Below are 57,671 nucleotides of genomic sequence, written 5' to 3' on the forward strand. Positions count from 1 at the left end.
CGTCGAGGAAGGCCTCGAAGATGCCCATGGCGTTCGAGCCGCCGCCGACGCACGCGGCGACCGCGTCGGGCAGGCGTCCGACCCGGTCGAGGACCTGCTGGCGGGCCTCTTCGCCGATGACCTTGTGGAACTCGCGCACCATCTCGGGGAACGGGTGCGGGCCGGCGACGGTGCCGAGCAGGTAGTGCGTGGAGTCGACGTTGGCGACCCAGTCGCGCAGGGCGTCGTTGATGGCGTCCTTCAGCGTGCGGGAGCCGGTCTCGACCGGGATCACCTCGGCACCGAGCAGGCGCATCCGGGCGACGTTCAACGCCTGGCGCTCGGTGTCGACGGCGCCCATGTAGACGACGCAGTCCATGCCGAAGAGCGCCGCCGCGGTGGCCGTCGCCACGCCGTGCTGGCCGGCGCCGGTCTCGGCGATGAGGCGCGTCTTGCCGAGGCGCTTGGCCACGAGGGCCTGACCGAGCACGTTGTTGATCTTGTGCGAGCCGGTGTGGTTGAGGTCCTCGCGCTTGAGGATGATCCGGGCACCGCCGGCGTGCTTGGCGAACCGGGGCACCTCGGTGATGATCGAGGGCCGCCCGGTGTAGTCGCGCTGGAGCGTGTCGAGCTCGTCGCGGAAGGCCGGGTCCGCCCAGGCCTCGCGGAACGCCGCTTCGAGTTCGTCGAGCGCGAGGACGAGCGACTCGGGGACGAACCGCCCGCCGAAGTCGCCGAAGTACGGTCCGTGCAGGTCGCGGAGTGAGGTCACGATGGGTCTCCCGGGACACGCCCGGCGAACCGGGCTGGGATGGATGCTGTCGTCGGTCAGTCGCGGTCGGCGGCTGCGATGAACGACGCGAGTGTGGCAGCGGGGTCGTCGCCCGTCACGAGCGCCTCCCCCACCAGGACGACGTCGGCGCCGGCGGCACGGTAGTGCGCGACGTCGGCCGGACCGGCGACCGCGGACTCGGCGACGCGCACGACCCCGTCGGGGATCCGGTCGGCGAGCGATCCGAACAGGTCGCGGTCGAGCGAGAAGTCGGTCAGGTCGCGGGCGTTCACCCCGAGGATCCGCGCTCCGGCGTCGAGCCCGCGTGCGACCTCGTCCGCCGAGTGCGCCTCGACCAGGACGTGCATGCCGAGTTCTTCCGCCAGGGTGTGGAGCTCGACCAGCTGCTGCTGCTCGAGCGCCGCCACGATGAGCAGGACGACGTCGGCACCGGACGCCCGGGCCTCGATCACCTGGTACGGGTCGGCGATGAAGTCCTTGCGGAGGACGGGGACGCCCACCCGGGCCCTGACCGCTTCGAGGTCGGCGAGGCTGCCGAGGAACTTGCGCCCCTCGGTCAGGACGCTGATCGTCGAGGCACCGCCGCGCTCGTAGTCGGCGGCGAGGGACGCGGGGTCCTCGATCGGAGCCATGGACCCGCGGGACGGGCTGGCACGCTTGACCTCGGCGAGGATCTTCACCCGGTCGCCGGGGGCCAGGAACGTGAGGGCGTCGAGCGGGGACGCGACGCGGTCCAGGTCGCGTTCGACGTCCGCGTACGGACGGTCGACGCGACGGGCCGCGGCGTCCTCGAGCGCGCCCGCGACGAGGGTCTCGAGCACGTTCGGCATGCTGGACCTACTCGGAGTGGTGCTTGGGGACGAACTTCGGGCCGTCGACGCCGTAGCCCGCCTTCTTCATGACGCCACCGACGATGAGGCCGATGAGCACCACGCCGGCGGAGGCCCAGACGCCCCACGGCTGGTCGAACCAGAAGAACAGCGTGCCGGCCGCGAATCCGATCAGCATGATCACGACGGCGGTCCAGGCTGCCGGCGAGTGGCCTTCGCCGAGTTCTGCGGGCTCAGTATTGCTCACGGTGCTCCTCGTTCTGCTTCGACGCCGTCGTTCGACCGGCGTCCGTTCGATCCTACCGTGTCGTCCGGGGCCGCTCCGGCAGCGTCCGCGCTCGCGTCGTCGGGGCCCGCGGCTGCGCTGTCGGGGCCTGCGACCGCGTCCGAGGTCGGGTCGACACCGGCGCTCAGGTCGTCCCAGTCCACGACGGCGTCACGCTCGACCGGCGCCACCGCACGGGCATCCGCCGCCGCGCCCGCGGTGGCCGCACCGTACTTCCGGCTCGGCCCCGGCCAGGACCGCTGCACGACGAGCACGACGACCCCGAGCGCCATCGCGAGCACGCCGCCGACGATGCCGACGACCGGCCACGCCGACACGTCCACGCTCGACACGGCCCGGCGGACGGCGGACAGGTCCGCGACGCCCGCGACCTCGCCCACGGCGCCCTTCGCTGCGGCGACCGGGTCGGCCAGGGCGGTGATCCCGGACACCACCACGCCGACGCCGAGCAGGATCTCGACGGCGGCGAGCACGATCCGGACGACCCGACCGGCGATGGTCATCGCCAGGAAGAGCGCGAGGCTCGCGATCGCCAGGGCGGTGTACTGCGGGACCGCGGCCGCACCGTCGGCGTCCACCTTCGCGGCGACGGCAGCGCCCGCGTGGAGGTGGACCGTGAACCAGGTCTGCGTCCACGAGAGCATGATGATGCCCGCGACGGCGAGGCCGGCGACGACGACGAGCGGCCGGGAGCGGCGGGCCGTCACGAGTGCACCCCACGCATCCGGTTCGCGGTCGCGATGGCCCGCAGCGGTGCCGCGGCCTTGTTCACGGCCTCGATGTGCTCGGTCTCGGGGTCGGAGTCGGCCACGAGCCCGGCCCCGGCCTGCACGCGTGCCACACCGTCCTTGATGAGGGCGCTGCGGATCGCGATCGCGAGGTCGGCGTCGCCGGCGAAGTCGAAGTACCCGACCACGCCCGCGTAGGCCCCACGCTTCGCGGGTTCGAGCTCGTCGATGATCTCGAGCGCCCGCGGCTTCGGCGCCCCGGAGAGGGTGCCGGCCGGGAAGGTCGCCCGGAACACGTCGATCGCCGAGGCCCCGGGCCGCACGGCGCCCTCGACGCTCGACACCAGGTGCATGATGTGGCTGAACCGCTCGACCGTCATGAACTCGGTCACGGCGACCGTGCCCGGCTCGCAGACCTTCTGCAGGTCGTTGCGCGCCAGGTCGACGAGCATGAGGTGCTCGGCGCGCTCCTTCGGGTCCTCGAGCAGGTCCTCGCCGAGACGGACGTCCGCCTCGGGTGTGGCGCCGCGCGGACGCGACCCGGCGATCGGGTGGGTGATCGCCCGGCCGTCCTGCACCTTGACCAGGGCCTCGGGCGAGGCACCGACGATCCAGAAGCGCTCGTCGGCGGTGTCCGCCAGGGACAGGAAGTACATGTACGGGCTCGGGTTGAGCGTCCGCAGCACGCGGTACACGTCGAGGGGATCCGCGGTGACCTCGTGGTCGAACCGCTGCGAGATGACGACCTGGAAGACGTCCCCGTCGCGGATGAAGCCCTTCGACCGCTCGACGGCGGCCATGTAGTCCGCGGGGGTGGACCGGTGGGTCGGGGTCGGCTCGGCGATGTCGAACGCCTCGGCGACGGTCGCGGCGGAGGGCTGCACGAGGTCGGCCTGCATCCGGTCGAGTCGCGCCTGGGCGTCCGCCCACAGCGCTTCGGCGTCGTCGACACCGTCGTTCAGCACGCTGGCGACGAGCAGGACGAGCCCGGTGCGGTGGTCGAGCGCGGCGAGCTCGGACACGAACGCGAGGGCCTGCCCCGGCACGTCGAAGTCGGCCGGCGGCACGTTGGGCAGGTGCTCGAGCTGACGGACGGCCTCCCAGCCGATGAACCCGACGGTGCCACCGACGAGCGGCGGGGTGCCGGGGATCCGCGGGGTCGCCCAGCGCTCGTGCAGCCGCGCCAGGACCTCGAGCGGCTCGCCGTCGAGCGAGTCGACGGCGCGGGACGCCGGGATGCCGGTGTCGATCCACGCGGCACGGTCGCCGTCCTGGGTGAGCACGCCGAAGCTGCGCACCCCGACGAAGGACCAGCGCGACCAGAGGCCGCCCTGCCCGGCGGACTCGAGCAGGAAGGTACCGGGCCGGCCGTCGGCGAGCTTCCGGTAGACACCGACCGGCGTCTCGCTGTCGGCGTAGAGCGCGCGCACGACGGGGACGACGCGGTGGGCGTCGAGCAGGGCGTCGAACTCCGGACGGGAGGTCGTGTGCGGCGTGTCGGAGAGCGTCGCGGTGCTCATCGGGTCTCCTCCACGGCCCCAGCAGCGAGAGCGGACGGGGCACCGGCGAGATCGGACGCGGCACCGTCGGGCGCGGACGCCGTCACGGGCTCGAGGGGGTCGACGTCGAAGCAGCGGTGCGCGCCGGTGTGGCATGCGGCACCGACCTGTTCGACGGTCACGAGGAGCGTGTCCGCATCGCAGTCGAACGCCGCCCCGCGCACGTACTGCGCGTGCCCCGAGGTGTCGCCCTTGCGCCAGTACTCGTTCCGGGACCGCGACCAGAAGGTCACCCGTCCCTCGGTCAGGGTGCGGCGCAGGGCTTCTCGGTCCATGTAGCCGAGCATGAGGACGTCCTTCGACGACTCCTCTTGCACGATGGCGGGGAGCAGCCCGTCCGCACCGAACCGCGCGCGGTCGAGGACCGCGTCCGTGCTGGTGCTGGTGCTGTCGGTCATGAGACTCCTAGCCTACGGCGGCGGGTCAGCGGACGGCGTGCCCGGTCGCGCGCAGCGCGGCCTTCACGTCACCGATGGTCATCTCGCCGCGGTGGAAGACGCTGGCGGCGAGGACGGCATCCGCGCCCGCCTCGATCGCGGGGGCGAAGTGCTCGAGCCGACCCGCGCCTCCCGAGGCGATGACCGGGACCGACGCGACCGCGCGCACCGCTGCCACGAGCTCGACGTCGAACCCGTTCTTCGTGCCGTCCGCGTCGATCGAGTTGACGAGGAGCTCCCCCGCGCCGCGCTCGACGGCCTCGCGCGCCCAGGCGAGCGCGTCGAGGTCGGACTCGGTCCGACCGCCGTGGGTCGTCACGACGAAGCCCGACGGCATCCGGTCGGACCGCTTGATGTCCAGGGAAAGCACGACGGCCTGCGCGCCGAACCGGTCCGCGATCTCGCCGACGAGGTCCGGACGCGCGATCGCGGCGCTGTTCACGCCGATCTTGTCCGCACCGCACTGCTGCAGTCGCGACACGTCGTCGACGCTCCGGACGCCGCCTCCGACCGTGAGCGGGATGAACACCTGCTCGGCCGTGCGCGTCACCGTGTCGTACATCGTCGCGCGGTTCTCGACCGTGGCACCCACGTCGAGGAAGGTCAGCTCGTCCGCGCCCTGCTCGTAGTAGCGCGCGGCGAGCTCGACCGGGTCACCGGCGTCCTGCAAGTCCAGGAAGTTGACGCCCTTGACGACCCGGCCGCCCTTGACGTCCAGGCAGGGGATGACCCGGACGGCGACCCCGCCCGCGCGTGCCGGCGGCACGGCACCGGAGCCGGTCACCCCGGTCACAGTCGTGCGGCGTGGATCGGGCTGACGAGGATGGCGCGCGCGCCGAGGTCGTACAGCGCGTCCATGATGAGGTTCGCGTCGTCGCGCGGGATCATCACGCGGACGGCCGACCAGTCACGACCGTGGAGCGGCGAGACCGTCGGCGACTCGATGCCCGACGCGACGGCGGTCGCCTGTTCGAGGAGCCCGGTGGGGATGTCGTAGTCGAGCATCACGTAGCCGCGCGCGACGAGCACGCCCTGCAGTCGGCGCCGCAGGACGTCGATGCCGGGAATCGTCTCGTCGGTGGAGATGAGGAGCGCGGTCGACTCGAGGATGACCGGCCCGAAGATCTCGAGGCCAGCGGCCCGGAGCGTGCTGCCCGTCGAGACCACGTCGGCCACGGCGTCGGCGACTCCGAGGCGCACGGCGCTCTCGACCGCGCCGTCGAGCTTCACGAGCGTCGCGGTGACGCCGTGCTTCGCGAGGAACTCCCCCACGAGCCCGGGGTAGCTCGTGGCCACCCGCACACCGTCGAGGTCCTGCAGCGTGCTGAACCGGCCGGGCGTACCGGCGAACCGGAACGTCGAGTCGGCAAACCCGAGCGCGTCGACCTCGTGCGCAGCGGAGCCGGAGTCGAGCAGCAGGTCGCGGCCGGTGATGCCGACGTCGAGCGCGCCGGAACCGACGTACGTGGCGATGTCGCGGGGGCGGAGGAAGAAGAACTCGACGCCGTTGCGTTCGTCGAGCAGGTGGAGGGCCTTCGGGTCGCGGCGGCCGGCGTACCCGGCCTCGCGCAGCATGTCGGACGCGGTCTCGGACAGGGAGCCCTTGTTGGGCACGGCGATGCGGAGCATCAGGGGTCTGCTTTCTGGTGGAGGGTCGGCGGCTGATCAGCGGATCAGAGATGTCGCCAGACGTCCGCCGGGGTGAGCCCCTTCGCCACCATGAGCACCTGCAGGTGGTACACGAGCTGCGAGATCTCCTCTGAGGTGCGCTCGTCGCCCTCGTACTCGGCCGCCATCCAGACCTCGGCCGCTTCTTCCACGATCTTCTTGCCGATCTGGTGCACGCCGGCGTCCAGTTCGGCGACGGTGCCGGAGCCCTCGGGGCGCGTGCGCGCCTTCTCGGTGAGCTCCTGGAACAGGTCGTCGAACGTCTTCACGCGCACCAGGCTACCGTCCCCCGCCGACACGGCCGACGTACCGTCCGGACGGGAGGCGCGGCTCGTGTCCGTCACGCCCGTCACCTCGGGTACCGGTCCGGTCACGAGCGTGCTGCCGCGGCCGCCTCGCGCAGGTCCGCGATGCGCGCGGCCGGCTCGCCGCCGTAGACCGCGGAGCCCGCCACGAGGGTGTCGGCACCGCTGCGGACCGCCTCGGGCACCGTGTCGACCGCGATCCCGCCGTCGACCTCGAGCCAGACGTCGAGCCCCGAGGCGTCGACCGCCGCACGGGCGTCGGCGAGCTTCGGCATCACCGAGTGCATGAACGCCTGGCCGCCGAACCCGGGCTCGACCGTCATGAGCAGGATCATGTCGTAGGCGTCGAGGTGGTGGAGCACCTGGGTGATCGGGGTGCCGGGCTTCACCGCGACGGCTGCCCGGGCGCCGTTCGAGCGGATCGCCGCGGCGGTCGCCACCGGGTCGTCGGCGGCCTCGAAGTGGAAGGTCACGCTCGACGCACCGGTCTCGGCGTACTTCGGCGCCTCGGTGTCGGCGTTCGTGATCATGAGGTGGACGTCGAGCGGCACCGGGGAGACCTCCTGCAGGCGCTGCACGATCGGCAGGCCCAGCGTGAGGTTCGGCACGAAGTGGTTGTCCATCACGTCGACGTGCACCAGGTCGGCGGTCTCGATGCGGTGGAGCTCGCGTTCGAGGTTCGCGAAGTCGGCGGACAGGATGCTCGGCGAGATGCGGATCGTCACCCGTCGAGCCTACCGGGGTGCGTCCGTCAGCCCGCTCCGCACCGGCCTCAGCTCGCGCCGACCGCGCGGGAGCCGAGGTCGGAGCGGAGCATCGTCTCCAGCGCGGCGTCCACCAGCCGCTCCCCCTCGGCGCGATCGATCCGACGCGAGATCACGAGCGCGGCGATCCCCTGCATGGTGGCGGCGAACAGGAGCTTGAACAGGTGCCGGGCGTCGCCGTCGCCGCCGTCCGCCAGCGCGCTCCCCATCGCGCCGTCGAGCACAGCGAACAGCGACGAGGCGGCAGCCTGCACCGACTCGGCCCGGGTGGTCGTCTTCGCCTGGAACATCAGGTCCATCAGCGCGGCGTCGTCGATCGCGAAGTCGACGTACGCGAGGGCGACCCGGCGGAAGCGGTCGTCCAGGTCACCGGCCCCGGCCAGCGCTCGGCGCACCGCGGCGGCCAGCCGGTCGAAGCCGAGCTCGGCCACGGCGTCGAGGAGCGCCTGGCGATCGACGAAGTGGCTCCGCGGCGCTCCGTGGCTCACACCGGCACGGCGCGCGAGGTCACGCAGGGACAGCCCGTCGACACCGTCCTCACGCAGGACCGTCACGGCCTCGTCGAGCAGGACGGCGCGGAGGTTCCCGTGGTGGAAGGGACGATCCGGCATGGCTCCACCCTACCCCGCGACTAGGCATTGCCTATTTTCTAGTCAGTGCCTAGATTGGGACCATGACATCGCAACAGCACCTGCTCGTCTTCGGCGCGACGGGCCAGACCGGCCAGCACTTCACGCAGTTCGCCCTCGACGCCGGACACCGGGTGCGCGCCGTCGCCCGCACGCCGGCCAAGCTCACGATCCAGCACGACGACCTCGAGGTCGTACCGGGCTCCGTCCCCGACGACCTCGACCTCCACGCACTGCTGGACGGTGTGACCGCCGTCGTCGTGATGCTCGGGGACGTCGACGCGCAGCGTGACCGTCTGGTCAACACGCCCTTCGTCCGGGCGCTCGTGCCGGCGATGCGTCGGAGCGGTGCCACCCGCCTGCTCTACCAGGCGGGCGGGTTGAGCGCGCCTCCCGGCCGGCGGCTCGCACCGGTGCTGCGGCTCGTGCGGGCGACGCTCGCCCGCGCGTACCGCGGTCAGCATGCCGACAACGAGGCGGTGATGCGCTACCTCGACGCCGAGGCGCGGGACATCGCCTGGACGGTGCACCGGGCCGGCATCGGCTCGGACGGCCCCGCGAAGGGCGAGCTCCGCCGCTCGGCGCGGTGGATCAGCATCGCGACCTTCCGCGACTGCGCCGCGTACAACCTGCGGGCGCTGTTCGACGAGGACGCCGTGCACACCTGCGACGGGAGCGCGTACCGCCGGTCACGCTGAGCCGGCGGCCTGCTGCTGGGCTCTCGTGCTACGCGACGCGCCGGAACAGCGCGATGAACATCGCGTCCGTCCCGATCCGGTGCGGCCAGAGCTGCACCGTGTTCCCGTCGGCCACCCGAGGGTCCCGCGCGGCCACGGACCGCACGACGGACGCGGTGTCGAGCTGCTCGAGCTCGCCACCGTGCCGCGCCATCAGGGCGTCGACCTGTCCTCGGGTCTCCGCCAGGTGCGGCGAGCACGTCACGTACGCGAGGGTCCCGCCCGGTGCGAGCACCCGCACGGCGGCGTCGAGCAGTTCGGCCTGCAGCGCGGCGAGCTCGGGGACGTCCTCGGGCTGCTTGCGCCACCGGGCCTCCGGACGACGCCGGAGCGCTCCGAGTCCGGTGCACGGCGCGTCGAGCAGGATCCGATCGAACGTCACCCCGGCGCCGTCGCGACCGAAGCGCCGACCGTCGCCCTCGACCACGGTCACGCCGTCGCCGGAGCCCGCGAGGGCCTTCCCCACGAGTCCGGCACGCGCCGGCACGAGTTCGTTCGCCACGAGGGTCGCCCCGCCCTGTGCGGCCTCGGCCGCGAGGAGCGCCGCCTTGCCACCGGGCCCGGCGCAGAGGTCGAGCCACCGCTCCCCCGGCCGGATCGCCGACGACCGACTGAGCGCCAGTGCGGCGAGCTGGGAGCCCTCGTCCTGCACGCGGAGCCGTCCGGCGGTGACGCCCGGCACGCGGGCGGGGTCGCCGGAGATCCCGCGGATGCCGACGGGCGAGACCGGCAAGTCCGCCTCGGGGTCCGTGAGCGGTTCGGGAGGCGCGACCTGCGTCTCGTCGTCGGCGTCCGTCTCGTGTTCGGTCGCGGTCGCGGCGTGGGCCCGCGCAGCGGCGACGTCCTCGTCGGTGGCCAGCCCGGGCAGCGCGGCGAGCTGCACCCGGGGCGCGGCGTTGTCGGCCGCCAGGAGCGCGGCGAGCTCGTCCCGCGAGCGTTCGGCAGCGAGGGCGTCCCGCAGCGCGGACACCACCCACGTGGGGTGCGACCACCGGGTGGCGAGCAGTGCGTCCCCACCACGGCCCGCGGTGATGAGCGCGTCCCACTCGTCGTCGGTGCGTGCGGCGACCTTGCGCAGCACGGCGTTGACGAAGCCGGTGGCGCGGCGGGCACCGACCTCGCGGGCGAGCTCGACCGTGGCGTCGACGGCGGCGTGCGTCGGGGTGCGCATCCCGAGCAGCTGGTGGGCGCCGAGCCGGAGGACGTCGAGCACGTCGGACTCGACGTTGTCGATGCGACGGCCGGAGGCGAGGGCGATGATCGCGTCGTACCGGCCGAGCATCCGGATCGACCCGTAGGTCAGCTCGGTGGCGAACCCGGCGTCGCGCGCGGAGAGCCCGGCGCGGCGGATCCGGGTCGGGAGCAGGAGGTTGGCGTAGGCGTCGTCGACCTGCACCGCCCGCAGCACGTCGAAGGCGACACGGCGGGCACTCGTCTGCCGCGGTCCGTGGTGCCGGCGCTGCCCGGTGCTCGCGGCGCTCACGCCAGGACCTTCCCGTCGAGGGAGCCGAGGCCCCGGGCCCAGGCGGCGGCGTCCATCGCCTTCTTGCCGGCGGGCTGCACCTCGGTGAGCACGAGCGGGTCGTCGGCGGTTCCGACGAGCAGCCGACCGCCCTGGACGCTGAGCGCACCGGGGGCGAGCGACGGGGCGGGGTCTGCTGCGCCTCCTGGCAGTCGGGTGCTGCGGAGCAGCTTGACGCGGGTCTCGCCGAGGTGGGCGTACGCGCCGGGCTCGGGCGTGACGCCGCGCAGGCGTGCGTGCACGACGGTGGCCGGTGCGGCGAAGTCGATGCGACCGTCGTCGATGGTCAGCTTCGGGGCGAGGGTGGGCTCGCCGGTCTGCTCCACGGCGACCGCGGTGCCCGCGGCGATGTCGTCGACGACGCGGACGACGGTCTCGGCGCCGGTCTCGGCCATCGCGGCGAGGACCTCGCCGGAGGTCGCCTCGGAGTCGATGTCGAACGGGTCGCTCGCGTAGACCGGACCGGCGTCGAGCGCCTCGACGAGCTGGAACACCGTCGCGGCGGTGCGGGTGTCGCCGGCCATCACCGCGCGCTGGACGGGGGCGGCGCCGCGGTACTGCGGCAGGTCCGAGAAGTGCAGGTTCACCCAGCCGAGCCGCGGGGCGTCGAGCGCCGGGCGTCGGAGCAGGGCGCCGTACGCGACGATGACGCCGAGGTCGACCCCGAGGTCGGCGATGCGGGCGGTGACCTCGTCGTCGACCCGGGACGCCTCGATCACCGGGAGGCCGAGCTCCTGTGCGACCTGGGCGACGGGGGTCGGGGTGAGGACGCGCTTCCGGCCCTGCGGGGTCGCCGGACGGGTGAGCACCGCGGCGATCTCGTGCTCGGACGCCGCGAGGCGGCGGAGGGTGGGGACGGCCGCAGCGGGGCTGCCGGCGACGACGAGACGCATGGGTTCGATCCTCCCATGTTCCCCACGTGCTCCGCGTCCGACGGCAGCTCCGATCGTGTCAGGACCACTGGTCGCGGAGCACCGGCGCGGCCGTGGCGGCACCCGACGTCCGGCGGGCACGGACCAGCAGCACGAGCGACTCCGGCGAGTCGATCTCGTGCAGGCGGCACGGACCGACCCGGCGGCTCCAGTCGGCGGCGAACGCCTCGGCATCGGCACGGCGACGTCCCACGGCCGCCGGCACGGCGAAGTACCGGTCGCCCGGGGTGACCGCACGGGCCACGGCCAGGGCCACGACGAGCAACGGCGCCCGCCGCACGGTCGCGCGCTCGGTGCGGCTGACCTGCAGCAGGAAGCGCGGGGTCCGCACCGGGCCGAAGAACTCGGCGAGCGCGCCGGTGACGACGCGGCGGTCCTCGGGGCGTGCGCCGAGCACCTCCATCGTGAAGCTCTGCGGCACCTTCCCCGCCATCTGCGCGGTGACGCGGACGTCCCCCTCGCCGAACGCCGGGACCCGACCGGCCCGGTGCAGCGCGTCGACGACGACCCGGACGGCTCTGCGGTAGGCGCCGACGGTGCTGAACCGCTGGCGGAGGGCGAGGCCGAGCTGTCGGGCGACGGGCCAGACGAGCAGGACGGCGAGACCGATGACGACGAGGAGCCCGAGCACGCCGGGCACCGAGCCGAGCCGCCAGAGGGCGACGATGCCCCGGGCGGACTCGGCGAGCAGCCAGAGGACCGCGCCGAGGACGACGGCGAGCACGAACTCCGCGGTCGGTCCGGTACGGAACGGCTGCGTGCGTGGTTCCTCGACGACGGTCGCCGTGCTCTCGCGGTCGGCGTAGGGCTCGCCGACGCGCCAGGCGGCCCAGCTGTCGGCCCGGGTGGGGAGTTCGGCGGCGATGGTCTCGTCGAGGGCCCGAACGGTCTGCCGCTGGTCCTTCGCAACGAGTCCGGCGAGCCGGCGGGCCTGTCCGTCGGTGAGCGCGATCGACGTGCCGCGGACCACCTGCGCAGAGTCCGAGCGGAGCAGTCCCCAGATCTGTTCGTGCTTCCGGCGCATCCGGGAGACGTCCGGGGCGGCGTCGAGCGGGACGTCGGCCGGGACGACGGCGGTGACGGTCCAGTTGTGGGCGACCTTGCGGGGCCACGCCGGGTCGAGGCGGAGCGTGCGACCGCGGAGCTGCTGGGTCGCCGACGAGGTCGCGACGGCGGTGAGGTCGATGAGCGTGTTCACGGCGGGGCAGTCCCAGCCCTCGCCGAGGAGGCCACGGGTACCGACGACGAGTCGGGTGGTGCCGTCCGTGAGCAGGGCGGAGACGGCGGCCAGCACGGCGGCCGATCCGGCACCGGGGGTCTCGACGCTGAGCACGTGCGGGTCGTCGGGCACCGGCTCCGTGCTGCAGGTCGTGCCGAGGCGCTGCTCGAGTGCGGGGAGCAGGACGTCGGCGTCCCGGGCGGCGATCCGGAGGTGGCGTGCGGTGACGAGCACGGGGCGCAGCGGCACGGGGTGGTCCTCCGTCGCGACCGTGGCGAAGGTCCGGAGTGCGCCCGCGGCGGGGACGGCGCTCCCCCGGGTGTTGCCGTGGGTGGCGTGGTCGGTCACCACGACGGCCCGGACCCGGTCGGCAGCGTCCTGGGAGAGTTCGAGGTGGAGCAGGTCGACGACGGCGCGGTCCTTCGCGGCGGAGGATGCGAGCACCGTGTCGATCGGGTCGCGGCTCCGTCGGACGCCGCGGTCGGTCAGGGTGAACCCGAAGTCCACGATCGAGCGCTTGATGCGCTGCCACTGCTCCGCGCGGTCGGGGTCGGGCAGCAGTCGGTCGAGGGCGTAGCGGGCGAGGACCCGGATCCGCCCCTCGGCGTCGGGGGCGCGTCGGACGTCGTCGGGCAGGAGCGCGAGCAGTGGGTGGTCGGGGCGGAACTCGGCGAGGGTGCGTGCGGCGGCCTCGGCGACGGGGAAGTCGGCGGCGAAGGCTGCGGCGAGTCGTTCCTCGGCGGTGGCGGGCCGTGTGCCGGGGTCCGGTCCGGGGACCGCGCCGGTGCTGGTCTCCGGTTGCAGCGTCGTCTCGAGCCAGTCGATCCCGTCGGGTTCGGCGAGCGAGCCGCGGATCAGCGCGGCGAGTCGGCGTTCGTGGTCGCGCAGGAAGGCGAGCTCGTCCGGGGTCGGCTCGACGAACCAGACGTGGTCGCGGTAGGGCGCGAGGTTGCCCTCCTTCACGACGGCGGGTGTCGGCACTTCGTGGTCGACGTCGCCGAGCAGTGCGGTGTAGGTGTCGTGGGCGTCGCGGTCGTCGGTGGACGGCAGGGTCGCGGTCAGGCCGATCACGACCGGTTCGCGGCCGGACGCGCGGATGCGGCCGATCAGGTAGGCGACCACCAGCGCCCAGTGGTCGAGGAGGTGGTGGCACTCGTCGAGGACGACGGTCTCGACGCCGTGTGCCACGAGCCGGTCGACGAGTGCGCGGGCGTTCGGGTGCAGGGCCTCGGCGAGGCGCTCGGGGTCCTCGCGCGCGAGCCGCTTCCGGATCGCGCGGGAACGGCGACGGACGCCCTTCCGGAACGCTGACGGGTTGCTGGTGCGGAGGTCGTCAATCCACCGTGCCGCGGCCGCGGTCTCCCGTCCCCCGTCGACGAGTTCGCGACGCCAGTCCGCGGTGGCGAGGTCGGTGAGCGGACTGCCGGTGTCGAGGACGGAGAGCATCTGGTAGGTCAGCGCGGTGAGGTCGCCGGGGCGGTCCGGGTCCTCGGACACCGTCGCGTCGCCGTGCAGGGCCGACGCGGATCGGGCCCACTGCGCGCGGATCGTCGCGGTCGGCGCGAGCACGAGGGCGCGCGCACCGTGGCGTCCGGCGAGGAGCAGCCCGAGCAGGGTCTTGCCGGCGCCCGGCGGCGCGACGACGTGGACGGGGTCGCCGGGTTCGACCGGCACCCGGTCGAGGACGTCGCGTTGGTACGTGCGCAGCGTGCCCTGGTAGCGCCAGCTGGCGAGCGGGAGCGTGCGGGCCCCCGGGCGGTCGTTCGTGCGGTCGTTCGTGCGTTCCCCCGTCGTCACCGTCCGAGTCTCCCACGGGTACCGTCGCCAGCAGCCGAACGAGGAGGTTCCACCATGTCCGACGTCACCACGTCCACCAACCGCTACGCGGGCTCGAGCATCCAGGCGATCGCACTCGTCGTCGGGGTCGTCTTCCTGCTCGTCGGGATCGCCGGGTTCGTCCCCGGGCTGACGACGGGCGACCTCGGCGGGGCGGGGCACGGCTCGATGGCGATGCTGCTCGGACTGTTCCAGGTGTCGGTGCTCCACAACGTCGTGCACCTGCTGTTCGGGGTCGTCGGACTGCTCGCGGCGCGGTACGCCACCGGGTCCCGCATGTACCTCGTGATCGGTGGCGTCGTCTACTTCGTGCTGTGGGTGTACGGGCTGTTCACCGCCGGACACGACTTCGGGGCGAACTTCGTGCCGCTGAACTGGGCGGACAACTGGCTGCACCTGGTGCTGGCGATCGGGATGGTGGCGCTCGGCGTGGTCTTCCCGCGCGAGCGCCACACCGCCGTCACCGCGGGCTGACCGCGTCGCCGACCGGACCCGCGGCCGCTCGCGCCGCGGCCGCTCGGGCCTCGGTGAAGGCCGTCACGCACCGCCGGACCTGCTCCTCGGTGTGCGCCGCCGAGAGCTGCACCCGGATCCGTGCCCGGCCCTTCGGGACCACCGGGTAGCTGAACGCCGTCACGTAGATCCCGCGCGCCTGCATCTCGTCGGCGATCCGTGCGGTCAGGGCCGCGTCGTGGAACATCACCGGGACGATCGGGTGCTCCCCCGGCAACAGCTCGAACCCGGCGTCGGTCATGAGCGACCGGAAGCGTGCTGCGTTCGCCCGCAGCCGCTCGCGCGCGTCGTCCGACCGCTCGATGAGGTCGAGCGCTGCGACCGTCCCCGCGGCGATCACCGGCGCGAGCGAGTTCGAGAACAGGTACGGACGGGACCGCTGCCGCAGCAGGTCGACGATCTCCCGCCGGCTGGCGACGTACCCGCCGCTCGCACCCCCGAGTGCCTTGCCGAACGTGCCCGTGTACACGTCGACCCGGTCCGCGACGCCGCACAGCTCGGGCGTCCCCCGGCCGTGCTCGCCGACGAACCCGACGGCGTGCGAATCGTCGACGATGACGAGGGCGTCGTACCGGTCCGCGAGGTCGCAGATCTCGGCGAGCGGCGCGATCGAGCCGTCCATCGAGAAGACGCCGTCGGTGACGATCGCGCGGAACCGGGCGTCCCCGGCGGCGACGAGCTGCGCCTCGAGGTCCTGCACGTCGCGGTTCCGGTACCGGTACCGCTGCGCCTTCGACAGCCGCACGCCGTCGATGATCGAGGCGTGGTTCAGCTCGTCCGAGATGATCGCGTCCTCCGGCCCGAGGAGCACCTCGAACAGGCCGCCGTTCGCGTCGAAGCACGACGAGTACAGGATCGTGGCCTCGGTGCCGAGGAACGCCGACACGCGACGCTCGAGGTCGAGGTGGAGGTCCTGCGTGCCGCAGATGAACCGGACGCTCGCCATGCCGTAGCCCCACCGGTCGAGGGCGTCCTTCGCCGCGTCGACGAGGTCGGTGGAGTCGGCCAGCCCGAGGTAGTTGTTCGCGCAGAAGTTCAGCAGCGGAGCACCGTCGGCCTTGATCGCCGCACGCTGCGGACCGGCGATGCCGCGCTCCCGCTTCGTGAGCCCGGCGGCCTCGATGCCCGCCAGCTCGGCCGTCAGGTGGTCCTTGATCGCGCCGTACATCAGATCTCCGTCCAGTCGATGACGACCTTGCCGCCGTCCGCGCTCGCCGCTGCGGCGAACGCTGCCTCCCAGTCACGCGCCGCGAAGCGCCCCGAGACGATCGAGGCGATGCGGTCGCGCAGCACCTCGCTCGTCTGCAGCATCGAGCTCATGGTCTGCCACGTCTCGAACATCTCGCGGCCGTAGATGCCCTTGACCGTGAGCATGTGCGTCACGACCTTGCCCCAGTCGACCGCGATCTCGCCGGTCGGCAGTCCGAGCATGGCGATCCGCCCGCCGTGGTTCATGTTGTCGACCATCGCCGGGAGGGCGGTCGGGGCGCCGGACATCTCGAAGCCGACGTCGAACCCCTCGCGCATGCCGAGCTGCTCCTGCGCCGCACGGATCGGGTCACCGGCGGCACCGACGTCGACGCCGAGGTCGGCGCCCATCGCCTCGGCCATCCGCAGTCGGTTCGCGCTGACGTCCGTGCCGACCACGAACCGGGCACCGGCGTGCCGAGCGACCGCGATCGCCATGAGGCCGATCGGCCCGCACCCGGTGACGAGCACGTCCTCGCCGACGACGGGGGACGCGAGCGCCGTGTGGACCGCGTTGCCGAGCGGGTCGAACAGGGCGCCGACCTCGGGGTCGACGTCGGCGTGGTGCACCCACACGTTCGCGCCGGGCAGCGTCAGGTACTCCGCGAAGGCGCCGTCCCGCTGCACGCCGAGGCCCTTCGTGCGGATGCACATCTGGCGTCGGCCAGCCCGGCAGTTCCGGCACGTGCCGCACACGATGTGGCCCTCGCCGGAGACCCGGTCCCCGACCGCGACGTCACGCACGGCGGAGCCGACCTCGACCACCTCGCCGAAGAACTCGTGTCCGGGGACCAGCGGGGCCGTGACCGCCGAGGCCGCCCAGTCGTCCCACCGCCGGATGTGCAGGTCGGTCCCGCAGATCCCGGTGCGGAGGACCCGGATGAGGACCTCGTCCTCCGTCGGGACCGGTACCGGCCGCTCGGTCATGATCAGTCCCGGAGCTGCGTCCGGCTTGTACAGCGCCCTCATCGGCGTCATCCGCGTCACCTCGTCGTGCGTGATGTGTGTCGTCGGCGGCTCGTGACCGCCGTCGTCCACCCTGGCACAGGTCGCGCGAGTGGGCCGCGCATGTCGCATGCACGGCGTGGGTCCGGGCGCGCGGGGCGGCCGGTGCGTGCGCATGCGTCGACAGAACACCCGTCGATCGACGGGCGGAACGTCGGAACATGCGCGCGCAGACGGTGCGTGCGCATGTGGCGACAGAACACGCGTCGATCGACGGGCGGAACGTCGGAACATGCGCGCGCGGGCAACGCGCGGCACGCGACAGGCGCCCTGGAGGCACGGCGCACGACCGGCCCGACGGCCCGCGCCCGGCAGCGCGCGGCAGCGCGCGGCCGGGTCAGACCTCGCTGAAGGGCTCCGCGTCGTCGAGCCGCACCCGGAGCGCCGGCGCCGCCCGACGTCGGTTCCCCCCGGGCAGCACCCGCCGCGTGGACGCACGCCGGATCACCTCGGCCTTGAGGGTCGCCGCCACCTCGGCACCGTGCGCGTACGGGAAGCGCACGATCGCACGGACGGTTCCCGGGAGTGCGTCGTCCTCGACGGGTACCGGACCGAGCACGGGGCCGACCGTGAGACCGTCGAGCGCCTCGACCGCGGCCGTCACCGCCTCGTCCGTGCCCGTCAGCGTCGCGACCCGCACGGCCGGTGGGAAGTGCAGCTCACGGCGGTCGGCGAGCTCGTCGTGCGCCGGACCGTCGAGCCGCCACAGCGCCATGGCCGTCGCGAGCTTCCCGCCGATGCCCACGAGGTACGCCTCGGCGCCCGGGGCTCCCTTGGTGGCGGCGTTCGTCCAGAAGCGCAGCACGTCCTCCTGCACGCGGAGCCCCTCGCGCGCGAGCATCCGCTCCCCGTCGAGCAGGAGTACGCACGCGTACCCGCCCGGGACGCTCGGCTCGGCACCGCGCGTCGCGACCACGACCGAGGGGCGCGCCGGGACCTCGTCGAGCGGACGGGAGCCGTCGGCGACCACGATGCGGGTGCCCGGGAACGCCCGGCCGAGCTCGTCAGCGGTGCGCTGCGCCCCCTGCCCGACCGGCTTCACCGTGCCGTTGCCGCACGTCGGGCAGCGGAACCCGACCGCCAGCGCGCCGCAGAACCGGCACTGCGGCGTCGCACCCCGGTGCGGGCTGCCGAGCGGACCGCCGCAGATCCGACAGTGCGCGCGCTCACCGCACTCGGCGCAGACGAGTCCGGTGCCGAACCCCGGACTGGCGACCTGCACGAGGACGGCTCCGTGCTGGCTGGCCTCGCGCGCGGCACGCCACGCCGAGCTCGGGATGCGGGCCTGTGCCGCGTACCCCTCGGCACCGGTCTGCTGGACGGTCGGGATGACCTTGGGTGTCTTCGCCCGGTACGGCGTGACCTCCTGCAGCCAGTGCAGCTCGACGAGCCGTTGCACGTCGGTGCTCCGGGCGTGCGACAGGAACAGCAGCGCGGCCCCGGACTGCGCGGCCCGGACGAGGGCGACGTCCCGGGTGTGCACGTACGGGGCACGTGGCTCGATGAACGAGGCGTCCCCGTCGTCCCACATGGCGATCAGTCCGAGCTCGGTCGCCGGCGCGTACACCGCCGTGCGGTTGCCGATCGCGACGACCGCGTGGGTCCTCGCCTGCAGCAGGGCCTTCGCCCGCTGCCCGTTCGTCTGCTTGGCGTCGAACCGGACGACCCGTTCCGGCGGCAGCACCGCGAGGAGTGCACGCTCGAGGTCGGTGACGTCGCGGAAGTCCGGCACCGCGATCACGGCCGACTGCTCCGCGGCGACCGTGTGCGCGGCCGCCTGGGCGAGCGTGGCGGCCCATCCGGGGACCCAGACCGGCGCGTCGGCGGCACCGAGCGCTGTCGGGTGGGGGACGGCGGCGACCGCAGCGCGACCGTGGTCGGCGACCAGCGCCTCCAGGACGCCGTCGGCGTAGCCGGTGACGGGCGGCGGCTCGACTGTCGGCGGCGACCACGCGGTGTCGCGGGCCAGCCAGGCCTTCTCGGCACGGACCTGGCGCGTCGGCACGGCGAGCCGGAGCACGTCGGACGCCACCCCCGCGGCACGGTCGGCCACGGCGCGCGCGAGCGACCAGATCTCCGGCGCGAGGACCGGCACCGGGGAGACGACCGTCTCGATGGCACTGAGCTCGCCCGGGTACTCACCCTCGGTGACGATCTCGACCACGTAGGCGTCGGACATGCGCGCACCGGTGCGGAGCGGCACCTTGACACGCACCCCCGGCACGCAGTCGTCCTCGAGCCCGTCCGGCACCCGGTAGTCGAACAGACGGTCCAACTGCGGGAGCGGCGAGTCGAGGACGACGCGCGCGACGGTGGTCACGCCGAGGCCTCAGACGGCAGCGGCGACGAGTCCTGCGGCGGCGCGGAGTTCCTCGACGCGGTCGAGCTGCTCCCAGGTGAACCCGGGGAGCTCGCGGCCGAAGTGCCCGTACGTCGCGGTCTTCGCGTAGATCGGACGGAGCAGGTCGAGGTCGCGGATGATCGCGGCCGGCCGGAGGTCGAAGACCTGCAGGATCGCGGCCTCGATCGTGGCGTCGTCGACGTGTCCGGTGCCGAACGACTCGACGTAGAGCCCGACGGGCTTCGCGCGGCCGATCGCGTAGGCGACCTGCACCTCGAGCCGGTCGGCGAGGCCCGCGGCGACCGCGTTCTTCGCGACCCAGCGCAGCGCGTAGGCGGCCGAGCGGTCGACCTTCGAGGGGTCCTTGCCGCTGAAGGCGCCGCCACCGTGGCGGGAGGCACCGCCGTAGGTGTCGACGATGACCTTGCGTCCGGTGAGGCCGGCGTCGCCCTGGGGGCCGCCGATCTCGAACCGGCCGGTCGGGTTCACGATGACGTCGACGTGCGACGAGTCGAGGTCGACCTGGGCGAGCACCGGACGGATCACGTGCTCGGTCACCGCGGCGGTGAGCTCGTCGAGCGTGACGGACGGCGAGTGCTGCGTGGAGAGCACGACGGTCTCGACGGTCTTCGGCACCACGCCGTCATACCCGACCGTGACCTGGGTCTTGCCGTCGGGACGCAGGAACGACAGCTCGCCGGACTTGCGGACCGCGGCCAGCCGCTCGGCCAGGCGGTGCGCCAGCCAGATCGCGACCGGCATGTACTCGGGGGTCTCGTTCGTCGCGAAGCCGAACATGATCCCCTGGTCGCCGGCGCCCTGGCGGTCGAGCGGGTCCACGCCGGCGCCGGAGCGCGCGTCGAGGGACTCGTCGACACCCTGGGCGATGTCGGGAGACTGCGCACCGATCGAGACCTCGACGCCGCAGGTGTGGCCGTCGAAGGAGACCTCGGACGAGTTGTAGCCGATGCCCGTGATGACGTCACGGACGAGCTTCGGGATCTCGACGTAGCCCGAGGTCGTGACCTCGCCGGCGACGTGCACGAGTCCGGTGGTGACCATCGTCTCCACCGCGACGCGTGCGTGCGGGTCGACGGTCAACAGCGCGTCGAGGATCGTGTCCGAGATCTGGTCGCAGATCTTGTCGGGGTGCCCCTCCGTCACCGACTCGGACGTGAAGAGGCGCAGGCTGCTGCTGGTCACCGCGGTCAGTCGGTGGGCTGCTGCTGCTTGGTGACGGTGAGCTTGTCCTCGTTGATCTCGTGCAGTGCGACGGACAGCGGCTTGTCGTCGATCGTCGAGTCGACCAGCGGGCCGACGTTGTCGAACAGCGAACCCTCGTGCAGGTCGGCGTAGTAGTCGTTGATCTGTCGCGCGCGCTTCGAGGCGAAGATGACGAGCGCGTACTTCGACTCCACCTTGGCGAGCAGGTCGTCGATGGGCGGGTCGATGATGCCCTGGGGGTTGGCCATGGTGTCTCCAGTCGACGGAACGGGGGGACGCCCGGTCAGGGCGCAGTGAACAAGTCTACGACCTCACGCGCCGCGGTGCCGACATCGGAGTTCACGATGCGCACGTCGAACTCGTCCTGGGCGGCGAGTTCGACCTTGGCGGTGTCGAGCCGGCGTGCCTGTTCCTCGGCCGATTCGGTGCCCCGGCCGATCAGCCGGCGCACGAGTTCCTCCCACGACGGGGGCAGCAGGAAGACGAGCACCGCGTCGGGCATGGCGTCCCGGACCTGGCGTGCGCCCTGCAGGTCGATCTCGAGCATCACCTTGTCGCCGGCGTCGAGCGCGCGGTCGATCGGCGGCCGGGGCGTGCCGTACCGGTACGAGTTGTGGACGGTGGCCCACTCGAGGAGTTCGCGGTCGCGGATCATCCGGTCGAACTCGGCGTCGTCCACGAAGTAGTAGTGCACGCCGTCGACCTCGCCCGGACGCGGCTTGCGGGTGGTCGCCGAGACGCTGAGGTTGACGTCCGGGTACTGCTCGCGGATGTACGCGCTGACCGTGCCCTTGCCGACCGCGGTGGGGCCGGCGAGGACGACGAGCTTCGACGACCCGCGCTTGCGACCGCGGGCTGCGAGCCAGTCGGCGAGCTCCGACCGCTGCCGGGTGCCGAGGCCGCCGAGGCGCTTCGACGGCGCGATCCGCAGCTCGCCCATGATCGACTCCGCCCGTGCCGGCCCGATGCCGGGCAGGCTCGTGAGCAGGTCGCGCACCCGCAGGGACTTCTCGGCCGGTGCGTCGGCGTCCGACCAGGCGGTGCGGGCGACCTCGAGTGCGGAGCGCTCCCCCGACGCGACGGCGGCCTTCACCGCGGCCCGGGCACGGCGGGCGGCCACCGCAGCGGCAGCCGCGGCGACCCGGTCGACCTCGGGTGGGTTCCGGTGTGCGGGCAGGCCGTCGCGGTCCGTCGTCATGCGGCGGCCCCCAGCGCGGCGCGGATCCGGTCCGCACGGTCGGTCACGAGTGCGGCGACGCCGTCGGGACCGTCGGTGAGCAGGCCGCGCGACTCGCTGACGAGCACCTGCTCGGCGCGGGCGCCGTACAGCGCGCGGAGGTCCTCGATGCGGGCGCCCTGGGCACCGAAGCCCGGGGCGAGGATCGGCGCGGTGCCGATGGTGTCCGCGTCGATGCCGAAGTCGTCGAGGTCGAGGGTCGCGCCGAGCACCAGCCCGACGTCGCCGAGGGGCTGGTCGCCGCCTCTCCGGTTGTCGTCTGCCACGTCCAAGACGATACCGGCAGCGACGCTCCGCCCCGAACGAGGTCCCTCGGCGAGCACCGCGGTCTGCAGCACGCGCGCCTCGGGGTTGCTCGTGGCGGCGAGCACGAAGACCCCGGCACCGTTCCGGCGCGCCACGTCGACCGTCCCGGCGAGGGAGCCGTAGCCGAGGTACGGCGACACCGTCATCGCGTCGGCGGCGAACGGACCGTCACGGTCCAGCCACGCGAGCGCGTAGTCGTCCCCCGTCGACCCGATGTCGCCGCGCTTGACGTCGGCGACGACCAGGAGGCCCGCATCGCGTGCCCGACGGATCGTCGCGTCGAGCGCACGGTAGCCCGCCACCCCCGCGGCCTCGAAGAACGCGATCTGCGGCTTCACGACCGCGGCGCGGCCGGCGGCCGCGTCGACCAGGGTCGCGCCGAACGCGGTCAGGCCCTGCTCGTCGCGGCCGAGCCCCCACGCCGCCAGGGTGGCGGCGTGGGGGTCGATGCCGACGCAGAGGGCGGAACGCGACCCGATGGCGGACGCGAGCCGGACGCCGAAGGAGGCCGCGCCTCCCGTGCCCGGGTCGCTCACCAGGTGGCGCGCTCGAGCGCGTAGTCCTGCAGGCTCCGCACGCTGTGCGGCGACCCGATCGTCTCGATCGCCGCGACCGCGGCCCCGAGCTGCGCGATGGTCGTGAACAGCGGCTTGTCGGCCGCGACCGTCGCCGCACGGATCTCGTACCCGTCCGCACGACCGGCGGCACCCGACGGCGTGTTGATGACGATGTCGACCTCGTTCCGGGCCAGCAGGTCGACGACGCTCTCGCCGCCCTCGCTGTACTTGCCGACGAGCGTGACCTCGATGCCGTTGCGGCGCAGGATCTCCGCCGTGCCCTCGGTCGCCGTGATCGTGAAGCCGAGCTGCTGCAGCCGGTGCACCGGGAGCACGATGGCGCGCTTGTCGGTGTCGGCGACGCTCACGAACACGGTGCCGCTCGTCGGCAGACCGCCGTACGCGGCTTCCTGCGACTTGAGGAACGCCCGCGGGAAGTCGCGGTCGATGCCCATGACCTCGCCGGTGGAGCGCATCTCCGGGCTGAGCACCGAGTCGACGACCTGGCCGTCGTGGGTGCGGAACCGGCGGAAGGGCAGCACGGCCTCCTTCACGGCGATCGGGGACTGGATCGGCACGAACGCGCCGTCACGGGCGGGCAGGAGCCCCTCGGCGACGAGCGTGTCGATCGTCGTGCCGGTCATGATCCGCGACGCGGCCTTGGCCAGCGGGATGCCGAGCGCCTTCGAGACGAACGGGACCGTGCGGCTGGCGCGCGGATTCGCCTCGAGGACGTAGAGCACGCCCGCGCCGATGGCGAACTGCACGTTGAGCAGGCCCTGGACGCCGATGCCGCGCGCGATCTTCTCGGTCGCGTCGACGACGCCCTGGATCTCGGCACGGCCGAGGCCGACCGGCGGCAGGGTGCAGGCCGAGTCGCCGGAGTGGATGCCGGCCTCTTCGAGGTGCTCCATGATCCCGCCGATGTAGAGCCGCTCGCCGTCGAAGAGCGCGTCGACGTCGATCTCCACCGCGTCGTCGAGGAAGCGGTCGACCAGCAGCGGGAGCTCCGGGCCGATGATCGCCTGGTCGGCCATCCGGTCGAAGTAGTCCGCGAGCGACGGGGAGTCGTACAGGATCTCCATGCCGCGGCCGCCGAGCACGAAGGACGGGCGGACGAGGACGGGGTAGCCGATCTCCTCGGCCACCGCGGTCGCGCTGGCGAGGTCGTGGGCGGTGCCGTTCCGGGGTGCGAGCAGGCCGGCGGCGTCGAGGATGGCGGAGAACTGGCCGCGTTCCTCGGCGGAGTCGATCGCGCTCGGGCTGGTGCCGAGGATCGGGATGCCCGCCGCCTCGAGCGGCTTCGCGAGCCCGAGGGCCGTCTGGCCGCCGAGCTGCACGACCACGCCGACGAGCTCGCCGGAGGCCGCCTCGGCCTCGATGACCTCGAGGACGTCCTCGGTGGTCAGCGGCTCGAAGTACAGGCGGTCCGAGGTGTCGTAGTCGGTCGAGACCGTCTCCGGGTTGCAGTTGATCATGATCGTCTCGAACCCGGCGGCGCTCAGCGCGAAGGACGCGTGCACGCAGGAGTAGTCGAACTCGACGCCCTGCCCGATGCGGTTCGGACCGGAGCCGAGGATGACGACCTTCTTGCGGTCGCTCGGGGCGACCTCGGTCTCGGCGTCGTACGACGAGTAGTGGTACGGCGTGAGGGCCGGGAACTCCCCGGCGCAGGTGTCGACGGTCTTGAACACCGGGCGGATGCCCTCGGCGTGACGGGCGTCACGGGCCTGCTGCTCGGTGATCCCGCGCAGCGACGCGATCTGCGCGTCGCTGAAGCCGTGCTCCTTCGCCCAGCGGAGGGTGTCGGCGTCGAGGGTCTCGGCGTTCTTGACCTCCAGAGCGACTTCGTTGATCAACACGATCTGGTCGATGAACCACGGGTCGATCTTCGTCGCCTCGAAGACCTCGTCGGCGGTGGCGCCCGCGACGAGCGCCTGCTGCACGGTGACGATGCGACCGTCGGTCGGGATCGCCGACTTCTGCAGCAGCGCGTCCTTGTCGAGCTCGGCCGCCGGGGTGTCCCAATGGAACGACGAGCCGCGCTTCTCGAGCGAGCGGAGCGACTTCTGCAGCGCCGTCGCGTAATTGCGGCCGATCGCCATCGCCTCGCCGACGCTCTTCATCGTCGTGGTGAGCGTGGCGTCCGCCGCGGGGAACTTCTCGAACGCGAACCGCGGTGTCTTCACGACCACGTAGTCGAGCGTCGGCTCGAAGCTGGCCGGGGTGACGCGGGTGATGTCGTTCTCGATCTCGTCGAGGCGGTACCCGATCGCCAGCTTCGCGGCGATCTTCGCGATCGGGAAGCCGGTCGCCTTCGACGCGAGCGCCGAGGAGCGGGAGACGCGCGGGTTCATCTCGATGACGATCACGCGGCCGTTCGACGGGTCGACGGCGAACTGGATGTTGCAGCCGCCGGTGTCGACGCCGACGCGACGGATGATGTCGATGCCGATGTCGCGCATGTTCTGATACTCGCGGTCGGTCAGCGTCAGCGCGGGGGCGACGGTGATCGAGTCGCCGGTGTGGACGCCCACGGGGTCGACGTTCTCGATCGAGCAGATCACGACGGTGTTGTCGTAGTTGTCGCGCATCAGCTCGAGCTCGTACTCCTTCCAGCCGAGGATCGACTCCTCGAGCAGGACCTCGGTCGTCGGGCTGGACTGCAGCCCGTCGCCGACGAAGCGGACGAGCTCTTCCTCGTTGTAGGCGAAGCCGGAGCCGAGGCCGCCCATGGTGAAGGACGGACGGACGACGAGCGGGTAGCCGAGGTCCTGCGCGTACTCCTTCGCCTCTTCCAAGGTGTGCGCGATGTGGCTGCGCGCGACGTCGGCGCCGGACTCGAGGACGAGCTCCTTGAAGAGCTGGCGGTCCTCACCGCGCTGGATGGCATCGACCTTCGCGCCGATGAGCTCCACGCCGTACTTGTCGAGGATGCCCTCGGCGTCGAGCTTGATCGCGGCGTTCAGGGCGGTCTGGCCGCCGAGGGTCGGCAGCACGGCGTCCGGCTGCTCGATCTTGATGATCTCCTCGAGCGAGGCGCTCGTGATCGGCTCGATGTACGTCGCGTCGGCGAAGTCCGGGTCGGTCATGATCGTCGCCGGGTTCGGGTTGACGAGGATCACACGGACGCCCTCGGCACGGAGGACGCGGCACGCCTGGGTGCCGGAGTAGTCGAACTCGGCGGCCTGCCCGATGACGATCGGGCCGGAGCCGATGACGAGGACGGAGTTGATGTCTGCGCGCTTCGGCATCAGTTGGCTTCCTTGGTGATGTCTGCTGCGGGGGTCGTGGCGTCGGCGGTCGCCGCGTCGAGCGGCTCCCCGTCGCGACGCTCGCGCACCAGGTCCGCGAACCGGTCGAAGAGGTACATGGAGTCGTGCGGGCCGGCCGCCGCCTCGGGGTGGTACTGCACGCTGAACGCGGGCACGTCGAGCGCGCGGAGGCCCTCGACCACCTGGTCGTTCAGGGAGTAGTGCGAGACCTCGACGCGACCGAAGCCGGCCGGTGACTCGACGACCTCGCCGAGGGGTGCGTCGACCGCGAAGCCGTGGTTCTGGCTCGTGATCTCGACCTTGCCGGTCACGGTGTCGAGCACCGGCTGGTTGATGCCGCGGTGCCCGAACGGGAGCTTGTACGTGCCGAACCCGAGGGCCCGTCCGAGCAGCTGGTTGCCGAAGCAGATGCCGAAGAACGGGCGCCCGGTCTTCAGGCTGCCCTGGAGCAGCTCGACCTGGGCGTCCGACGCGGCGGGGTCGCCGGGGCCGTTCGAGTAGAAGAGCGCGTCCGGCGCGAGGGCCTCGAGCTCGTCGGCGGTGATGTCCTGCGGCACGACGTGCACCTCGAACCCGCGCTCGGCGAGGTACCGCGTGGTCGAGGCCTTCACACCCAGGTCGAGCACGGCGAGCTTGCCGATCTGCTCGCCGACCGCGGGGACCACGTAGGTCTCGGGCGTCGACACGATCGACGAGAAGCTCGCGCCCGCCATCGTGGCCTGCGCGCGGACCGCGTCGAGCTGCTCCGACTCGGACAGCGCGGCGTCGGCGCCGCTGAACACGCCGCCCTTCATGGCGCCTGCGTCGCGGATCCGGCGGGTGAGCGCCCGGGTGTCGATCCCGGAGATGCCGACGATGCCGTCGCGCACGAGGTGGTCGTCGAGCGAGGCGTTCGCGCGGTGGTTCGACACGACGCGGCTGGGGTCGCGCACGACGTAGCCGGCGACCCAGATGCGACGGGACTCGGGGTCCTCGTCGTTCACACCCGTGTTGCCGATGTGCGGCGCGGTCTGCACCACGATCTGTCCGGCGTAGGAGGGGTCGGTGAGCGTCTCCTGGTACCCGGTCATGCCGGTCGCGAAGACCACCTCGCCGAGCGTGCGCCCGCGGGCGCCGTAGGCCCAGCCGTCGTACCGGGTGCCGTCCTCGAGGACCAGTACGGCCCGTTCGCGTGTCATCAGTTCGTCCCTTCGCCCGCGGTGTGCGGGTGTTCGTGCTTCGTCGACAGTCCCTGCAGGGCGGCAAGTGCTGCGCCGTCGCCCTCCGGGAACCGGAAGTAGGTGTCGAGGTCCGTCGCACCTGCGGCGCCGGTCGCCGTCCATCGCAGACGGACCAGTCCCCCGGGCTCGACCACGCGGTCGATGGCCCACGTGGCGCGGTCGGCGCCGCGGACGGCGGAGGCTTCGATCCAGCGGTCCGGGGTGCCGGCGTGGTGGAGCACCACGCCGGTGTCGTGGACGGTCACGCCGCCGCGGCCCCGGAAGCCGAGTCCGCCAGCGGTGATCCGCTCGAGCGGTTGGTCGGCGCGGGTCGTCGCGACGGTGAAGCCGTCCCAGGACCCGGCCGCCGGTCCGACGTCGGTCGGCACCGGGACGGGAGGCACGGATTCCGCCTGCTTCCTCGCCCGCGTCCGCCAGGTGCGTGCCATGGCGACGAACAGCGCGACGACGAGGGCGAGGATGATGCCCCCTTCGAGCCAGCGCAGCGCGTCACCGCTCATGCCGTCGCCTCCGTCCGCGCGGCGCGCGCGTGCCCGGCGACCGTCTCGGCGTCGACGAGCTCCCCCGCCAGGAGCGTCGGGTACCCGTGGTGGAAGGTCGCGACGACCCGGCCCGGGAGCCGCATGCCGAGGTACGGCGAGTTCTGCGACTGCCCGGCGAGGTCGGCGACGGAGAACTCGCGGACGGCCGCCGGGTCGTACAGGGTGATCTCGGCCGGTGCGCCCTCGGCGATCCGCTGCCCGTGCCCCTCGACCTGGCCGATGCGCGCGGGCGCCTCGGACAGGACGCGCGCGACGTCGGCCCAGTCGAGCCGGCCGTCGTCGACCACGGCGGCCTGCACGACGCTCAGCGCGGACTCGAGGCCGACCATGCCGTTCGCCGCCGCGGGCCACTCGCAGCACTTCGCCTCGGCCGTGTGCGGCGCGTGGTCGGTCGCGACGATGTCGATCGTGCCGTCGGCCAGGGCGGCCCGGAGCGCGTCGACGTCCTCGCGGGAGCGCAGCGGCGGGTTGACCTTGTACCGGGCGTCGTAACCGGGAGCGCCGTCGTGCCCGGCGATGAGGTCCTCGGTCAGCACCAGGTGGTGCGGCGTGACCTCGGCGGTGACGTCGATGCCGCGGGACTTCGCCCAGCGGATCACCTCGACGCTGCCGGCGGTCGAGACGTGGCACACGTGCAGCCGGGCCCCGACGTGGTCGGCGAGCAGGACGTCGCGGGCGATGATCGCCTCTTCCGCGACCGCGGGCCAACCGGCGAGCCCGAGCTCCGACGACAGCCGGCCCTCGTTCATCTGGGCGCCGATGGTCAGCCTCGGCTCCTGCGCGTGCTGCGCGAGCACCCCGCCGAAGCCCTTGATGTACTCGAGCGCCCGGCGCATGAGGAGCGGGTCGGACACGCACGAGCCGTCGTCCGAGAAGACCCGGACCTTCGCCCGGCTCGTCGCCATCGCCCCGATCTCGGACAGGTGGGTGCCCTGGAGTCCCTGGGAGACCGCGCCGATCGGGCGCACCGTGACGTACCCGGCGTCGTCGCCGAGTGCCTGCACCTGCTCGACCACCCCGGCGGTGTCCGCCACCGGCGACGAGTTCGCCATCGCGTTGACGGCGGTGAAGCCGCCCGCGGCCGCGGCACGCGAGCCGGTGAGGACCGTCTCCGACTCCTCGAAGCCGGGCTCGCGCAAGTGGGTGTGGAGGTCCACGAGGCCGGGCAGGGCGATCAGACCGTCCGCGTCGACGACCGTGGCGCCGGCCGCGTCGAGACCGGAGCCGACCGCGGTGATGCGCCGCGCCTCCAGGCGGATGTCGGCACGCGTGCCGTCGACCAGCTGCGCGCCGCGGATGAGGTGGGCGGTCATGCGACGGTCTCCTTCGTTGCTGCGGTCGCTTCGGACCCGGTCAGGGCCAGGTAGAGCACGGCCATCCGGACCGACACGCCGTTCTCGACCTGCTCGACGACCGTCGAGCGGGGGTCGTCGGCGGCGACGCCGGCGATCTCGAGCCCGCGGTTCATCGGGCCCGGGTGCATGATCAGCGTGCGCTCGTCGAGCCGGGCGAACCGGCTCGCCGTGAGGCCCCAGTGCCGGGTGTACTCGCGCGGGTTCGGGAAGAACGCGTCGTTCATCCGTTCCTGCTGGATGCGCAGGGTCATCACGACGTCCGGGTCTTCGGCGAGGGCGACGTCGAGGTCGTGGTGCACCGCGGCGCCGAACGGCGTGCTCGCGACCGGGAGCAGGGTCGGCGGCGCGGCGAACGTGACGCTCGCGCCGAGGGTCTGCAGGAGCCAGGCGTTGCTCCGGGCGACCCGGCTGTGCAGCACGTCGCCGACGATGAGGACCCGGACACCGTCGAGGCCCTGGCCTCGACTGCCGGCACCGTGCAGGCGCCGGCGCATCGTGAACGCGTCGAGCAGGGCCTGCGTGGGGTGCTCGTGCGTGCCGTCGCCGGCGTTGACGACCGGGACGTCGATCCAGTCGGCGTCGGCGAGGACCCGCGGCGCACCGGACGCGCCGTGGCGCATCACGATGCCGTCGATGCCCATCGCGCCGAGGGTCTGCACGGTGTCCTTGAGGGACTCGCCCTTGGAGACGCTCGAGCCCTTCGCCGCGAAGTTGAGGACGTCGGCGGAGAGGCGCTTGGCGGCCGCCTCGAACGAGATCCGGGTGCGCGTGGAGTCCTCGAAGAAGAGGTTCACGACGGTCTTGCCGCGCAGCGCGGGGAGCTTGCGGACCTCGCGCGTGTTGACCTCGGCCATCTCCTCGGCGACGTCGAGGATGTGGATCGCCTCGGCGCGGGAGAGGTCGGCGGTGGAGAGGAGGTGCTTCACGCTGCACCCCCGTCGCCCTGCTCGATGACGACCTCGTCGGTGCCGTCGGTCTCGGTCAGCCGGAGCGTCACCCGCTCGTCGGAGGCCGTCGGCAGGTTCTTGCCGACGTGGTCCGCGCGGATCGGGAGCTCGCGGTGGCCCCGGTCGACGAGCACGGCGAGCCGGACCGCCCGCGGGCGACCGATGCCCTGGAGCGCGTCGAGTGCCGCCCGGACCGTGCGACCGGAGTACAGGACGTCGTCGACGAGGACCACGACCTTGCCGTCGATGCCGCTCGCCGGGATGGTCGTCCGGTGCGGCGCGCGGCCGATGCCGTGGCCGAGGTCGTCGCGGTGCATCGTGACGTCGAGCGTGCCGACGCGGTGCGACCTTCCGGCGTCCGCGCCGGTCGCTGCCGGTTCGCTCGTCCGCTCGGGCTCGATGTCCGCCCACTCGGGCTCGATGTCCGCCAGGATGCGGTCGAGCCGCTCGGCCAGGACGGCACCCCGTGTCGGGATGCCCAGGAGCACGAGGTCCGAGGCACCGTGGTTGGCCTCGAGGATCTCGTGCGCGATGCGTGTCAGAGCACGCGTGATGTCGGAGTGCTGCAGGACCGTCTTGGTGCCCACGCCGACCTCCTTCCCCGCCTCACCGGACGGCATTAAAGGATGCTGACGTGGTCAACCCTACCGGGACTCCTGGTCCTCTGCGACCGTCCGACCGGACGGTGCACCGCTCGACTTCTCGCCCGGCGCGCGGCCGCCGGCGACGGCCCCGAGCACACCGTTGACGAACCCGGCGGACTCCTCCGTCGAGAGCGACTGGGCCAGCTCGACCGCCTCGGCGATCGCGACCGCGTCGGGGACCTCGGGGTTGAACCGGAGCTCCCAGACGCCCATGCGCAGGATGCAGCGGTCGAGCACCGGCATGCGGGCGATCGACCAGCCCTGGGCGTGCTCGACGATCACGGCGTCGATCTCGTGGCGGGCCTCGTCGACACCCGTGACGATCTGGCGGGCGTAGTCCCAGCTGGAGGCACGCTCCGGCTGGTCGAGGTGCCGGACGGTCTCGGTCGCGAGGACGTCCGCGATCGGGAGCTCACGCACCTCGGCCACGTACAGCATGTCGAGGGCGCGCTTGCGGGCCTTCGAACGAGCACTCATACGGGCGTCGCCTAGGAGTTGACGCGGCCGAGGAAGCTGCCGTCGCGCGTGTCGATCTTCACCGTGGTGCCGCTCTCGAGGTAGAGCGGGACCTGGATGCGGTGGCCGGTCGCGATGATCGTCGCGTCCTTCGTGCCACCGGACGAGCGGTCGCCCTGCAGGCCGGGCTCGGTCTCGACCTCGGTCACGATCGACGTCGGGAGCTCGACGTAGAGCGGGTTGCCCTCGTTCATCGCGATGGTGACCATCGCGGACTCGAGCAGGTAGTTCTTCGCGTCGCCGACGACCGTCGCCGAGACCGGGATCTGGTCGTAGGTGTCGGTGTCCATGAACACGTAGGAGTCGCCGTCCTCGTAGAGGAACTGGTAGTCACGGCGGTCGACCGTCGCGGTGTCGATCTTCGCGCCCGCGTTGAAGGTGCGGTCGACGACCTTGCCCGACACGACGTTCTTCAGCTTGGTGCGGACGAACGCGCCGCCCTTGCCTGGCTTGACGTGCTGGAACTCGACGACCGACCAGAGCTGCCCGTCGATGATGAGAACGGCGCCGTTCTTGATGTCAGTGGTACTGGCCATGAGTCTTCGATGTCCCGTTCGATCGTGTTGTGAAGGTCTGCGGACCGCGCTGGGTCCCGGACGAGTGTAGCGGACGGGTCGTGGCGTCCCCGCGCACTGCTTGTGCGGTCACTCTCGTCGTCGCGCGCGGATCGCGTCGACCGCTGCCCAGGCGAGCAGCGCCACCGCCGCTCCCCCGAGCAACGCTCCGGCCACCCCGGTCGAGATGACCGCCGTCGGCCGGGCCGGCAGCGCGAGGTACACGATCGACAGGATGCCGGCCCCGGCGCCGAGCAGCACGAGCAGCACCCGCCGGACCACCCCGTTCAGCGTCCGTCGGTCCCGCCGGTCCGCGAACAGCCGGATGTTGACCGACAGCTTGCCGGTCTCGATCGCCTCGCCGATGCGGTCCACCCGGCGCGGCAGCCGGCGTGCGGCCGTCACCGCGCCGAACAGCTCGCGCACCGCCACGTCCCGGAGCTTGCCCGGTCGCAGCTGGTCGCGGATCTGCTCCGAGGCGAGTCCTCGTGACTCCTCGAGCAGGTCGAACGAGGGGGCGAGCGTGCGCAGCGTCCCCTCGAAGATCGCCAGGGCGCGCGCGGCGGCGACGAAGTCCGGCGGCGCCTTCAGCCGGTACCGCCCGAACACCGCGACGGCGTCGTCCACCGTCTCGACGCCGATCCGGGCACCCGGACCGAGCTCGTCCGCGACGAAGCGCGCGATGTCCCGGCGGAGGTCGGGTTCGTCCTGGGCGTCCCGGACCGGTGCCATCCGGAGCACCGCGTCGGCGATCCGCGAGGTGTCGTCCTGGATGTACGCGGCGAGCAGCTCCTGCACGATGTCCCGGAGGCCGGGGTCGAGCCTGCCCACCGAGCCGAAGTCGATGAGCGCCGGCCGGCCGTCCGGCAGCAGCAGGACGTTCCCGGGGTGGAGGTCACCGTGGTACACCCCGTCGAAGACGACCTGCCGGAGGAACGCCCGGAGGATCGACCGCATCGGCTGGTCGAGGTCGCGGTCGCTGCGCTCGGCCCGGATCGCGCTGAGGGTGTCCCCCTCGAGGAACTCCATCACGAGCACGCGCCGACCGGAGAGCTCCGGGTACGGGTCCGGGAAGCGCACCTCGTCGGGGCGTGCGCTCCGGCGCTGCGCAGCCCGCAGTGCCTCGAGGTTCCGGAGCTCCGAGCTGAAGTCGACCTGCCGCACGAGGTCGTCGGCGTACTGCTGGGCCACGTCCTGCACGCCGACCTGACGGGCCTCGACGGACCAGCGCGCCATGAACCGCACGACGCGGAGGGCGATGTCGACGTCGCGCCGCACGGCCTGGTCGATGCCGGGCCGCTGCACCTTGACGGCGACGCTCGTGCCGTCGGCGAGGCGGGCTCGGTGGACCTGTGCGATCGACGCCGCGGCCACCGGGACCGGGTCGAAGGCCGCGAAGACCTCGTCCACGGGCGCGCCGAGTTCGCGTTCGAGCAGCGCTGCGACCTCGTCCGCGGGTGCCGGGGACACGTTCCGCTGCAGGTGCGCGAGCCCCTCGGTCCACTCCTCGGGGAGCAGGTCGTCGCGGGTGGAGAGGAGCTGGCCCATCTTCACGAACCCGCCGCCGGCCTCCTCGAGTGCACGGCGCAGGTGCTCGGCCTGGCTGCGGCGGAGGTCCGAGTTCGCCGGGTCGTGCGAGAAGTCCAGGCGCCGGAACGGGACGAGGCCGTGCCGGCGTGCGATCGACAGCAGCTCGGTGAACCGGCGGGCACGGGACCGGACGGACCCGGGGTCGGTCGCGTCCGGTGTGGACAGGTCGCTCAGGCGTGGCGGGGTGGGCACGGTTCCAGTCTGCTCCCCCGCCCTGCGTGGTCGGTTCCTCCACAGCCTGGAGGCGCGGCTCGGCGTCCCCAGGTCGGCCGACGCCCGCCCTGCGGCCGCCTGCACTGCGTCAGGCTGGGATCGATTCACCTGGTCCGTTTCGCAGCACCAGAGTGATCAGACATACGACATTTCGACAACTGTGCTCCGGGGACTCGCCGACGTATCGTGGTGGTCCAAGGCGGACCGGCGGCTCGCAGACCGCGCGTTGCGCCGCCAAGTCCCTCGGAGCAGGCCGACCGTCGACACGAAGGAGCCGGAGTGATGCCGATCTTCAGACGCCTCCCGGATGCGCTCGATCCCGACCGCGACGACGACGCATACTGGGCATGGGAGAACGGAGCGACCATCGCCGAGTTCCACGAATGGAAGCGGACGGATGTCCTCACCGTCTCGATGCGGGTGAAGTGGTGGTGGCGACGGACCCGCCGCGTCCTCCGCTGAGCTAGACCCCGACCTCCTGGTAGGCGGTGAAGAGCAGGTGGTCCTCGGGTCCCTCGAGCGTGACCGGCTTGCCGACACCGTCGAGGATGATGAACCGGAGCATGCCGGCGCGGGCCTTCTTGTCACGACGCATCGTGGCGAGGAGACCCTCCCAGCGGCCGACGCCGTAGGTCGTGGGCAGCTCGAGCGACTCGAGGATCGCGCGGTGCCGGTCCACCGTGGCGTCGTCGAGGTGTCCGGTGAGGCGCGCGAGCTCGGCGGCGAAGACCATGCCGACCGCGACGGCCGCTCCGTGTCGCCACTGGTACCGCTCGGCGTGCTCGATGGCGTGCCCGAGGGTGTGCCCGTAGTTCAGGATCTCGCGGCGGCCCTGCTCGGTGAAGTCGTCCGAGACGACCTGCGCCTTGAGTTCGATCGCGAGCTCGACGACGCGGCGGAACTCCGGCGTCGTCGGGTCGGTGACGCGGTCGACGTCGGCCTCGATGATGTCGAGGATCTCCGGGACGGCGATGAAGCCGGCCTTCACGATCTCGGCGAAGCCCGTGAGGATCTCGTTGCGGGGCAGCGTGGCGACGAGGTCGATGTCGGCGACGACCGCGCGGGGCGGGGAGAAGGCGCCGACGAGGTTCTTGCCCTCGTTGGTGTTGATGCCGGTCTTGCCGCCGACGCTCGCGTCCACCATGCCGAGGACGCTCGTGGGGATCGCGACGTACGGCACCCCGCGCAGCCAGGTCGCCGCGACGAACCCGGCGAGGTCGGTCACGGCACCGCCGCCGAGGCCGATGACGGCGTCGGTGCGGGTGAAGTCGGACTGCCCCATGATCTGCCAGCAGAACGCGGCGACCTCGACGCGCTTGGCGCCCTCGGCGTCCGGGACCTCGGCGATGAGGGCCTCGAGGCCGGCGTCGACGAGCAGGTCGCGCAGCGCGTTCGCCCGGGCGCCGAGCGTCGGGGCGTGCACGATCAGGACCTTGGCGACACGGGGGCCGAGGAGCGCCGGCACCGAGCCGAGCAGGCCGTTGCCGACGGCCACGACGTAGCCGTCCGCGCCGCCGACGCGGATCTCGGTGGTGCCCTCGGGGAGGACGGACTGGGTCGGGTCGGTCACACTGTTCCTTCGCTCGTGGGTGCACCGGTGCGGACCGGAGGGGTTCCGTCGCGCAGCCACGCGACGACGTCGTCGACGACGCGCGACATCGGCCGGCGCGAGGTGTCGAACACCGCGTGCGCGAGCTCGGCGTACGTCGCCGCTCGCGCGTCCATGATCGTCTGCCACGCGTCGATGCCGCCGTTCGCCAGGAGCGGGCGGTCGCTGCCGGCGATCCGGTCGGCGACGGCCTCGGGCGAGACGGTCAGCAGGACGATGCGCGCTCCGGCCATGGCCTCGCGCGTGGCGACGTGGGTGACGGCCCCGCCACCGACGGCGATGACGCCCCCGGTCGACAGCGCTGCCCGGACGGCTGCCGCCTCGAGTGCACGGAAGGCGGCCTCGCCACGGTCCGCGAATATCCCGGGGATCGGACCGTGCTCGCGGACGATCACCCGGTCGGTGTCGGTGAACGGGACGCCCAGCGCCTTCGCCACGCGCTTGCCGACGCTGGACTTGCCGGCGCCCATCGGCCCGATGATGACGACCGGGGCTGCGGGACCGGCCGACGGCGACGCCGCCGTCGGCTCGGGTGCGTGCGTCACCAGGCCGTGGAGTGCTCGGCGGCCTCGGTGCTGCGGGTGCGCAGCGTCTCCGGGATCGACGCGAGGTACGCGTCGAGGTTCCGCTTCGTCTCGACGACGTTGTCGCCACCGAACTTCTCGAGCACGGCGTCGGCGAGGACGAGCGCGACCATGGCCTCGGCCACGACACCGGCAGCCGGCACGGCACAGACGTCGGAGCGCTGGTGGTGCGCCGAGGCGTCCTCACCCGTGGCGACGTCGATGGTGTGCAGCGCGTGCGGGACGGTCGCGATCGGCTTCATGCCGGCGCGGACGCGCAGCACGGTGCCCGTGGACATGCCACCCTCGGTGCCGCCGGCGCGGTCGGACGTGCGGTAGATCTCGCCGTCTTCGCGGAAGAGCTCGTCGTGCGCCTCGGATCCGCGGCGGGCAGCGGTCGCGAAGCCGTCGCCGACCTCGACGCCCTTGATCGCCTGGATGCCCATGATCGCCGCGGCGAGACGGGCGTCGAGCCGGCGGTCCCACTGCACGTGCGATCCGAGTCCGGGCGGGACGCCGTAGAACAGCACCTCGACGACGCCGCCGAGGGTGTCGCCGTCCTTCTTCGCGGCTTCGACCTCGGTCACCATGCGGGCGGAGGTCTCGGCGTCGAAGCACCGCAGCTGGTCGTCGTCGAGGCGGTCGACGTCGTCCGGCAGGGGCAGCGCGGTGCCGTCCGGGACCCGGACCGTGCCGACCTGCAGCGTGTGCGCGACCGATCGGATGCCGAGCTCGGCCAGGAAGGACTTCGCGACGGCGCCGAGCGCGACCCGGGCCGCGGTCTCGCGAGCGCTCGCGCGTTCGAGGATCGGGCGGGCCTCGTCGAAGCCGTACTTCTGCATGCCGACGAGGTCGGCGTGGCCGGGACGCGGGCGGGTGAGCGGGGCGCTCCGACCACGGGAGAGGTCGGTCTGCTCGACGGGCTCGGGGTTCATGACCTCGACCCACTTCGGCCACTCGGTGTTGCCGATGCGGATCGCGATCGGGCTGCCGAGGGAGTAGCCGTGCCGGACGCCGCCGGAGACGTGCAGTTCGTCCTGCTCGAACTTCATGCGGGAGCCGCGGCCGTAGCCGAGCTTGCGTCGCGCGAGATCGGTACGGATGGACTCGAACGACACCGGGACACCCGCGGGCAGGCCCTCGAGCATCGCGATCAGTTCGGGTCCGTGGGACTCACCAGCAGTCAACCAACGAAGCATGGTGTCCATCTTCCCACAGCCCGGGCCCCGTGCGACGCCGCTCGACTACTGGTAGTCGGGGTGCGCCCGGAGCCACGCCTGGAACTGGTCGACGGCGACGAGGTGCTGCGCGTACGTGTCGGAGAACACCGTCTCGCCGGTCTCGAGGTTCACCGTCACGAAGTACAGCCACTTCCCCTGCGCCATGTTCGTGACGGCCTTGATCGCGATGTCGCCGGGGTTCGAGATCGGTGCCGGCGGCAGGCCGTCGTGCACGTAGGTGTTGTACTTGTTCGACGCGTCCTTGCGCTCGGCGTCGGTCGTCGTCACCCGGTGGGTGTTGCCGGTGCCGTAGGCGACCGTCGCGTCGGACTGCAGCGGCATGTCGATGTCGAGCCGGTTCTGGAACACCCGCGCGACCTTCGGGTAGTCGGCGGCGAGGCCGGCCTCCTTCTGCACGAGCGAGGCGAAGACGATCACGCGCTCCTGGTCGGCCTCGGCCACACCTGCCGCCGAGAGGTGCTCCTTCATCGTGTCGACCATCGACTTGAAGTACTCCGTCGCGCTCCACCCCGGGTTGATCGGGTAGGTCGCCGGGAACAGCCAGCCCTCGAGCGTGGTCGTGTTCGCCGGCAGGTCGTACGCGGAGAGGTCCTTCGCCGCGGCGGAGACCTCGGCGGCGGAGAGTCCCGCCTTCGAGACCATGCCGGCCTCGATGTCCTTGAGCGCCGTGCCCTCGGGGATCACGATGGAGGCCTGGACGCGGTTGTCCTTGTCCTGCAGCGCCGCGAGGGCCGCCTTCGAGCTCATCTTCTTCTTGAGCGCGTACGACCCCGGCTGGAACTGGACGTCCGGCGAGGCGAGCAGGAGCTTGTAGAAGACCTTCGAGTCCTTCACGACACCGCTGCGCTGCAGGGTCGCGGCGACGTTCTCGCCGATGTCGCCCTGCTTGATGGTGATCGTCACCTTGCTGGTGCCGTCGCCGGAGTAGTCGTCGGGCTCCTGCGAACCGCTGATGGCGGCGACGAGCTGCTGGACCTTGGGGGCCGCGAAGGAGTACGCGGACACCCCGACCGCGAGGACCACCGCGACGATGACGATGCCCGCGATGAGCGGGCCGCGACGACGCTTCGGACGCGGCTCACGCGGGCCGCGTGGCGACCTGGAGGCGCCCCCACGTCCACCGCGACCGCCGCGTCCACCGTCTCCCGCGCCTCCGGGGCCGTTGCCGGGCTTGTCGGGACCACCTGCGCCGGCACCCGCGCCGGCGGCCGTGGCCGCGCCGGCGTCACCGCCGCGTGCCGCGGCACGCGCGTCGTCGTCGACGTGGAGTTCGCCGGTGAGGAGCGCGTGCACGTCCGGGTGCAGCTCGTCGGGTGACGACGCCACCGGGGCGTCCGCCGCGGCGGCGCGACGGTCGTCGTCGGCTCGGCCGGGGTCGGGACGGTCGGTGCTCGACCCGGCCGCGTCGGTGGTGGCCGGGCTCGCGTCCGCGGGGCCCGCTTCGGAGCGTGCCCGCGCGGCTTCGGCGGCGCGTGCTTCGCGGCGGGACATGGGTCGACCGGTCGCGTCCGGGGCACCGTTCCGCGCACCGGTGGTCTCGCCCGCGTCACCGCGTGCGTCGGGGGTCTCCGCACGGTCGGAAGTCGTCTTCCGCCGCTCGGCGTCGTTGCCGGGCGCGATGATCGCGTTCCAGTCCAGGTCGTCTGCCAACGGTCCTCGGGTCTCTCGGTCGGGAACTCCGCCTGGGCTCGGGGTGCTGGGCGACGGTGTGGCAGCCGCGTTCAGGCGAGCACTGCGGTGGTCCGCAGCTTCAGGGGAGCGTGGCCCCGGGTGGGGCACTGGCCGCACGCTCGTGGTCGAGCGCGTGTTGCAGAATGATAACAGCGGCCGCTTGGTCGATCACGGCGCGGGACTTCTTCGTGTTCTTGCCGGCCTGGTGCAGGCCGCGCTGGGCCGTCACGGTCGAGAGTCGTTCGTCGACCAGACGCACCGGACGTTGTTCCGCCAGGCGCCCGGCGAACTCCCGGGCGTCCGCCGTGGACGGGGTGTCCCCGCCCGACATCGAGAGCGGCAGCCCGACGACGATCTCGAGGACGTCGTACTCCTCCGCGATCTCGAGGATCCGCCGGACGTCCGTGGCGTCGTGCCGGGCGACGGTCTCGACGGGCGTCGCGAGGAGCCCGTCACGGTCGCACACGGCGACCCCGATCCGGGCGCGGCCGACGTCGACGCCGAGCCGGCGCCCGGAACGGATCGCCACGATCAGGCCGCGAGCCGGTCGGTGACCGCGCGGAGGGCCGCCGGGAGCGCGGACGCGTCGGTGCCACCGCCCTGCGCGAGGTCCGGCTTGCCGCCGCCACCACCACCGAGGACGCCGGCGGCCTCCTTCGCGAGCGGTCCCGCCTGTACACCGGCGGCGCGGGCGGCGTCGTTCGTCGCGACGATGACCACCGGCTTGTCGTTGATGACCGCGCCGAGCACCACGACGGCGGCACCGTCGCCGAGCTGGCTGCGGACACCGGTCGCGAGCGCGCGGAGGTCGTCACCGGACTGGAGTCCCTGGACGGACTCGGCCACGACGGTCGTCGCACCCACCGTCGTCGCCTGGCGTGCGATCGCCGGGACGCGCTGCTGGAGGTTGGCGGACTCGAACTCGGCGACGCGCTTCTGCGCCGTCCGCAGGTCCTCCATCAGGGACTGCACGCGGGTCGGCAGGTCCTCTCGGGGGGCCTTGAGTGCGCTCGACAGCTGGGACACGATGGTGCGCTCGACGGCGAGGTCGCGGAAGCCCTCGAGCCCGACGAGCGCCTCGACGCGGCGGTTGGTCGAACCGACGCTCGACTCCCCCACGAGGTTGACGAGCCCGACCTGGGCGCTGGACGCCACGTGCGTGCCACCGCAGAGCTCACGGGACCACGGGCCGCCGATGTCGACCATGCGGACCTCGGAGCCGTACTTCTCGCCGAACAGCGCCTGCGCGCCGAGCGACTTGGCCTCGTCGAGCGGGAGCACGCGCGTCGAGACCTCGAGGTCGGAGCGGATCGCGTTGTTCACGACCTCCTCGATCTCGGAACGGGTCTCGAGCGAGACCGGCTGCGACCACGAGAAGTCGAGCCGCATGTAGCCCGACTTGTTGTACGAACCGGCCTGGAGTGCCTCCGGGCCGAGGATGTCGCGCAGTGCGGCGTTCACGAGGTGCGTCGCGGAGTGCGCCTGGGTCGCACCGCGGCGGTACTCGGCGTCGACCACGGTCGTCGCCGGCGCACCGACACCGACCTCGCCCGAGCGCACCTGGACCGTGTGGCTCCACAGACCGGCGACGGGACGCTGGACGTCGAGCACCTCGAGGTCGAAGCCGTTGCCGACGATCGAGCCCTGGTCGGCGTCCTGACCACCGGACTCGGCGTAGAGGGAGGTCTCGCCGAGGATGACCTCGGCGATGTCGCCCGCGACCGCACGGTCGACGCTCACGCCGTCCACGATGATGCCGAGGATGTTCGTCTCGGCCTCGAGCGCGTCGTAGCCGAGGAAGACGGTCTCGCCCTTCGCCCGGAACGCGCTGTAGACGCTGAGGTCGGCGAGTGCGGTCTTCTTGCTCTTGGCGTCCGCCTTCGCCCGCGCCCGCTGCTCGGACATCAGGGTCTCGAACGCGGACCGGTCGACCTGGACGCCGGCTTCCTCAGCCATCTCCATCGTGAGGTCGATCGGGAAGCCGAAGGTGTCGTGCAGGAGGAACGCCGTGTCCCCGCCGATCGAGGGCGCGCCGTCCTGCTTCGCGCGCTCGACCGCGACGTCGAGGATCGTCGTGCCCTGCGCGAGCGTGCGGAGGAAGGTCTCCTCTTCCGCGTAGGCGATGCGCGCGATGCGGTCGTAGTCGCTGCCGACCTCGGGGTAGGCGTCGCGCATGGCGTCGCGGGACGCGGGGAAGAGCCGGGGGAAGGTCGCACCCTCGACGCCGAGCAGGCGCATCGCGCGCACGGTGCGGCGGAGCAGGCGGCGGAGGATGTAGCCGCGGCCCTCGTTCGACGGGGAGACGCCGTCGGCGATGAGCATGAGCGCCGACCGGACGTGGTCCGCGATGACGCGCATGCGGACGTCGTCCTCGTGCACGGCGCCGTACCGACGACCGGAGATCGCCGCCGCCTCGTCGAGGACCGGGCGCACCTGGTCGATCTCGTACATGTTGTCGACGCCCTGCTTGATGAAGGCGACGCGCTCGAGCCCCATGCCGGTGTCGATGTTCTTGTTCGGCAGCTCGCCCGTGATCTCGAAGTCGTACTTCGAACGGACGTCGGCGATCTGGTACTGCATGAACACGAGGTTCCAGATCTCGACGTAGCGGTCGTCGTCGGTCGCCGGACCGCCGTCGATGCCGTACTCCGGACCGCGGTCGAAGAAGATCTCGGAGCAGGGGCCCGCCGGCCCGGGCTGCCCGGTCGACCAGTAGTTCGTGTCCTTGCCGAGCCGCTGGATCCGCTCGTCGGGGAGCGAGGAGTGCTGCTTCCAGAAGGCGATCGCCTCGTCGTCGTCCTCGTACACGGTGACCCAGAGGTCGTCGGGCGAGAAGCCGAGCCCACCGTCCGGCTCGGGCGTCGTCAGGAACTGCCAGGCGTACTCGATCGCCTGCTCCTTGAAGTAGTCGCCGAACGAGAAGTTGCCGTTCATCTGGAAGAACGTGCCGTGCCGCGGGGTCTTGCCGACCTCTTCGATGTCGTTCGTGCGGATGCACTTCTGGACACTCGTGGCGCGGGGGTACGGAGCGGGGACGAGCCCGGTCAGGTACGGGATGAACGGCACCATGCCGGCGACCGTGAACAGGAGCGAGGGGTCGTCCGAGACGAGCGAGGCGGACGGGACGACGGTGTGGCCGCGGTCACCGAAGAACTGGAGCCAACGGCGGCGGATCTCTGCGGTCTGCATGGTGCTTCCTGGTTTCAGGTCGTGTGCGTGGGAGGGGTCGTCGGTCAGACGTCGGTGCGGAGCTCGGCCTCGCGAGAGCGGTAGCCCTCGGCGACGGCACCGCGGAAGGCTTCCGCGCGAGCGTTCACGTCGGCGAAGAACCGCGCGCCACCGGGGGTGTTCGCGACCTTGTGCGCGACGGCGAACCCGATGACGACGCCGACGGCGACGAAGAACAGCTGCTTCACGGTGCCTCTCCCTCTTGTGCACGCGAGCGGTGCGTGCCCAGACGATCTTACCGACGACACCGGCCACCGACGCCGAACGGCGGGCCGCCCTCGTGAGAGGACGACCCGCCGTTCGGGTGTGATCAGTGGATCAGCGAGCTGCGTAGTACTCGACGACGAGCTGCACTTCACAGGTCACGGGGACCTCGGCGCGCTTCGGACGACGGACCAGGCGGGCCTGGAGCTTGTCGATCTCGACCTCGAGGTAGCCCGGGACCTTCGGCAGGACTTCCTGGTGCCCACCGGCGGCGGCGACCTGGAAGGGCTCGAGGGACTCGGAGCGCTGCTTCACGTGGATGAGCTGCCCCTCCTTCACGCGGAAGGACGGACGGTCGACGAGCTTGCCGTCGACCAGGATGTGACGGTGCACGATCAGCTGACGGGCCTGCGCGGTGGTGCGGGCGAAGCCGGCACGGAGCACGAGGGCGTCGAGGCGCTGCTCGAGGAGCTCGACCAGGTTCTCACCGGTCAGGCCCTTCGTCTTGCGGGCCTCTTCGAAGACGATGCGGAGCTGCTTCTCGCGGATGCCGTACTGGGCGCGCAGACGCTGCTTCTCACGGAGGCGGACGGCGTAGTCGCTGTCCGCACGACGGCGGGTGCGGCCGTGCTCACCGGGGCCGTAGGGGCGCTTCTCGAGGTAACGGGCCGCCTTCGGCGTCAGCGGGATGCCGAGCGCGCGCGAGAGGCGGGTCTTGCTGCGGGTACGTGACTTGGTAGACACAGGGTCCTTTTCTCTGTCTGAACTGAATGACTCGAGGGGATCCGTCCGACCGTGGGCAACGAGACACACGGAAGGGATCGGTCCCGACGACGGGATCCAGAGGGATGAGCCTGTGGGATCGGACGGCTACAGCCCGAACCTCTGCCCCCGTACCACCGGAGTGGCACTCTGTCCTCGACGCAGCCGTGCTCGAGGACCAGGACGTAGGCCCGGCAATGCTAGCAGGAACTCGGGGCGGCCACTACTCGCCGCGGGTGATCTTCCGGAGGCGCTCGAGTCGCGGCCCGACCTCGCGCTCGAAGCCGTTCGCCGTCGGGGTGTAGTACTCGGTGCCCTCGAGCGCGTCGGGCAGGTACTGCTGCTCGGCGACACCGTGCTCGGCGTCGTGCGAGTAGACGTAGCCCTTGCCGTGGCCGAGCCGCTTCGCGCCGGGGTAGTGGGCGTCGCGGAGGTGCATCGGCACGACCCCGAGCCGCCCGGCCTTGACGTCGGCGATCGCGGCGTTCACCCCGTTGTAGGCGGCGTTCGACTTCGGCGCGGTCGCCAGGTAGACGACCGCCTCGGCCAGGGGGATCCGGCCCTCGGGCATGCCGATGAGCTGGACGGCCTGTGCGGCCGCGACCGCGATGGGCAGGGCCTGGGGGTCGGCCATGCCGATGTCCTCGGACGCCGAGATGATGATGCGACGGGCGATGAACCGCGGGTCCTCCCCCGCCTCGATCATGCGCGCCAGGTAGTGGAGTGCGGCGTCGACGTCGCTCCCCCGGACCGACTTGATGAACGCGCTGATGACGTCGTAGTGCTCGTCGCCCTGGCGGTCGTAGCGGAGCAGTGCCCGGTCGACCGCTGCGGCGACGGTGTCGGCGTCGACGACCGGGACCGTGTCGACGCCGTCGAGGGTCTCGTCCGCGTCGTCGTCCGCCTGCGCTGCGACGGCCGAGGACGCCGCGGCCTCGAGCGCGGTGAGTGCCCGACGGGCGTCGCCGGAGGACAGCCGCACGATGGCGCTGCGGGCCTCGTCGCCGAGGACGACCGATCCGCCGAGTCCCCGCGGGTCCTCGACCGCACGGTCGACGAGCATGCCGAGGTCCTCGTCGGTGAGGGGCTTGAGCGTGAGCAGCAGGGAGCGGGACAGCAGCGGCGAGATGACCGAGAACGACGGGTTCTCGGTCGTCGCCGCGATGAGGATGACCCAACCGTTCTCGACGCCGGGCAGCAGGGCGTCCTGCTGGGCCTTGCTGAAGCGGTGGATCTCGTCGAGGAAGAGGACCGTGGTCGAGCCGTAGAGGTCGCGGTGCGTGAGCGCCTTCTCCATGACCTCGCGCACGTCCTTCACGCCGGCGGTCACGGCCGACAGCTCGACGAACTCGCGACCGGACTGCCGCGCGATCGCCTGCGCCAGGGTCGTCTTGCCGGTGCCGGGCGGTCCCCACAGGATCACCGAGACGCCGCCGGGGTTCTCGCGCGTGCCCGTCGCGAGCTGCACGAGGGGGCTGCCGCGGCCGAGCAGGTGCTGCTGGCCGGCGACCTCGTCGAGGCTGGTCGGCCGCATCCGCACCGCGAGCGGGACGGACCCCTGCGCCAGCCCGGCGCGACCGCCGGTGGTGGGCGCACGCATGCCCGAACGGTCCGCTGCCATGTGACCAATCGTAGGCCGACCCACCGACAGGGGCGTGCCTCCAGGCCTCCGACAGGGCCGTTTACAGTACGCTCGTCGCACACTCGACGAGAGGTACGACCAGCACCGTGGCACCGAAGAACCAGGCGCGTGACAACCGAGAGGCGCGCGAGCGCCTCCGCCTCTACACGGCACGGCAGGGCCTGCACGAACGGCAGCGGCGCCGCCGGGTGCGGGACAACGTCGTCGGCGCCGGTGTCCTCGTCCTCGTCGCGGCGTTGGCGACCGGTTCGCAGCTCGCCTTCGCCGGGTCGCAGGGTGGCGGGGCGGACGCGAGCGCGAGTGCCTCCGCGACCGCGACGCCGACCCCGTCCGCGAGTGCCACCGCCGCGAACACGGGCGACGTCCCGAGCAAGTCCATCGCGAAGGACTCCACCTGGACCGGATCGCTCACCCTCAACAAGGACGTGAAGCTCGGCATCGAGCTGGACGGCGAGAAGGCACCCCAGGCCGCGAGCGTCGAGATCAAGCTCATCCAGGAGCAGTTCTACAACGGCACCACCTGCCACCGACTCGCCGACAGCACCGGGTTCGAGTTCCTGCAGTGCGGCTCCGCGAACGGCGACGGCACGGGTGACGCCGGGTTCCAGTACGGCCCGCTCGAGAACGTCCCGAGCGACGGCAAGTACACCAAGGGCACCATCGCGATCGCCCGCAGCTCGTCGGCGTACTCGCAGACGACTCAGTTCTTCATCGTCTACGGCGACACCACGCTGGACGGCTCCACCGGCGGCTACACCGTCGTCGGGAAGGTCACCAGCGGCCTCGACGAACTCGAGTCGAAGATCACGTCGAAGGGCATCTCCTCCGCCGGCAGCGACGGCACCGGCGAGCCGAAGGTGGCGACCACGATCACCGGCGCGACGATCGAGCAGGAGAAGTAGTCCACAGGCGCGCCGACCCGGCGGGTCGCAGATGCTCTCCGTGCAATAGGCTGACGACCTGACCGTGCCGACGGCGACGTCGGTGATGCACGACCACGATCGAGGCGAGACCTGTGGGACCTGACGAAGCAACGACCTGGGGGCGGGTCGACGAGAACGGGACGGTGTACGTCCGGTACGAGGACACCGAGAAAGCCGTCGGTGAGTACCCGGACGCGACACCCGACGAAGCCCTCGCCTACTTCGCGCGGAAGTACGCCGACCTCGAGGGGCAGGTGAAGATCGCCGAGCAGCGCGTCCAGCGTGGTGCCTCGGCGAACGACGTCGCCCGCACGGTGGAGCACCTGCAGGCCCTCGTGGCCGAGGCCCGCGTCGTCGGCGACCTCAAGTCGCTCGAGACCCGCGTCGCCGCCCTGACCGAGCAGCTCGGTTCCCTGACGAAGGAGCAGGCCGAGCAGGCACAGCAGGCCCTCGCGGACGCCCTGGCGCACCGCACCGCCCTGGTGGAAGAAGCCGAGGCCCTCGCCGCGGTCGACCCGGCACGGGCGCAGTGGAAGCAGATCACCGCGCAGCTCGACGACGTCTTCGCGCGGTGGCAGCAGCACCAGCACGACGGCCCGCGCATCCCCAAGAACGAGGCGAACGAGCTCTGGAAGCGTTTCCGCGCGGCCCGCTCGACCGTCGACCAGCACCGTCGCGCGTTCTACTCCGAGCTCGACGCGCAGCACCGCGACGCCCGCAACCGCAAGCAGGAGCTCGTCCAGCAGGCCGAGGCGCTCGCTCCCCGCGGGTCCGACGCTATCCCGGCGTACCGCGAACTGCTCGACGACTGGAAGGGCGCTGGGCGAGCCGGCAAGCGGCACGACGACGCACTCTGGGCGCGCTTCAAGGCCGCGGGTGACGTGCTGTTCGAGCAGCGCCACGCCGAAGCCGCCGCCGAGAACGTCGAGTACTCGGCCAACCTCGAAGCGAAGCAGGCGCTCCTGACCGAGGCCGAGCCGCTCCTGAAGGTCACCGACCGGGCTGCCGCACGCAAGACCCTCACGGGCATCCAGCGCCGGTGGGACGAGATCGGCAAGGTCCCCCGCGGTGACGTCCGGCGCATCGAGGACCGTCTCCGCGCGGTCGAGGACCACGTGCGCAGCCTCGAGGACGAGCACTGGAAGGCGTCCGACCCGGAGCGCAAGGCCCGTCAGACCGGTCTCGCGAGCCAGCTCGAGGACGCGATCGGCAAGCTCGAAGCGGAGCTAGCCGATGCCCAGGCCTCGGGCGACGCCCGCAAGATCAAGGACGCGCAGGAAGCGCTCGACGCCCGCAAGATCTGGCTCGACGCCCTCGGCGGCTGATCCGCCCCGTACGACGAAGCCCCCGCGACCGTTCGGTCGCGGGGGCTTCGTCGTCGGTACCTGGTCAGACGACGGCGGGGAGCCCCAGCAGCGTCCGGATGTCGCGGTCGTCCTGCCGCATCTGCTCGGCGAGCTCGTCCATCGAGTCGAACTTCACCATGCCCCGCACGTACGAGACGAACAGCACCGAGATCGTGTCGCCGTAGAGGTCGATGTCCACGTCGAGCAGGTGCGCCTCGATCTGCTTCGCCGGCACGCCCTCGAACGTCGGGTTGTTGCCGACCGAGACGGCAGCCGGGTACACCGTGCCGTCGTGCAGCACCCGTGCGGCGTAGACGCCGTCGGCGGGGACGAAGCCCTCGGACGCCGGGTCGAGGTTCGCCGTCGGGTAGCCCATCGCCCGACCGCGCTCGTTCCCGTGCACGACGACGCTCCGCACCGCGTGTTCACGGCCGAGCAGGCGTGCGGCCTCGGCGACGCGGCCGTCCCCGAGGAGTTCGCGGATCCACGTCGAGGACACCCGTCGCTCGCCGTCCGGCCGGACGTCGTCGACCAGGTCGACGTCGTCGATGAGCTCGACGGTGAAGCCGTGCTGCTCCCCCAGCTCGCGCAGGAGGGCGACGTCGCCGGCGCCCTTCGCCCCGAACCGGAAGTCGCTGCCGACGAACACGAGCTGGGCGTGCAGGGTGTCGACGAGGATCTCGGACACGAAGGCCTCTGGTGCCTTCGACTGGAGCTCATGGTCGAACCGGAGCAGCAGGGTGGCGTCGACCCCGACGTCGTCGAGCAGCTCGCGCCGCTGGGCGATGCTCGTCAGGGCGGGCGGCACCTTGTCCGGGTCGATCACGTCGAGTGGGTGGCGGTCGAACGTCACGACCGTGGACACGAGGCCGTGCTCGCGCGCCGCACGCTCGAGGTGCGCGATGACCGCACGGTGCCCGACGTGGACCCCGTCGAACTTCCCGATGGTGACCGCGCTCGGCCCGAAGCCCTGCGCCACGTCGGCGGTGTCGTCGTAGTACTGCACGTCGGTCCCTACTCGCCGGCCGGTACGGCGGACGGGGTCGTCTCGGTCGCGGTGGCGGTGCGGTGGTGCTTGCGGAGCCACCAGAGTCCGGCCACCGGCAGCACCAGCGGCGCGAAGGCGTAGCCCATGCCGTAGTACGACCAGATGGTGTCGTCGGGGAACAGCTGCCGGTCGAAGAGCGACAGCGTGCCGATCACGAGCACGCCGGTCATCTCGAAGACGATCGTGACGCAGGCCACGCGGTACCAGAACCGACCCGGCACGATGAGGGCGATCATCGCGACGATGTACACGACCGCGGCGACGGCGCTGAGGGTGTACGCGAACGGTGCGAACGAGAACTTCTCGATGATCTGCACGACGCTGCGTCCCGTCGCTGCCAGCGCGAGGATGCCGTAGACGGCGATGAGGACGCGGCCGATGCCGGTCGCGAGGGAGGATCTGGTCGCCATTGCACCGATTCTACCGACGGCGGGCGGCCACGATGACGCACCACGACGAACGCGCAGTTGCCGGGTCACGCGAGCGGGTCAGTTCAGGGCGAACCAGATCTGGTACATCCGGTAGACCATCACCGCGACCGTGAACGCACCGGCCCCGAGGACCACCGTGCTCCACTTCGTCCGGTCGATGAGCGCCCAGACGATGGTCGCCGGCGGGACGAGGAGCACCGAGACCGCGTACACGCCGAACTCGAGCGCGTTGCCGACCGGCGGGCTGCCCGTCGCCGGCAGGACGAGGGAGATCACACCCTGGGCGAGGAGCAGCAGCTCGATGAGCGCGAGCGACCCGACCGTGTAGTCGTTCGGCTTCCAGCCGATGAACCCCACGACGACCGCGAAGAGCCCGGCGAGCACGGCGATGACGAGCTGCACCCACATGAACCACTCGATCACGCGCCCACCCCCGATGCCGTCGGGAAGTTGGTGATGACGCGCAGCAGTCCGCGTCGCACCGAGACGAGCCCGACGAGCCGGTCCCCCTCGGTGGCGACGGCCGCGACCGGGCCGTCGGTGTCCGGGTGGTCCGCCGCCACGCGTTTGCCGTCGGCGAGGTCCTTCGCCGCGGCCGCGTCGAGCGGCACGGACGGGAACAGGGTGCGGGCGACGTCGACCGGTCGGGCGAGTGCGGCCCGGACGTCGACGGACTCGTCCTCGAGGTCGATCGCGTCGTCGACGCTGAAGGGGCCGACCTCGGTGCGGCGGAGCGCGGTGAGGTGGGCGCCGGTGCCGAGTGCGGCGCCGACGTCACGGGCCAGCGCGCGCACGTAGGTGCCGGACGAGCACGACACGACCACGTCGAGGTCGATCACGGCAACGTCCTCGCCGTCGACGGAGACGACGCGGTCCCCCCGGCCGGTGACGTCGAACCGCGACACCGTCACGGTCCGGGACTGCAGGACGACCGCTTCACCCTTGCGCGCGAGGTCGTAGGCGCGGCGGCCGTCGACCTTGATGGCGCTGACGGTCGACGGCACCTGCGAGATCTGTCCGCGCTGCGCGGCGACGGCCCGCTCGACCGCGGCCCCGGACACGTCCGCCGAGGACGTGCCCACGGCCGCGGTCGGGGTCCCGTCGGCGTCGTCCGAGTCGGTCGAGACCCCGAGACGGATCGTGGCGGTGTAGGTCTTGCCGAGTCCGACGAGGTGCGTCAGGAGCCGGGTCGACGGGCCGATCCCGAGCAGGAGCAGGCCGGTCGCCATCGGGTCGAGCGTGCCGGCGTGGCCGACCTTCTTCAGACCCAGCCGACGTCGGGCGATGGAGACGACCCGGTGGCTGGAGATCCCCTGCGGCTTGTCGACGAGGAGGATGCCGTCGGGCGCGGTTTCGAGCACCAGAGGAGGTTACCAGCGCTCCGGCGACTCAGCAGACGTCGTTCCACTCGCGACGCGGGTGCTCGGGGTCGGTGACGTCCAGCACCGCGGACGCGGCGATCTTGACGTCGGCGCGGCGTTCGAGGCGGCCGGACTCCTGCTCCACCCACAGCGACCAGCGCCAGAGTCGGTGGGCACCGTGTGCCAGCACCCCGTGTCCGTGCACCACGAGGATGCCGGGGCCCTCGCCGGTGGACCGGAACGGCGCGACGAGGTCGGCCCGCAGCGCGTCGGCGTCGCTCGACGGCGCGGCGGCGGCCATCGCGGACACCCCGTGCTGCTGGAAGCCGTCGACGAGCCCGGAGGCCACGCGTTCGAGGTCGACGCCGTCCTGTCCGTCGATGCCGACGACCGTCCGGTTCGTGCCGACCTGTGCGATCACCTCGGCCGCGATCGCGGCCATGGTGTCGGTCTCCTGGGGTGCCCAACGTGCCATGCACCCACCGTAGGCTGTCGTGGTGAACGCGAGTCGTGCCTCCAGTCCGAATGTGGACAACCCGACCCGTCCACAGGACGCGACCCGAGGAACGGACATCGCGACGCCGCTCATCGCCTGGTTCCGCGCCGAGGCGCGCGACCTGCCGTGGCGGCGTCCCGGGTTCCCCGCGTGGGGCACGCTGGTCAGCGAGATCATGCTGCAGCAGACGCAGGTCGCGCGCGTCGTGCCCCGTCTGGAGGCATGGCTCACCCGCTGGCCGACGCCTGCGGACCTCGCGGCCTCACCCCCGGCGGACGCGGTGCGTGCCTGGGACCGGCTCGGCTACCCGAGACGGGCGCTCGCGCTGCACGCGGCCGCGACGGCGATCGCCGAGCAGCACGACAACGTGGTGCCCCGGGACGTGGACGCGCTGCTCGCGCTGCCCGGGATCGGGGACTACACGGCCCGGGCGGTCGCCGTGTTCGCGTACGGCGACCGGCACCCGGTCGTCGACGTGAACGTCCGGCGCGTCCTCGCCCGCGCCCTGCTCGGCCAGGGCGAACCGGGCCCGGCGAAGGCGAAGCAGGACCTCCCGCTGATGGAGTCGGTGCTGCCGGACGACCGTGACGACGCCGCAGCGACGAACGCCGCGGTGATGGAGCTCGGTGCGCTCGTCTGCGTCGCCCGCTCCCCCGCGTGCGACGCGTGCCCGATCGCCGACCGCTGCGCGTGGCGGGCCGCCGGCTACCCGGAGCACGAGGGCCCACGCGCGCCGAAGCAGGCGAAGTTCGCCGGCAGCGACCGGCAGGTGCGCGGGCTCATCATGGCGGAGCTCCGCGCGAGCGACGTCCCCGTCACGCGCGACGAGATCGAACCGGTGTGGCCCGACGCCGAGCAGCGGGACCGGGCGCTCGCGTCGCTCCTGCGCGACGGACTGGCCGTCGGGGACGACGCGAGCGGCTACCGGCTGCCCGAGGGCTGATCGGACGGGTCAGGCGCGCGCCGCGTCGGCGTCGTCCTCGTCCTCGTCCTCGTCCTCGTCGTGCTTGTACGGGTCGGCGTCGCCGGCGTAGGTCGCGCCGGCCGCGGCTGCACGGACCTGCTCGTCGCGCACCTGGGCCTGCACGAGCAGGTCCTCCATGTGCGCCGAGGTCTCCGGCAGGGCGTCGGCGATGAACTCGAGCGACGGGGTCAGACGAGCGGTGATGTTCTTGCCGACCTCGGACCGGAGCATCCCGGTCGCGGCCTTGAGCGCCGCGGCGGAGTCGGCACGCTCCTCGTCGGTGCCGTACACGGTGTAGAAGATCGACGCGTGCTGCAGGTCACCGGTCACACGGACGTCGGTGATCGTCACGAACCCGAGTCGCGGGTCGCGAAGGCCCTTGTCGAGTCGGCGTGCGACGACTTCCTTGATGCGGTCCGCCATCTTGCGTGCGCGCTGCGGATCGGCCATGGGTGCCTCCTGTGGAGATGTCTTGCTCTGGAACGGGGCTGGGCCCCGACCTCCCGTGAAGGAAGCCGGGGCCCAGGGTAGTCACGCGATCAGTCGCGCGGCTTCTCGACGAGCTCGGTGGTCTCGATCTCGTCGCCGATCTGGATGTCGTTGAACTTGCCCAGACCGATACCGGCTTCGAAGTCCGTGCGGACCTCGGTCACGTCGTCCTTGAAGCGACGCAGCGACTCGATGGCCAGACCATCGGCGAGCACCACGCCTTCGCGGATGACGCGCGCCTTGGCGTTGCGCGTGATCGTGCCGGAGCGGACGATGACACCCGCGATGTTGCCGAACTTCGAGGAACGGAACACCTCGCGGATCTCGGCGACACCCGACTGGACCTCTTCGTACTCGGGCTTGAGCATGCCCTTGAGGGACTGCTCGATGTCCTCGAGTGCGTTGTAGATGACCGAGTAGAAGCGCACGTCGATGCCTTCGCGCGCTGCACGCTCGCGGGCCTTGACGTCCGGGCGGACGTTGAAGCCGACGACGATCGCGTTGTCGATCGTGGCCAGGTCGATGTCCGACTCCGTGATCGCACCGACGCCGCGGTGCAGGATCCGGAGCTGGACGCTGTCGTCGACCTCGATGTCCAGGAGCGACTGCTCGAGTGCCTCGACGGCACCGGAGACGTCACCCTTGATGATGAGGTTGAGCGAGTCGACCTTGCCCTCTTCGAGTGCACGGGTGAAGTCCTCGAGCGAGATGCGCTTGCGGGCCTTGGCCAGCTGGGCGTTGCGCTCGGCGGCTTCACGCTTCTCGGCGATCTGACGTGCCGTGCGGTCCTCTTCGGTGACGAGGAAGGTGTCACCGGCGCGGGGCACCGAGGACAGACCCTGCACCTGGACCGGACGGCTCGGCGTCGCGGCCTTGACCGCCACGCCGTTCTCGTCGGTCATCGCACGGACGCGGCCGTAGGCCGTCCCCGCCACGATGGCGTCGCCGACGTGCAGTGTGCCGGACTGGATGAGCACGGTCGCAACCGAACCACGGCCCTTGTCGAGGCGTGCTTCGATCGCCACACCGCGGGCGTCCTTGTCGGGGTTCGCACGCAGGTCGAGACCGGCGTCGGCCGTGAGCAGCACGGCGTCCAGGAGGTCCTGGATGCCGATGTTCTGACGAGCCGACACGTCGACGAACATGACGTCGCCGCCGTACTCCTCGGCCACCAGGTTGTACTCGGTGAGCTGCTGGCGGACCTTGGCCGGGTTCGCGCCTTCCTTGTCGATCTTGTTCACCGCGACCACGATCGGCACACCGGCCGACTGCGCGTGGTTCAGTGCCTCGATCGTCTGGGGCATGATGCCGTCGTCCGCCGCGACCACGAGGATCGCGATGTCCGTCACCTGGGCACCACGGGCACGCATGGCCGTGAAGGCCTCGTGACCCGGGGTGTCGATGAAGGTGATCGGGCGCTCGATGCCCTCGTGCTCGGTGACGATCTGGTACGCACCGATGTGCTGGGTGATGCCACCGGCTTCACCCTCGACGACCTTCGAGTTGCGGATCGCGTCGAGCAGGCGGGTCTTGCCGTGGTCGACGTGACCCATGACGGTGACCACCGGGGGCCGCTGCTGCAGCACCGAGTCGTCCTCGTCGTCCAGCTCGGCTTCGAGGTCGATGTCGAAGCCCTCGAGGAGCTCCTTGTCCTCGTCTTCCGGCGAGACGATCTGGATCTTGTAGCCCAGCTCCTCGCCGAGGACCTCGAACGTGGCCTCGTCCAGCGACTCGGTCGCGGTCGCCATCTCACCGAGGTGGAACAGCACCGTCACCAGGTTGCCGGGGCTCGCGTCGATCTTGTCCGCGAAGTCCGAGATGCTCGCACCGCGACGCAGACGGACGACCGTGTTGCCGTCACCACGAGGGACCTGCACACCGCCGAGCGACGGCGCCTGCCGCATCTCGTACTCGGCGCGCTTCGTCCGCTTCGACTTGCGGGCACGGCTCTTGCCGCCACCGCGACCGAACGCACCAGCGGTACCGCCACCGGGGCCACGACCGCGGCCACCGCCACCGGCGGGACGCGGGCCGCTGAAGGCCGGACGCGGGAAGCCGCCACCGGCACCACCGGCACCACCCGGACGACCACCGGGGCCGCCACGACCGCCGCCACCCTGGCCCGGGCGCTGCCCGAAGCCGTTCGGACGGCCTGCCTGGCCGGGACCACCGGGACGCGGAGCACCCGGACGGGGAGCACCCGGACGCGGCGGGGCCGGACGCGGGATGCCGTTGCCGCCACCGGCACCGGCGGCGGGGCGCTGGCCCATGCCCTGGTTGGACGAGTACGGGTTGTTGCCCGGACGCGGCGGGCGCGAGCCCATGCCCTGGCTCGACGCGTAGGGGTTGTTGCCGGGGCGTGCGCCCGGCTTCGGGCCACCCGGCTTGGGGCCGGCTGCGGCACCGGGCTTCGGTGCGCCGCCGGGCTTGACGGCGTCGTCCTTCGGCTCGGCTGCTGCGTCGGGACCGGCGTCGCCGGACTGCTCGGCAGCGGCCTTCTCGGCAGCGGCCTTCTCGGCAGCGGCGGCCTTGCGAGCGGCCTCGGCCTCGGCCTGTCGCTGGGCGACGGACTTCGGGGCGGCCGGGGTCGGCACGTCGGCGGCGGGCGCCTGCACCTCGGGCTCGGGCTCGGGGGTGGGTGCCGGACGGGCCGGACCCGGGCGGGGGCCGCCGGGCTTCGGTGCGCCCGACTTCGGCGCCGCGGTCTTGGCCGGCGCGCTCGGGGTCTGTGCCGCAGCGGGCTTCGACGCCGAGGCGCCGTCAGCCTGCAGCGCAGCACGGAGCTTGCGCGCGACGGGGGGTTCGACACTGGAGCTCGGGCCCTTGACGAACTCGCCGAGTTCCTTGAGCTTCTCCATTGCGGTCTTGCTGTCGACACCGAGTTCGGATGCGATCTCGTGTACGCGTGGTTTTGCCACTGTTCTCCTTCACGGGTCCCACCCCGTGGAGGGGCAGGACTCAATGGATGACGGGTCTCATTTCGAGCCGCTCATCAGTTGTCCATAAGCCGTTCAGCCTGTTCTGTCATGTCCTGGTCGCGTGCCTGTGGTTCGGGGCGCCGGAGCGCTTCGAGGTAGTCACGCACCGCGGACGTGTCCGGTTCATGATCGAGCCGGAGTGCCCGGCGGTACGCCTTGCGCTTGACGGCCTGATCATGTGCTTCGACGGTCGGGGTGAGCCACGCTCCCCGCCCCGGCATGACTGCCTTCGGGTCCGCCACAACACGACCGTCGCTCAGGGCGACGACACGGAGGAGGGAGGACCGGGGAGCACGACGGCGACTGCCGATGCATGTTCTGACGGGAACCACCTTACTCCTCCCTCTCGACGACCGCGATCCGGCACGCCCGGACCGGACGTGCCACGAGCGAAACCGTCAGTCCTCGCCGTCCAGGATCGAGTCCGGCTGGATGTCGATCCGGGCGCCCGTGAGCTTCGCGGCGAGGCGGGCGTTCTGCCCTTCCTTGCCGATCGCGAGCGACAGCTGGTAGTCCGGCACGAGGGCGCGGACGGCCTTCGTCGAGGCGTCGAGCACGAAGGCGCTCGTCACCTTGGCCGGCGACAGGGCGCTGGCGACGAACGACGCCAGGTCGGACGAGTAGTCGACGATGTCGATCTTCTCGGCGCCGAGCTCCGTCGTCACGGCACGGACGCGGGCACCGAGCTCGCCGATGCACGCACCCTTCGCGTTCACACCGGGCTCGTTCGCCTTGACCGCGATCTTCGTGCGGTGGCCGGCCTCGCGCGCGAGCGAGGTGATCTCCACGACTCCGGACGCGATCTCCGGGACCTCGAGCGCGAACAGCTTGCGCACCAGGCCGGGGTGGGTGCGCGAGACCGTGATCTGCGGACCCTTCATGCCGCGGCCGACGCTCGTCACGTAGACGCGCAGCCGTGCACCGTGCTTGTAGTCCTCGCCGGGCACCTGCTCCTCCGGCGGCAGGATCGCCTCGACCGTGCCGAGGTCGACGTGCACCATCTTCGGGTTCGGGCCCTGCTGGACGATGCCCGCGACGATGTCGCCTTCCTTGCCGCGGAACTCACCGAGGATCTTGTCGTCGCCGATGTCGCGCAGGCGCTGGTTGATGACCTGCTTGGCGGCGAACGCGGCGATGCGACCGAAGTCGCTGGGCTGGTCGACGGCCTCGCCGATCACGGTGCCCTCGTCGTCGCGCTCGGGCACGTAGACCGAGACCTCGCCCGACTTGCGGTCGAGCTCGACGCGGACGTCCGCGTCGACGGGCTCCTCGTTCTCGGTGCGGTGCTTCTGGTACGCCGTCAGGATGGCCTGTTCGATGATCTGGACGAGTTCGTCGAACGGGATCTCCCGCTCACGCTCCATGAGTCGCAGGACTGCGAGATCGATCTTCACCGAGGGCCTCCGTATTCAGATGAGTCGCTCCCGCGGATGGAACCGCGCGGAAGTCGGCGACCAGACTACCGCACTGCGGGTCGCGGACCCGGCCGGACGACGGACGGGAGGCACGGTGCCAGCTGGCACCGCGCCTCCCGTCCGTCGTGTCGTCACGTCGGGGACGTGACCCGCTAGATCGCGCGGACCGCCTCGAGCAGCTCGGCGACCGGCATGTCGCGGCGTTCGCCGCTCGCCCGGTTCCACAGTTCGACGACGCCGTCGGCGGCGCCGCGACCGGCGACGACGACGATCGGCATGCCGAGGAGCTCGGCGTCGCGCAGCTTCACGCCGGGCGAGACCTTCGGACGGTCGTCGTAGAGGACCTCGAACCGTTCGCCCTCGAGCTCGGCGACGATCGACGTGGCCAGGTCGTAGGCGACCTCGTCCTTGCCGGTCGCGACGACGTGCACGTCGAACGGTGCGACGTTCTTCGGCCAGGCGAGGCCCTTCTCGTCGTTGTGCGCCTCGGCGAGGATGGCGAGGATGCGCGTCACGCCGATGCCGTACGAGCCCATCGTGACCGTGGCGAGCTTGCCGTTCTCGTCCTGCACCTTGAGGCCGAGCGCCTCGGCGTACTTGCGGCCGAGCTGGAAGACGTGGCCGATCTCCATGCCGCGCGCGGTCTCGAGCGGGCCGGAGCCGTCGGGGGCCGGATCACCGGCACGGACGTCGGACACCTCGGCGACGCCGTCGGCCACGAAGTCACGACCGGCGACGAGGCCGGAGACGTGCACGCCGCGCTCGTTCGCGCCCGTGATCCACGCGGTGCCGTCGACCACGCGGGGGTCGACGAAGTAGCGGATGCCCGTCGTGCTCTCGGCACCGAGGACCTGCGGGCCGATGTAGCCCTTGACAAGGCTCTTGTGCTTGCGGAAGTCGTCGTCACCGGCGGGCTCGACCTCTGCCGGGGCGAAGGCCACCTCGGCGCGCTTCAGGTCGACGTCGCGGTCACCGGGGAGCCCGACGACGACGATCTCGCGCGTGCCGTCGAGGTGCGTCAGGGCGAGCACGACGTTCTTCAGCGTGTCGGCGGCCGTCCAGGGGGCGCCCTCGCGCGGTGCGATCTCGTTCGCGTGCGCCACGAGCGTCTCGATCGTCGGGGTGTCCGACGCGGGCAGGAGCACGGGTTCGGGCTGCCCTTCGATCGGCAGGGCCTCCGGCACCGGGGTGACGTAGGCCTCGACGTTGGCCGCGTAGCCGCCGGCACTGCGGACGAAGGTGTCCTCGCCGACGCCGATCGGGTGCAGGAACTCCTCGGACTTCGAGCCGCCCATCGCGCCGGCGTCCGCCTTGACGATGACGTACTCGAGACCGAGTCGGGCGAAGATCTTCTCGTAGGCGTCGCGCATGACCTGGTAGCTGCGCTCGAGGCCCTCGTCGGTGAGGTCGAACGAGTACGCGTCCTTCATGGTGAACTCGCGGCCGCGCAGGAGTCCGGCGCGGGGGCGTGCCTCGTCGCGGTACTTGTCCTGGATCTGGAACAGCGTGACGGGGAGGTCCTTGTACGAGCCGTACAGGTCCTTCACCAGGAGCGCGAACATCTCCTCGTGCGTGGGCGCGAGCAGGTAGTCGGCGCCCTTGCGGTCCTGCAGGCGGAACATGCCGTCGCCGTACTCGGTCCAGCGGTTCGTCGCCTCGTACGGCTCGCGCGGCAGGAGCGCCGGGAGCAGGACCTCCTGCGCGCCGGCGGCGACCATCTCGTCGCGGATGATCGCCTCGATGCGGGCGCGGACCCTCAGACCGAGCGGCAACCACGCGAAGATCCCCG

The 57,671-nt window shown here is 71.9% G+C and carries 55 protein-coding genes (2 of these 55 cut by a window edge); 6 read left to right on the plus strand and 49 right to left on the minus strand.

Annotation, left to right across the window (positions count from 1 at the left end; all coding sequences use genetic code 11):
- From trpB to BJK06_RS00285, 11 genes are all read right to left on the minus strand, one after another.
- Positions 1 to 751: the 5' portion of a tryptophan synthase subunit beta gene (gene trpB, locus BJK06_RS00235; RefSeq protein ID WP_070416234.1), read on the minus strand. It extends 464 nt beyond the left edge of the window; only the first 751 of its 1,215 coding nucleotides appear in the window; the start codon lies at positions 749 to 751; its stop codon lies off the left edge, out of view.
- A gap of 56 nt (positions 752 to 807) precedes the next feature.
- Positions 808 to 1,593: an indole-3-glycerol phosphate synthase TrpC gene (trpC, locus tag BJK06_RS00240; protein WP_070419056.1), complete on the minus strand. Its 786-nt coding sequence runs from the start codon at positions 1,591 to 1,593 to the stop codon at positions 808 to 810.
- A gap of 16 nt (positions 1,594 to 1,609) precedes the next feature.
- Positions 1,610 to 1,849: an HGxxPAAW family protein gene (locus BJK06_RS00245; RefSeq protein WP_070416235.1), complete on the minus strand. Its 240-nt coding sequence runs from the start codon at positions 1,847 to 1,849 to the stop codon at positions 1,610 to 1,612.
- Positions 1,846 to 2,595, minus strand: coding sequence for a Trp biosynthesis-associated membrane protein (locus BJK06_RS00250; RefSeq protein ID WP_070416236.1), 750 nt, complete (start codon positions 2,593 to 2,595; stop codon positions 1,846 to 1,848). Before BJK06_RS00250 ends, BJK06_RS00245 begins: the two co-directional genes overlap by 4 nt.
- On the minus strand, positions 2,592 to 4,136 hold the full coding sequence (locus tag BJK06_RS00255) for an anthranilate synthase component I (RefSeq protein ID WP_070416237.1): 1,545 nt from the start codon (positions 4,134 to 4,136) through the stop codon (positions 2,592 to 2,594). Before BJK06_RS00255 ends, BJK06_RS00250 begins: the two co-directional genes overlap by 4 nt.
- Positions 4,133 to 4,573, minus strand: coding sequence for a phosphoribosyl-AMP cyclohydrolase (gene hisI / locus BJK06_RS00260; RefSeq protein WP_070416238.1), 441 nt, complete (start codon positions 4,571 to 4,573; stop codon positions 4,133 to 4,135). The genes BJK06_RS00255 and hisI overlap by 4 nt, the downstream gene beginning before the upstream one ends.
- A 25-nt stretch (positions 4,574 to 4,598) precedes the next feature.
- Positions 4,599 to 5,396, minus strand: a complete 798-nt coding sequence (gene hisF / locus BJK06_RS00265) for an imidazole glycerol phosphate synthase subunit HisF (RefSeq protein ID WP_258027669.1) — start codon at positions 5,394 to 5,396, stop codon at positions 4,599 to 4,601.
- A 5-nt stretch (positions 5,397 to 5,401) separates the two neighbouring features.
- Entirely contained in the window at positions 5,402 to 6,241 is an 840-nt protein-coding gene (gene hisG / locus BJK06_RS00270; protein ID WP_022906699.1) for an ATP phosphoribosyltransferase, read from the minus strand.
- A 44-nt stretch (positions 6,242 to 6,285) separates the two neighbouring features.
- Positions 6,286 to 6,549 carry a phosphoribosyl-ATP diphosphatase gene (locus BJK06_RS00275; protein ID WP_031259753.1) on the minus strand — a complete coding sequence of 88 codons (264 nt, stop codon included), beginning with the start codon at positions 6,547 to 6,549 and terminating at the stop codon, positions 6,286 to 6,288.
- A 101-nt stretch (positions 6,550 to 6,650) separates the two neighbouring features.
- A complete protein-coding gene (rpe, locus tag BJK06_RS00280; protein WP_070416239.1) occupies positions 6,651 to 7,310 on the minus strand; it encodes a ribulose-phosphate 3-epimerase in 660 nt (219 codons plus the stop codon).
- A gap of 47 nt (positions 7,311 to 7,357) precedes the next feature.
- The gene (locus BJK06_RS00285; protein ID WP_070416240.1) at positions 7,358 to 7,960 is read right to left on the minus strand and encodes a TetR/AcrR family transcriptional regulator; all 603 of its coding nucleotides are present in this window, start codon (positions 7,958 to 7,960) and stop codon (positions 7,358 to 7,360) included.
- 62 nt (positions 7,961 to 8,022) lie between these two features.
- Here BJK06_RS00285 and BJK06_RS00290 point away from each other — a divergent pair, with 62 nt between their 5' ends.
- Positions 8,023 to 8,676 (plus strand): NAD(P)-dependent oxidoreductase, encoded by a 654-nt coding sequence (locus BJK06_RS00290; protein ID WP_070416241.1) that lies wholly within the window; start codon positions 8,023 to 8,025, stop codon positions 8,674 to 8,676.
- 28 nt (positions 8,677 to 8,704) lie between these two features.
- Here the strand turns inward: BJK06_RS00290 and BJK06_RS00295 are convergent, their stop codons facing one another.
- Genes BJK06_RS00295 through BJK06_RS00305 form a run of 3 tightly spaced genes read right to left on the minus strand, consistent with a single transcriptional unit; the run spans position 8,705 to position 14,185 of the window.
- Positions 8,705 to 10,198, minus strand: a complete 1,494-nt coding sequence (locus BJK06_RS00295; protein WP_070416242.1) for an RsmB/NOP family class I SAM-dependent RNA methyltransferase — start codon at positions 10,196 to 10,198, stop codon at positions 8,705 to 8,707.
- A complete protein-coding gene (fmt, locus tag BJK06_RS00300; RefSeq protein WP_070416243.1) occupies positions 10,195 to 11,130 on the minus strand; it encodes a methionyl-tRNA formyltransferase in 936 nt (311 codons plus the stop codon). The genes BJK06_RS00295 and fmt overlap by 4 nt, the downstream gene beginning before the upstream one ends.
- Positions 11,131 to 11,188: 58 nt before the next feature.
- Complete coding sequence (locus BJK06_RS00305; RefSeq protein WP_070416244.1) at positions 11,189 to 14,185, minus strand: DEAD/DEAH box helicase family protein; 2,997 nt, start codon at positions 14,183 to 14,185, stop codon at positions 11,189 to 11,191.
- 54 nt (positions 14,186 to 14,239) lie between these two features.
- Between BJK06_RS00305 and BJK06_RS00310 the strand changes: the two genes are divergently transcribed.
- The gene (locus tag BJK06_RS00310) at positions 14,240 to 14,698 is read left to right on the plus strand and encodes a DUF4383 domain-containing protein (RefSeq protein WP_181015119.1); all 459 of its coding nucleotides are present in this window, start codon (positions 14,240 to 14,242) and stop codon (positions 14,696 to 14,698) included.
- Here BJK06_RS00310 and BJK06_RS00315 read toward each other — a convergent pair.
- The 16 genes from BJK06_RS00315 to BJK06_RS00390 form a co-directional block, all read right to left on the minus strand.
- Complete coding sequence (locus BJK06_RS00315) at positions 14,685 to 15,905, minus strand: glycine C-acetyltransferase (RefSeq protein WP_070416245.1); 1,221 nt, start codon at positions 15,903 to 15,905, stop codon at positions 14,685 to 14,687. The genes BJK06_RS00310 and BJK06_RS00315 overlap by 14 nt on opposite strands.
- Positions 15,905 to 16,954: an L-threonine 3-dehydrogenase gene (gene tdh, locus BJK06_RS00320; protein ID WP_070419059.1), complete on the minus strand. Its 1,050-nt coding sequence runs from the start codon at positions 16,952 to 16,954 to the stop codon at positions 15,905 to 15,907. The genes BJK06_RS00315 and tdh overlap by 1 nt, the downstream gene beginning before the upstream one ends.
- Before the next feature lie 373 nt (positions 16,955 to 17,327).
- Positions 17,328 to 19,310, minus strand: coding sequence for a hypothetical protein (locus BJK06_RS00325; RefSeq protein WP_070416246.1), 1,983 nt, complete (start codon positions 19,308 to 19,310; stop codon positions 17,328 to 17,330).
- A gap of 9 nt (positions 19,311 to 19,319) precedes the next feature.
- Positions 19,320 to 20,534 carry a methionine adenosyltransferase gene (metK, locus tag BJK06_RS00330; protein WP_070416247.1) on the minus strand — a complete coding sequence of 405 codons (1,215 nt, stop codon included), beginning with the start codon at positions 20,532 to 20,534 and terminating at the stop codon, positions 19,320 to 19,322.
- Between the two features lie 5 nt (positions 20,535 to 20,539).
- The gene (gene rpoZ, locus BJK06_RS00335) at positions 20,540 to 20,803 is read right to left on the minus strand and encodes a DNA-directed RNA polymerase subunit omega (RefSeq protein ID WP_022906709.1); all 264 of its coding nucleotides are present in this window, start codon (positions 20,801 to 20,803) and stop codon (positions 20,540 to 20,542) included.
- A gap of 35 nt (positions 20,804 to 20,838) precedes the next feature.
- Positions 20,839 to 21,753: a guanylate kinase gene (gene gmk / locus BJK06_RS00340; RefSeq protein ID WP_070416248.1), complete on the minus strand. Its 915-nt coding sequence runs from the start codon at positions 21,751 to 21,753 to the stop codon at positions 20,839 to 20,841.
- Positions 21,750 to 22,634, minus strand: a complete 885-nt coding sequence (gene pyrF, locus BJK06_RS00345) for an orotidine-5'-phosphate decarboxylase (RefSeq protein ID WP_083294947.1) — start codon at positions 22,632 to 22,634, stop codon at positions 21,750 to 21,752. The genes gmk and pyrF overlap by 4 nt, the downstream gene beginning before the upstream one ends.
- Complete coding sequence (carB, locus tag BJK06_RS00350; protein WP_070416249.1) at positions 22,631 to 25,909, minus strand: carbamoyl-phosphate synthase large subunit; 3,279 nt, start codon at positions 25,907 to 25,909, stop codon at positions 22,631 to 22,633. The genes pyrF and carB overlap by 4 nt, the downstream gene beginning before the upstream one ends.
- Positions 25,909 to 27,108, minus strand: coding sequence for a glutamine-hydrolyzing carbamoyl-phosphate synthase small subunit (gene carA, locus BJK06_RS00355; protein WP_070416250.1), 1,200 nt, complete (start codon positions 27,106 to 27,108; stop codon positions 25,909 to 25,911). Before carA ends, carB begins: the two co-directional genes overlap by 1 nt.
- On the minus strand, positions 27,108 to 27,650 hold the full coding sequence (locus tag BJK06_RS00360) for a hypothetical protein (RefSeq protein ID WP_070416251.1): 543 nt from the start codon (positions 27,648 to 27,650) through the stop codon (positions 27,108 to 27,110). Before BJK06_RS00360 ends, carA begins: the two co-directional genes overlap by 1 nt.
- Complete coding sequence (locus tag BJK06_RS00365) at positions 27,647 to 29,005, minus strand: dihydroorotase (RefSeq protein WP_070416252.1); 1,359 nt, start codon at positions 29,003 to 29,005, stop codon at positions 27,647 to 27,649. Before BJK06_RS00365 ends, BJK06_RS00360 begins: the two co-directional genes overlap by 4 nt.
- Positions 29,002 to 29,973 (minus strand): aspartate carbamoyltransferase catalytic subunit, encoded by a 972-nt coding sequence (locus tag BJK06_RS00370; protein ID WP_070416253.1) that lies wholly within the window; start codon positions 29,971 to 29,973, stop codon positions 29,002 to 29,004. Before BJK06_RS00370 ends, BJK06_RS00365 begins: the two co-directional genes overlap by 4 nt.
- Positions 29,970 to 30,614, minus strand: coding sequence for a bifunctional pyr operon transcriptional regulator/uracil phosphoribosyltransferase PyrR (gene pyrR / locus BJK06_RS00375; RefSeq protein WP_070416254.1), 645 nt, complete (start codon positions 30,612 to 30,614; stop codon positions 29,970 to 29,972). The genes BJK06_RS00370 and pyrR overlap by 4 nt, the downstream gene beginning before the upstream one ends.
- A gap of 24 nt (positions 30,615 to 30,638) precedes the next feature.
- Positions 30,639 to 31,115, minus strand: coding sequence for a transcription antitermination factor NusB (nusB, locus tag BJK06_RS00380; RefSeq protein ID WP_070416255.1), 477 nt, complete (start codon positions 31,113 to 31,115; stop codon positions 30,639 to 30,641).
- Between the two features lie 11 nt (positions 31,116 to 31,126).
- Complete coding sequence (gene efp / locus BJK06_RS00385; RefSeq protein ID WP_022906721.1) at positions 31,127 to 31,690, minus strand: elongation factor P; 564 nt, start codon at positions 31,688 to 31,690, stop codon at positions 31,127 to 31,129.
- Between the two features lie 108 nt (positions 31,691 to 31,798).
- Complete coding sequence (locus BJK06_RS00390) at positions 31,799 to 33,490, minus strand: AarF/ABC1/UbiB kinase family protein (protein ID WP_070416256.1); 1,692 nt, start codon at positions 33,488 to 33,490, stop codon at positions 31,799 to 31,801.
- A 303-nt stretch (positions 33,491 to 33,793) separates the two neighbouring features.
- Here BJK06_RS00390 and BJK06_RS00395 point away from each other — a divergent pair, with 303 nt between their 5' ends.
- A complete protein-coding gene (locus tag BJK06_RS00395) occupies positions 33,794 to 33,973 on the plus strand; it encodes a hypothetical protein (protein ID WP_071296268.1) in 180 nt (59 codons plus the stop codon).
- A 1-nt stretch (position 33,974) separates the two neighbouring features.
- Here BJK06_RS00395 and aroB read toward each other — a convergent pair whose 3' ends face one another.
- The 9 genes from aroB to BJK06_RS00440 all read right to left on the minus strand — a co-directional run bounded on the left by aroB (position 33,975) and on the right by BJK06_RS00440 (position 44,389).
- Positions 33,975 to 35,081 (minus strand): 3-dehydroquinate synthase, encoded by a 1,107-nt coding sequence (gene aroB / locus BJK06_RS00400; protein ID WP_070416258.1) that lies wholly within the window; start codon positions 35,079 to 35,081, stop codon positions 33,975 to 33,977.
- Entirely contained in the window at positions 35,078 to 35,590 is a 513-nt protein-coding gene (locus BJK06_RS00405; protein ID WP_070419061.1) for a shikimate kinase, read from the minus strand. Before BJK06_RS00405 ends, aroB begins: the two co-directional genes overlap by 4 nt.
- A 71-nt stretch (positions 35,591 to 35,661) precedes the next feature.
- Positions 35,662 to 36,882: a chorismate synthase gene (aroC, locus tag BJK06_RS00410; RefSeq protein ID WP_070419062.1), complete on the minus strand. Its 1,221-nt coding sequence runs from the start codon at positions 36,880 to 36,882 to the stop codon at positions 35,662 to 35,664.
- A gap of 45 nt (positions 36,883 to 36,927) precedes the next feature.
- Positions 36,928 to 38,574 carry an endolytic transglycosylase MltG gene (gene mltG, locus BJK06_RS00415; protein ID WP_258027670.1) on the minus strand — a complete coding sequence of 549 codons (1,647 nt, stop codon included), beginning with the start codon at positions 38,572 to 38,574 and terminating at the stop codon, positions 36,928 to 36,930.
- Between the two features lie 100 nt (positions 38,575 to 38,674).
- A complete protein-coding gene (gene ruvX, locus BJK06_RS00420) occupies positions 38,675 to 39,127 on the minus strand; it encodes a Holliday junction resolvase RuvX (protein WP_156794711.1) in 453 nt (150 codons plus the stop codon).
- Positions 39,127 to 41,784, minus strand: a complete 2,658-nt coding sequence (alaS, locus tag BJK06_RS00425) for an alanine--tRNA ligase (RefSeq protein WP_070416259.1) — start codon at positions 41,782 to 41,784, stop codon at positions 39,127 to 39,129. The genes ruvX and alaS overlap by 1 nt, the downstream gene beginning before the upstream one ends.
- 44 nt (positions 41,785 to 41,828) lie before the next feature.
- Entirely contained in the window at positions 41,829 to 42,011 is a 183-nt protein-coding gene (locus BJK06_RS00430) for a hypothetical protein (protein ID WP_070416260.1), read from the minus strand.
- 130 nt (positions 42,012 to 42,141) lie between these two features.
- Complete coding sequence (gene rpsD, locus BJK06_RS00435) at positions 42,142 to 42,771, minus strand: 30S ribosomal protein S4 (protein WP_058726527.1); 630 nt, start codon at positions 42,769 to 42,771, stop codon at positions 42,142 to 42,144.
- Between the two features lie 241 nt (positions 42,772 to 43,012).
- Positions 43,013 to 44,389 carry a replication-associated recombination protein A gene (locus BJK06_RS00440; protein WP_083295373.1) on the minus strand — a complete coding sequence of 459 codons (1,377 nt, stop codon included), beginning with the start codon at positions 44,387 to 44,389 and terminating at the stop codon, positions 43,013 to 43,015.
- A 128-nt stretch (positions 44,390 to 44,517) separates the two neighbouring features.
- Here BJK06_RS00440 and BJK06_RS00445 point away from each other — a divergent pair, with 128 nt between their 5' ends.
- Positions 44,518 to 45,333 (plus strand): peptidylprolyl isomerase, encoded by an 816-nt coding sequence (locus BJK06_RS00445; RefSeq protein WP_070416261.1) that lies wholly within the window; start codon positions 44,518 to 44,520, stop codon positions 45,331 to 45,333.
- Positions 45,334 to 45,446: 113 nt separating this feature from the next.
- A complete protein-coding gene (locus tag BJK06_RS00450) occupies positions 45,447 to 46,679 on the plus strand; it encodes a DUF349 domain-containing protein (protein WP_175473779.1) in 1,233 nt (410 codons plus the stop codon).
- Positions 46,680 to 46,743: 64 nt separating this feature from the next.
- Here the strand turns inward: BJK06_RS00450 and BJK06_RS00455 are convergent, their stop codons facing one another.
- The 5 genes from BJK06_RS00455 to BJK06_RS00475 form a co-directional block, all read right to left on the minus strand.
- The gene (locus BJK06_RS00455; RefSeq protein WP_070416262.1) at positions 46,744 to 47,706 is read right to left on the minus strand and encodes a bifunctional riboflavin kinase/FAD synthetase; all 963 of its coding nucleotides are present in this window, start codon (positions 47,704 to 47,706) and stop codon (positions 46,744 to 46,746) included.
- 8 nt (positions 47,707 to 47,714) lie between these two features.
- A complete protein-coding gene (locus BJK06_RS00460) occupies positions 47,715 to 48,158 on the minus strand; it encodes a hypothetical protein (protein WP_070416263.1) in 444 nt (147 codons plus the stop codon).
- 78 nt (positions 48,159 to 48,236) lie between these two features.
- Positions 48,237 to 48,602, minus strand: coding sequence for a hypothetical protein (locus tag BJK06_RS00465; RefSeq protein WP_070416264.1), 366 nt, complete (start codon positions 48,600 to 48,602; stop codon positions 48,237 to 48,239).
- Positions 48,599 to 49,540: a tRNA pseudouridine(55) synthase TruB gene (truB, locus tag BJK06_RS00470; RefSeq protein ID WP_070416265.1), complete on the minus strand. Its 942-nt coding sequence runs from the start codon at positions 49,538 to 49,540 to the stop codon at positions 48,599 to 48,601. The genes BJK06_RS00465 and truB overlap by 4 nt, the downstream gene beginning before the upstream one ends.
- Before the next feature lie 28 nt (positions 49,541 to 49,568).
- Positions 49,569 to 50,015, minus strand: coding sequence for a hypothetical protein (locus BJK06_RS00475; protein ID WP_070416266.1), 447 nt, complete (start codon positions 50,013 to 50,015; stop codon positions 49,569 to 49,571).
- A gap of 52 nt (positions 50,016 to 50,067) precedes the next feature.
- On the opposite strand from BJK06_RS00475, the gene BJK06_RS00480 reads away from it, so the two are divergent.
- On the plus strand, positions 50,068 to 50,979 hold the full coding sequence (locus BJK06_RS00480; RefSeq protein WP_070416267.1) for an A/G-specific adenine glycosylase: 912 nt from the start codon (positions 50,068 to 50,070) through the stop codon (positions 50,977 to 50,979).
- Positions 50,980 to 50,988: 9 nt separating this feature from the next.
- Here BJK06_RS00480 and rbfA read toward each other — a convergent pair whose 3' ends face one another.
- The 5 genes from rbfA to BJK06_RS00500 form a co-directional block, all read right to left on the minus strand.
- Positions 50,989 to 51,450 carry a 30S ribosome-binding factor RbfA gene (gene rbfA / locus BJK06_RS00485; protein ID WP_070416268.1) on the minus strand — a complete coding sequence of 154 codons (462 nt, stop codon included), beginning with the start codon at positions 51,448 to 51,450 and terminating at the stop codon, positions 50,989 to 50,991.
- An 89-nt stretch (positions 51,451 to 51,539) separates the two neighbouring features.
- Entirely contained in the window at positions 51,540 to 54,407 is a 2,868-nt protein-coding gene (infB, locus tag BJK06_RS00490; protein ID WP_070416269.1) for a translation initiation factor IF-2, read from the minus strand.
- 74 nt (positions 54,408 to 54,481) lie between these two features.
- A complete protein-coding gene (locus BJK06_RS18055) occupies positions 54,482 to 54,799 on the minus strand; it encodes a YlxR family protein (protein ID WP_083294949.1) in 318 nt (105 codons plus the stop codon).
- Between the two features lie 66 nt (positions 54,800 to 54,865).
- A complete protein-coding gene (gene nusA / locus BJK06_RS00495; protein WP_070416270.1) occupies positions 54,866 to 55,861 on the minus strand; it encodes a transcription termination factor NusA in 996 nt (331 codons plus the stop codon).
- Between the two features lie 173 nt (positions 55,862 to 56,034).
- Positions 56,035 to 57,671, minus strand: partial view of a proline--tRNA ligase gene (locus tag BJK06_RS00500; RefSeq protein ID WP_070416271.1) — the 3' portion only. Its footprint extends 115 nt past the window's final position; only the last 1,637 of its 1,752 coding nucleotides appear in the window; its start codon lies beyond the right edge, outside the window; its stop codon occupies positions 56,035 to 56,037.

Source organism: Curtobacterium sp. BH-2-1-1, assembly GCF_001806325.1.
In the GTDB taxonomy this organism is placed as follows: domain Bacteria; phylum Actinomycetota; class Actinomycetes; order Actinomycetales; family Microbacteriaceae; genus Curtobacterium.

Coding starts and splice junctions, on each gene's coding strand:
- BJK06_RS00255 (WP_070416237.1), bottom strand. CDS start 4,136: ATGAGCACCGCGACGCTCTCCGACACGCCGCACACGACCTCCCGTCCG.
- hisI (WP_070416238.1), bottom strand. CDS start 4,573: ATGACCGACAGCACCAGCACCAGCACGGACGCGGTCCTCGACCGCGCG.
- hisG (WP_022906699.1), bottom strand. CDS start 6,241: ATGCTCCGCATCGCCGTGCCCAACAAGGGCTCCCTGTCCGAGACCGCG.
- BJK06_RS00285 (WP_070416240.1), bottom strand. CDS start 7,960: ATGCCGGATCGTCCCTTCCACCACGGGAACCTCCGCGCCGTCCTGCTC.
- BJK06_RS00290 (WP_070416241.1), top strand. CDS start 8,023: ATGACATCGCAACAGCACCTGCTCGTCTTCGGCGCGACGGGCCAGACC.
- fmt (WP_070416243.1), bottom strand. CDS start 11,130: ATGCGTCTCGTCGTCGCCGGCAGCCCCGCTGCGGCCGTCCCCACCCTC.
- BJK06_RS00310 (WP_181015119.1), top strand. CDS start 14,240: ATGTCCGACGTCACCACGTCCACCAACCGCTACGCGGGCTCGAGCATC.
- BJK06_RS00315 (WP_070416245.1), bottom strand. CDS start 15,905: ATGTACGGCGCGATCAAGGACCACCTGACGGCCGAGCTGGCGGGCATC.
- tdh (WP_070419059.1), bottom strand. CDS start 16,954: ATGAGGGCGCTGTACAAGCCGGACGCAGCTCCGGGACTGATCATGACC.
- rpoZ (WP_022906709.1), bottom strand. CDS start 20,803: ATGGCCAACCCCCAGGGCATCATCGACCCGCCCATCGACGACCTGCTC.
- gmk (WP_070416248.1), bottom strand. CDS start 21,753: ATGACGACGGACCGCGACGGCCTGCCCGCACACCGGAACCCACCCGAG.
- carB (WP_070416249.1), bottom strand. CDS start 25,909: ATGCCGAAGCGCGCAGACATCAACTCCGTCCTCGTCATCGGCTCCGGC.
- carA (WP_070416250.1), bottom strand. CDS start 27,108: ATGACACGCGAACGGGCCGTACTGGTCCTCGAGGACGGCACCCGGTAC.
- BJK06_RS00360 (WP_070416251.1), bottom strand. CDS start 27,650: ATGAGCGGTGACGCGCTGCGCTGGCTCGAAGGGGGCATCATCCTCGCC.
- BJK06_RS00365 (WP_070416252.1), bottom strand. CDS start 29,005: ATGACCGCCCACCTCATCCGCGGCGCGCAGCTGGTCGACGGCACGCGT.
- pyrR (WP_070416254.1), bottom strand. CDS start 30,614: ATGCCGTCCGGTGAGGCGGGGAAGGAGGTCGGCGTGGGCACCAAGACG.
- nusB (WP_070416255.1), bottom strand. CDS start 31,115: ATGAGTGCTCGTTCGAAGGCCCGCAAGCGCGCCCTCGACATGCTGTAC.
- efp (WP_022906721.1), bottom strand. CDS start 31,690: ATGGCCAGTACCACTGACATCAAGAACGGCGCCGTTCTCATCATCGAC.
- BJK06_RS00395 (WP_071296268.1), top strand. CDS start 33,794: ATGCCGATCTTCAGACGCCTCCCGGATGCGCTCGATCCCGACCGCGAC.
- BJK06_RS00405 (WP_070419061.1), bottom strand. CDS start 35,590: ATGGGCGCCGGCAAGTCCAGCGTCGGCAAGCGCGTGGCGAAGGCGCTG.
- aroC (WP_070419062.1), bottom strand. CDS start 36,882: ATGCTTCGTTGGTTGACTGCTGGTGAGTCCCACGGACCCGAACTGATC.
- alaS (WP_070416259.1), bottom strand. CDS start 41,784: ATGCAGACCGCAGAGATCCGCCGCCGTTGGCTCCAGTTCTTCGGTGAC.
- BJK06_RS00440 (WP_083295373.1), bottom strand. CDS start 44,389: ATGCGTGCGCCCACCACCGGCGGTCGCGCCGGGCTGGCGCAGGGGTCC.
- BJK06_RS00460 (WP_070416263.1), bottom strand. CDS start 48,158: ATGGCGACCAGATCCTCCCTCGCGACCGGCATCGGCCGCGTCCTCATC.
- BJK06_RS00475 (WP_070416266.1), bottom strand. CDS start 50,015: ATGGCACGTTGGGCACCCCAGGAGACCGACACCATGGCCGCGATCGCG.
- rbfA (WP_070416268.1), bottom strand. CDS start 51,450: ATGGCCGATCCGCAGCGCGCACGCAAGATGGCGGACCGCATCAAGGAA.